Genomic DNA, 48366 nt, shown 5'->3' on the forward strand with positions numbered 1-48366 from the left:
TGACCGTTTTTGACCGTTCGGGAGGAGGCACAGAGGGGACAAGCAGGCATGAGCAAACAAAGAGCATTCGAAAATGAACTTTACTCTTCTATCATTACATCTTGAGCACTACCGTGAGTTGAACTATTGATGACGATGAATAGCTATAAGTTGCGTGCTAAGACGATGCTGAAATCAGCCTCAGGAATCGAAAATAGGGTTATTGGCTCGCAGTAAGTATAAAGTTCACCAGCGTCCACGGTCTCTTTCGAGTTGGTCAATTACATCTCTATATAGATCTATCTCTGATTTATGTGGATTTCGTCGGCGTTCTGCTTCAATGTGCCGTTTACAAGAGTCTTGATCGCCGTAAAGGAGTCTTAATAATCGATTTTTCAATGTATCTAATTCACTAGAGACCTTTAATTTCATGGATTGACGGAGTTTAACTGTATATCGATTAATAAATTCATACTCTACGTCAGTTAGATAACCTAAACGATGCTCTGGTCGGTATTCATGCTGAGCTGCTTCTCGTTTATATCCAGCAAGAAAAACTTGACCAAAACCACAGATAAAAATGCATAAGTCTGTATATCGCTCATTGAGTTCAAAATCTACCTTGCGAATCCCAGAGTTTTCCAGAATGTAATGGCAAACTTCATGCGCTAGAATTGCCCGTGCTGCTAATTTGTCGTCAGAGAAATTTGGACTCATTTTAATAGTCACCCAACCTTCTTCGTCTACTTCAAATTGACCAGCTGCGAAGGGTGTGGGCTCCACAACAATCCTTGGAACCATGTAGGGCACTGAAAGTCCAGGAGCAACCTGTTCAGCATGGCGTAGTAAAAGTTCAATAACTTTAGTGAGTGAAGATGAGTTAGTCAGATTACTTAAACTCAGGAGAAAATTTGGATATTGAAAAGACTTTTCCGTTGTCCAGGCAAAGCTAGCAAGTTCTTCTAGTTGAGTCTGTAAAGCACGAAAAGCAGGGTCTATATAATCTTCCGAAGTAAGAGGTGATGTAGCTGAAGCAACGGGTTGTTTTGGCTGCACCTCGACTTGGTGCTCTGATGGAGAGGATTGAAACTCTTCTACCACATTGGTAGAAGTATCTGAGGATAAAACAATATCTCGAACTTTGGGAGACCGAAAAGAGCTTGAACTAGAGGTAACAGAAGAGTCTATTACTTTCAGAAGGAAGAACGCATGACGGAACGGGTAGCGCCCATGCCACTTAAGCCGTAAAATGTCACCCGCGATCGAGCCCTGTGGAATAGACAAGACAACAGTTTTTCCCTTAATATTTAGTTGCTTGGTGGTACCGAAATCCGCTTGTATTTCTCTGACTAGGATCTCCTGTAAAATATCTCCTTTTTTCACATTTGGAGTTAGGTCAATTATGCGTCTATGCCTATACCCTAAATAAATCCCTAAAGCTAACAGTGTAGCTAAAGCCAACCAGATAATTTCCATTTCTATCCCTTATTTAATAGCTAGTTTGTCTGAAGATGATCAATTATGCACTGATCGCTGAACGTCTGAAACTCGTTGCAAACCCTCTAATCGCTTGGCATATAATTCTGTCATCTGCGATCAGCACTCGCACGCCTTCTGAGGGCGCTATTTTAGGTTTCGTTGTGATTGGCCTACATTTCATCAGCAGGGCCGAGTGCGGTAGGCGTTGCGGATTTGGTAATGGTATGGCTATCTCAAAGGCCGCCTCCTTCGTAGAAAAATCATTATTTTTCAGCAACACCGTGTGGTAAGCAGATGCTCCACCTTGACCCACCCCACTGGTTTGATAAAGTCGGCAGGTTTCGCTCACTCCCAAACCTTCTGTTTTCCTGCTCAAAAAAGGGTTGTGTCGCAAAAACTGTCTAAGGACAAACGATCTGTGTCTTTTGCGTTGCTCTAAACAGCGATTTCAAAGAGTACTTCCATCTCTGCGGGTCGATTCCCTGCTGCTCTGCGACGTAAAATGCCAGGATGAGTGAGTACATTCACAAAAGCTATAATGCCACGATTTTGCTATATGACTTGGTGTTTCCAACAAAGCATCGATGGGCTGTATTTGATGAACAGGTCGATGAGGTTTTGCGAGAAGTTGTTTGGCAATCGAGAAACGTTACGAGGTTAAATTTATCGAGTTCGTTGTAGACAAAGACCATCTACATTTCCTAGTGCAATCGGTGTTCATGTACAGCGTGACGAAGTTGGTCAAAATGATCAAGAGTTTGACGGCGAAGGAGGTGTTTCAACGGTGTTCTCAAGTGAAACAAATCTACGGGCGGAGAGTTTTGGAGCGATGGTTATTTTGCCAATACGGTGGGCAAACACAGGGATGAAGGAGTGATTGCAAAGTACGTCAAGAATCAGGATAAGGAATACTTCAAGCTCCATCGAGATGAGCAGATTACTCTTTTCTGATGCTGATATTCCGTCTGCTTGCAGCGGGGTCGCTTACCGGCCATGATCCTCTATGTGAGGAGCTCCGACCTCTCCACTTCCAAATCTTTTTTTCAAAATTTCAGCAAAAGCTTCAGCTTTTGCTCTATTCAAGAAAGATGCTACTTGAATTTTATCTCCATCTAAATATGCATCTTTACAAAACTTATTAATTTCATGAAGAGTTTCATCATCATCCGTTCTTACGAATACAGGATACCAAGTGTCGATCCCTGGAGGGTTTGGACCACCACAAGTATCTTGTCCTGGGGTGAGGCTATAGCTGGGTGTAGAACTAGGCTTAGAAAGTTGGTTTAGGCTGCTTTGTAGAAGTTCAACTATTGCGCTGGAAGTAGTTTTCAAAAACAAACTTTGATGGTTAATCAGGATAAAGACAGTAACTATAGCTAACCAGAAAAAATCTCCAAATATTTTGATAAGAAATTTTCCTAGCCTGATTATGTTGGCTTTTACCTTCTTCAACTGACTAGAATGAAAACTTTTACTTAAGTTTGAACTTGGAGACTGATTAGTTAAAAGAAGTTGCTTAAATGAGAAACTTTTATTTGTTATCGAGCTGCTAGAGACTGAAAAAATATCAACCCCTAAATCTTTTGATCTTTCGCACCAGTGGCATCGTCTATAAGACTTCCTGTAAACATGATTTGGCAAATGTTTGCAACTGATCAATTCAGAAATTGCTTGTTCTAAAGCATTGCACCAATCATTAGCAGTCGGTCTTAAGGTTGGTGCTTGATGTCCATCATTAAAACATCGTAGAAAAAGGCTTTTCAATTCTGGATGGACAACATTAAGGGAAATGGTGCTCCGAGAGGGCTGCACCTTTTTATCGTAGCTATATATCCAATAACCCTGTTGAATCAATCTATCTATATCTGGTTTCTCTTCGCTTCCTTTCCACTCCCCCGTACTAAAAGGATGAATTCCAAACAAAAGCTGGTAAATGATTACTGCCAATCGGAAGTTATCATGGCATGGTGTTTGGGTAATATTAGAGGCTGTTTCACCGATTAGCTCTGGGGGTGTAAATTCAGGAGAAAAAACGGTACAACGATAAATCTCCTTTTTCGCATGATCAGGTACTTGAAACGAATCTGTATCAACGATCGACACCAGAGCCGAGTTGTTAACTCGAATGTTTTGTGGTTTCATGTCGCCTAGAACATAACCTTTGGCATGAATATCTCTGATGATCCAAGCAAGGTTCTTCGCTGCTACATGTAAGTACTTCCAAGTAAATCCAGGAAGTATTTTTTTACGTAGCTTTGGGTTATAGACTTTTGTCAACTCCACACTTCTGTCAATGGCTGGCATTAGAATGCCGACATACTCCCCTTTGCTGTCGTTAATCAGGTCTGTAGGCCAAGCGATCGAAATATGATTAGATGTTTCCAGCGAACGGTCCTTTGGCGGGTTTTTTATCATCAACTCCAGTTTCCGTGTCTGGCTCCTATCCAAAGAGTAATAAATTTTCGCCACTTGCCCTTTTCGGTCAGTTCTCCACACTGTCCCTTCACCACCACTACCTAGCGGTGAGCCTTGAAAGGTAAGTGGGTGACCCGTAGAGTCAAAATAACTCATATGTTACCTCTTGCAGTTACCTGAGAAGCAATTTACAAGCCTTGCCTGTTCACCTATATCCCTTCATTGGCAAGTAGGGATAGCGATGATAAAGACAGAGAAGCAGTGTCTTATCGTCATCGGTTCGAGCATTCAATCGCTCAGAGTTCAAAAAGCTCACAATGTACTCATCGCTGACCTCTGGATAGGCTGTTGTTTGCATGTACTCCTGTAAAGGTTGAAAGAAGCCATTGCCAGGTTTCCAATCAAATGTTTGGATTGCCAGACGCTCTAGACCATCTGTTGATGCACAAATGAATTCATACTGGTTTAGGAAAACTTCTGTCTTCATTTCGGTTAGACAATCTGGAGATGTCACAAAGGTAGTTTGGTTAATGAACTCCCCCTTATCTGGTTGAAAAACCAGTTGATAGTCTTGCCCCACAGGCTTAACTACAATGAAGCCATCACCAACTTGTGCAGCAGCTACCCATTCAGGAGTAGCAATGAATAGCAACAGCGTGCAGTTGAAGTCATGGACGCTGTGATCTCTAGCGATCGCTTGTTTCTCCAGAATCTTTGCAACAATTTCGAGTGTTTTATTAAGATGCTTAGTGATCGCTTGCTTCGATAATGATCGCAAACTAACTTTTTGCCTTCCCAACCATTCAAACCACTTTTGCGTACATAATAAAGCTCCTCTAACTGCTAACTTTGCACCTACATCCGCATATTTGGCACTACCAGCCCCGTCTGCAACGGCACCGACAATGATGTTGCCATCATCGAAGGAGCGGTAAGCCCCGTAGTCCTGGCAGGGGATACCTTTGTCCCTATGGCTAGTTCCTAGCGCAGATCGCGCCACTGCTTTCCATGTCATTGGCTAACCTCATGAATCTAATTTGGTGCTGAACCCCATCCCACTGCTGGAAGAACGGTCATTCCATCTCCAGGTTTGCCTGTAGAAACTCGCTTCATAGACTGGCTCAACCAGAGGAACATAGACTTAAAATCCAACCCATTGAGTAGTAGGGGCGGACGCTGAGGGGGAGCAATCTGGCGCAGAATAGCCATGTCTGCTCCTTCCACGGCTACCGTAAAAAATGAGAGTTGACGATTTGCTTCGGCTCGATTAATCTGTTCTGCTGCATTTCGCCAGGGGGAGGTGGGTGCTCCATCTGTAATTAACCAAACCCAAGGTTGGTGATAAGGAACCCCATCGGCTTTATAGATTCGCTTACGAGTCTCTAAGAGGTCTAAGGTAAAATCGATTGCCTCTCCCACTGGTGTCCCACCATCCGCAGTCAAGCGAGGAGGAACAAAACCATCGATTGTGACGAAGTCCTGTGCTAGTTCCACAGGTCCAAAAGAGACGATCGCAATCTCAACTCTCAAAGATGCCAGTGCATCTTCTTCAACTGATTCCTTGAAAATCATCAGCCCACGATTCAATTCCTCGATCGGCTGACCCGCCATAGAGCCAGAGCGATCAAGTAGCAACACAACAGGGCAGCGGGGTTCTGGGTTATCAATGAATTCTGGTTGTCCTACAGGCATTTTCTTATCTCCTTGTTAGGTTTTGTGTACGTTAAGTGCGTTTTGATCAAGAATTAAATTTTGGGGGTCAGGAAAGAAATCTCCAAAACTTTAGAGTTTCAGCGCGATTACCGAACTCCACTCTCACCCGCATCTGATTTGCCACTTAACTGACTATCTCCTCTACTCTCGCCAAAGCCCTTAAAATCCTGACTGGATTCTCCATTTGAGCGGGTGGCGCCATCTGTACCAGGAGCCTTGCTTTCAGTTCCATCAGGATTGCTTTGGCTAGCATCAACGGGAGTTTGATCCTGTCCATCAGGAGCTTGATTCTGGCTGTCTGGTTGACTCTGGTTGTCAGGGGATTGAGGTTGATTATCAGGTTGGCTGTCTATACCAGGAGCTTTGCTTTCAGTTCCATCAGGATTGCTTTGGTTAGCATCAACGGGAGTTTGATCCTGTCCATCAGGAGCTTGATTCTGGCTGTCTGGTTGACTCTGGTTGTCAGGGGATTGAGGTTGATTATCAGGTTGACTCTCCGAGCCAGGAACCTTGCTTTCAGTTCCATCAGGATTGCTTTGGTTAGCATCAACAGGAGTTTGATTTTGTCCGTCAGGAGTTTGATTCTGTCCGTCAGGAGTTTGATTCTGGCTGTCTGGTTGACTCTGGTTGTCAGGGGATTGAGGTTGATTATCAGGTTGGCTGTCTATACCAGGAGCTTTGCTTTCAGTTCCATCAGGATTGCTTTGGTTAGCATCAACAGGAGTTTGATTTTGTCCGTCAGGAGTTTGATTCTGGCTGTCAGGGGATTGAGGTTGATTATCAGGTTGATAACCAGGGTATCCATCAAATTCTCCTTGTGCCGGAAGAGGTTCAGGATCTGGAAAATCACACATCAGGTTTCCAGCAGCTTCTCCTACCGCTGCACCCACCATACCACCCAAACTTCCCCCTATAGCAGCTCCAGCAGGACCAGCTTCAGCTCCCCCCCCATACTTTCCTACCGCGAAGCCTATAAATTCACCAGTATCCTTAAAAGCTTGAATACATGAATCTGGAGATTTCTGATTTGAATTGTCAACACGGCTTACGTTAGTACTTCCTCCAGAACCTCCTTTTTCTGCAGAGGCTGCTCCCTCTAGATTATTCACTGCATTTTGTGAGTTTGAACTTGCTTGAGGTGGTGACATTAAAAGTTATCCTTCCTATCTTGAAATGATGAGTAATTTGAAATTGTTTGAGATAATCATGATGAAATTCGTAGCTGTCAAAGCTTTTCCGCTAGTAGCTATTTACATCTGGATTACTAAAAGATGTAGGCTTGGAATCCTGATCCTTTGAAAAAGCAGAAGGACGTTCACTTCTGCATTGAGGTGGCAGCCCTTTACAGAAGGGTTAGCATGTTGTTTATGATTTTCTCCCTCAGAAAAGCATCCATATACCTTGCCGATTCACCCAGTTCACTCTTCTGGACAGCAAAACAGAGTGCAGTTTTTCTTGCTTCTTCGGGAGACACACCACTGAGAATAGTTCTTCTTCCAGCAACTTTGCAGGTTTCTGCTACTTGTTTCCACATTTCTTCACCTGATAACTTTGCTAGAGCACTAATAAAGTTGTTATCAAGGCGTGTGTCAGAAAGTAGTGGTTCAACATTGTGCCTGTACAAGCAGATTTTATCGGGACAAACTCTTTCACAGCCTGCGAATGGGTAGTTCTGAATACTGCAAAGGTTGCGATATCTATCTTGGAAGACTCGGATACGCTGTTCTTCTTCGCCAGAAAGATCGGGTTGAGTGGAGCTTTGTTTGTATCTGCTTAAGCCAATGCTGGACATCAAAGACAGGAATTCCTTTGTCAATTGCTGAACCATTTCATACTGCCATCCATACTTTTGCCCAAACCTCTCAAAATAACTGCTTACTCCATAAATCAAGCTAATTTCGATTCCTTGAAAATCTTGGCTACTGCTTCTTCTGAACTTACTGACCACTTGAATAAGTTGAGGGAATTCTATTATCAACCCAGTAGCCTGATTAACAGCTGATAGAACGTACCGAGCGACAACCTCTTGTACCTCCAAATTTTCAACAATTTGCTCTGCCTCCTTCTTGAGGGGTTTTAAACTATCCTCAATAGTTAACGATCCACTGAGTGGTGCAAACACATCAACCATTTTTTGAGAAAACTTTTTCATCGATTGCCGGATGAGTTGATTCTCCTGTTCCTTAGAAAGTTGTTGGAAAACAACTTTGCTGTAGGGCACCTGAATCAGCAGAGAACTGTCATCTCCCTCGCTATACACAGCTGCTTCTCCGACCGACAAAGAGGCAATTCGGCGTTGTTGATCCTCGTCCAGATTCATGGTTGCACCCATCACTCGTCTATCATCGGCTGCAACTACACGGTGCATAATCTTCAGGTTGGTGTTTTTAATAATATCTGGTGCTAGTTTGGTCGGAATTTGTTCTGCAATCAAGAAACCCTCTCCGTAGGCACGAATTTCAGAGAGGATATTGCAGAAGGTTTCTACTGCTTTCCCCCTACTATTGGCTGTCTCTGTATCCACAACTGTAGATACATTCTTGAACAGCCTATGCGCTTCCTCTATAACTGTTAGATGAGACAGGGGTTTACCTTCAGTTAAACCTTGTGAGGTGTAATACTCACATAGAAACGTTAGAAGTAACCCAATCAGGAAGGCTTTTTCGTCATCATCTCCAATTTGCTCTAATTCCAGAATGGTTGGTTGCTGAAGCAATGCCTGAATTGGAATTGATTTCCTGGTATCTAACATCAATCCCTTACCCCCAATTCGCAGGCTGTTGATCCTGGTTTTAAGGGCAGCTTTCACATCCATCGTGATTTTATCTTCATAACCTAAGCGATCGACAACTTCGTCGATTTTTCGGTAGAGATCGGTCAGCGTTGGATGAGCATTTTGGTGTAAGCCGCGATCGTTGGTACTGGTAACTAAATTCCAGCCCTTATCTTGATAGATTTCATGAATACATGCCTCTAGAACGTAGGGCATCGGGGCATACATTACAAAACTGGCATTGAAAACTGACAGCAAATGGCTAATGTGCGTTTGAACAGAAACCCCCGGCATGATTTCAAAGGGGTTCAAGCGAAAAGGTGATGTGGTATCATCCCCCAGGGTGAAGATCCGTAGATAGTTTGCTAGTTCTCTAATGTGAAGAGCCTTTCGATACTCAGTTTTCGCTGGCTCAATCACCAAAAATGGAAGATTGGCTTGCCATGCTTGCTTGAGTAGATGAAAGATGGTGTTAGTTTTACCGCTTCCAGTTGTACCAACTGCCAAACCATGTCGGTTTAGGCTTTCATAACTGACTTGGTACTGGTTTCCTACCCTTTGACCACAATGTATGATATCCCCCACACTGATGCCCTGTTTAGTCTTGCTATCAGGTACAGCAACATCAAAGCGGACATAATCTTTGACGAAATACCCAGGAGCCTCTTCTGTTGGTAACTGTGCGAGTATCGCCAGTTCTTTTGAGTTTTCTAGAGCGAGGTATTTGTGGGGATACTCCACGTTCTGGCTCGGACCCTTTGGCGCAGCACTACTGCTGCGAAGGGGTTGATGAGTTGTTTTGCAAGATGGATACTCTAACACTCGAATTGGATCAAGCCGGGAATCTTCACCTCCAAAAACGGCCTTAATAATGGCTTGACCATGGCGGAAGGTTTGTGAATCTTGAGACAAAAGGTATGTTCCTACATGCCACAGTCCCTGGGACTTTCCAAGCTCCAGCTTCTCTTTCAGACTTTCCAGTCGTTCCTTGTAAGTCTCTGCGATCGGATTTTGTACATTAGCTGCTGCCTGTGCATTTTCTACGATTCGCCGCTCATTTACCGTGGAGTTATACAGCTCCTCTACTTCAATTTCTGAAGCTGGAACTGCCATAACCATATATGCCCATCCAGCTTGACTTGCAGTTGCACTGTTTAGTCCTCGAATCAGTCGCTCAATCTGTTCATTATTTGCAGTCTCCCTGTCCGTTTTCACAGTAGGACTTCCTGTCACGATCGCAGCATACTTATATCCTTGTGTCAGGTTTTGCAAAAGAGCTAAGTCGTCTTTTGAAAGCTGAGTTTGCAGATCAATTCCAGGGTATGCACTTTGCAGGGAAGCGGCTATCGTTGACAAATGGTTGCCTTGGTAGGTCCCAATGAACAAATTGAGTCGAGATGGCTCGTGAATGATCAGGAAGATAAGCGGAATTTTTTGTCCATACAGCCCAGCATTAATGTCTTGCATCAACGAGCGTGGCAGAGCCCGTTGTGTTTCCTGACTACTCCAAAAGTCCGCAATTCCTAAAACTTTGACAAAGAATGAATTACCAGGTGCAGGAACATGAACATTTTCCGTGGATTCAGCAACTTTACCCTGTAAAGCATTCAAGTAACTGCGTTCAAGATAACCGATATGTTGAGTGGAAAAGCTCATAAAGTAAACTCTCTAAAAACTAGATATTCCTATCCCCATGAAAAATCAGATATAAAGGAAGCCACAATAATGACGACGAACATCAATCCACCAAAAATGACTTCAAGAGTAGCTGCGACCAGAATCTTCAAAAGAAATCTAAAAATTACGAAGCAGTAAAGATTCAAAAATCTTTTCGCCTTCTAGCAGCACCTGTTAGGGTCAACTTTAATGCCACCTTTGTCTGTCAACTCCACTCTGAACATCAAAATTCGAGAATTATTTACGTAGCTACAAGATTCATTCATCGCCTAAACCTGCTCAGTTGTGGTGGCGTTTCCTAATTAGTTGTGAGATCAACCTTTCTAGAAGTGCCGCAAAGTGAGAAATGTTTGAGACTGACGCGCTCGATTTGCATCTGACTACCTTATTCCTTGGGAGACTCCCTTAATGAATCTAGTAGTCGGAGAAATCTTCACAACAACCTGAATAGTTTATTTATGAGAGACAATTAAATAGACACCGTAGGCTAACCCACCCCAAACAGCAAAAGTGGCAAAAGATGGACCAAGAAGCTCGAATACAACGTGATAAACAAACGTTAAAATAGGATAAGCCAAGAGCAGGAGTACAAGAGTATAAAAGAAACCTCCCAAATTTCCTGTTGCTTGCTCTACGGTGATCTCTGAGCTAGTTGTTAGGTTATAAATTTCCTGTGGCTGTGAAATTCCTGTACTCGTCTCTTTCCCAATGACTTCCAAGGAATCACCATCACAAATAACCCCAAGAATCTTTTCTCCCCGTAGCTCTACTGCTTTCAAGCCAATGATGTTACCGTGTGTATCTGTAAGTTCCAATCTAAACGTCAAAACCTGGATATTATTGACATATGTATGAGAAGTCCCCCACATTCCCAAATTAGTTTTAGTCTTGGTTCCCAAATCCGTTCTGAAGTCAACTTTCCTCGCAATTCCCTGATATCTTGTTGAGCTAGGTTTACGTAAGAGCATCATTTCTCTGAAGTCCTTCTACATGAATAAGACTCATTCAACTGATATTGACCAACCCACATGCCAGCAATGCTATTTATAGGACCATTCCTCTTAAGGCCTTGTGGTTCATTGCATAGAAATGAGGTTGTTCAACGGAATGCCAGTTGCGTGGGCTATAAACCAGCTAACTACCATGTCTAGTCCCTCACCAAAGGGTGATAGGAAGAGAATCATTAGTGCAGCTAGCCCAAACGGGCTATCTTTTAATGGCTCCAGTTCTGGAAAAAATTTACTAAAAACAACATGACCATCTAACGGAGGAATGGGGAGCATATTTACAACAAATAGTTTCAGATTGATTAAAGCCAAAAGCAACAGTATTAGTTTAGAGACGATGAGGGCAGCACCTACTGTCCCCTCCGTACTTGAGGCCAAAAGCCATCTGATGAGCGCGATCGAGAGTAAACCTAATGTCAGGTTAGAGAGCGGACCAGCAGCAGAAACTATCACTTCTCCCCACTTGGCAGATCGAAATCTTGATGGATTCACAGGCATCGATCCCCATGTAATGCCTGCAATGATAAGGAAGATAGTTGCTTCCCAACCCATATGTTTAAGGGGATTTAGAGTCATATGACCAGTCCTTATGGGGGTTTGGTCTCCTTGTTGTAAGGCAGCTAGACCGTGAGATAGCTCATGGACACAAATCGAAAAAATGACAATCAAACCAACAAGCATAAAAGGAATAAATCCATCTTGAGTCAGAATTAACAACATAACCTCAAACCTCTTGAGTAGAGGGCAGTTAGCATTTGTTTAGGCTTAACCGAGAGTGCGCCAGTTACGCGAAACTTCTTATCTAGATTTGGTGGTAATAATAGGATGGTTAGAATCATGAGTGTGACCGAGATTCGTTTTGAATCGTAGCTGCTGGAGTAATGTTTGTAGAGGCCGTTCAAAGTCTTAACAGATGAGTTCTCAGGACTCCACATATTGACAACTAACAACAACGTGATAGCTGCGATCGCAATGGGCAGTAGAAAATGTAGGGCTTTTCGGCCTGGAAATACTTTCATGGGTAATCTTTATTAGAATGTTTGAGAATTCATGGATAATTGTTGAGTCCCGCGGTTTTTCCCTTGACCGCCAGAGACTGGCGTTGTCTGTTCTCAATATCGGAAGAAATAGAAAGTTTCTCCAGGTGTACTTTCCAGTGGTGGTAGACTGAAAAAGTAGGTCTTGATAAATTTAACCAAATGTGGTAAACGCACATGACTCAGGGCGCATCGAGAAAGCTAATTGCTTCTGATCAGGGACATGCAGAGATTTTGAGGGCTATTGAGAGAAAGAAAATTGAGAGCAGGGAAAACCAAAGAACACAATTGGAGAGTTGGACTCAAGAGGGAGATACAGCCTCTTTACAAGCGGCAGAACTTTTGAGAGGGCGAGGTGAGTTTCAGCCAAGCCTTAATAATGAAGACTATCCAGAGGGCCTAACTCCAACTACTTGGAAAAGCTTCTGCCAGCACAACCCAGTTTTGGCTCGTGCGTTCAAAATTTTCTGCGAAGTCTTAGATCTCGATTGGCAAGAAATCGTTGATTCTCGCGTAATTGTTGATTGGTCTCAGTCGATTGAACGAGAAATCAATGAGTTTTATGGCCGTACAGAAGAACTAGCTAAATTACAACGACAGATTGTCAACGAGCAGCCCTTATACCGTTATAGAAATGGTCTTTGCAAGCTAGTCGTGTTGTTTGGCATGGGAGGGATTGGTAAAACAACCCTTGCTGCGAAGCTAGCAGAAGGGGTCCAAAATCAATTCGAGTTTGTGATTGTGCGATCGCTACGCAATACGCGATGGATTGAAAGCCTTTTAGATGATCTGATTGGGAGCATTTCTAAGCAACAGATAAGCGTTCTACCAGAAACTGTAGATGAGAAAATCACTAAACTAATTGAGTATTTGCGGGACTATCGTTGTTTAGTTATATTAGACAACTTTGAAGATATTTTACAGGGAGAAGATTCAGAGCCTAGCCTCTGCCGAACTGGATACAGTAACTATGATAAATTACTGGATCATATAGGAAGAGAGAATCACAAAAGTTGTTTACTACTAACAAGCCGGGTAGAACCAGCAGTAGTTAAAGCATTGAGAGAATCTGACCAAAAGGTATATTCTCTAGAAATTCGTGGACTTGCGCCGGATGCTGGGAGTGGTCTTTTTCACAGCCATAACCTTGACGCTTCAGAGTCAGATCTACAAGAAATTACCAGCCACTATGGTGGGAATCCCTTTGCACTCAAAATTGTAGCGGCAGGAATCACAACTGTGGGTGTTCCTATCGCACGTTTCCTCACACTTTTGAGGAATGGGTACTTCCCATTTAGCGAAATTCAAGATCTCTTACAACGTCAGTTTGAGCGTTGTCTTCAGCAAGAGACAGGTTTTCAGCAACAAGAAGTTATGTACTGGTTAGCGATCGCTCGCGAACCTGTTGCGTTCGACACATTGCAAGATGATTTACTATCAATTCAATCAAAGCAATTATTGAGGGAAACGCTTGATGCTTTGAGAGAACAATCTCTCATTGAAATAACCTCTCTTGGAATTATGCAGTTGCCCGTCGTGATGGAGTACGTAACCAAACGTTTGATTGATGAAGTGAGTCTTGCAATTCTAACTGGAAACATCTCTATTCTTAAAAAATATGCCTTGCTCAAGGCGCAAGCCAAGGATTACATCAGAAATACTCAGAGTCTTTTTATCTTACAACCACTAATTGAGCGTCTCATTGAGCACTATGACACTTCAGAGAAAGTTCAAGAACGATTCAATCAAATTTTATTGACTTTAAGAGGACGACTTACTCAGGAGACTGGATATGCTCCTGGTAATGTTCTAAACCTGTTAATTCACATGCAAGTTGATTTGAATAGGAGTGACTTCTCTAACCTCAGACTTCAGCAGGCTTATTTAGGAAGTCAAAATTTATGCTATGTCAATTTTTCGGGTTCTGATTTTTCTAAATCTGTGTTTACACAAACCTTTGGAAGTGCTCTATCTATTGCATTTAGCCCAGATGGACAGTATCTAGCAATGGGTGATTCCAATGGTGATATCTATTTGTGGAACGTTGCCGATTTTCAGGAAGAAATAATCTGCCGAGGACACACGAACTGGGTAATGTCTCTGTCCTTCAGTTCTGATAGCAAGATGCTTGTTAGTGGCAGTGAAGATAAAACAGTCAGACTCTGGGATATTGAGACAGGAGAGTGTATTCAGAGTTGCGGCAGAGACGATCAGCGACACACGGACTGGGTAATGTCTGTTGCTTTTCATGCTGACAAGCAGTTGATTGCAAGTGGCAGCATAGATGGAACTATTCGACTTTGGAACGCTAGCACGGGACAATGCATTGGAACTTTGGTTGATCAGCAAAACCCCAGAAGGATTTGGGCAATTGCTCTTAGCCCTCATTCTCCCATGCTTGCCAGCAGTAGTAAGGATGATTCCTTGATCAGGTTGTGGAATCTTGAGACTCAGGACCTCCAAATATTAGGCAGCACGAATGGTCATCTTGCTTGGATCACATCTGTTGCATTTAGCCCAACAGATGATCAACTTCTGGCAAGTAGCAGTATTGATGGCTCAATTAGACTCTGGGATATCAACACAGGCGAATGCCTAAAGATATTGAGAGGACATCAGAATTGGGTAGCAGCAATTGCATTTAGCAAAGATGGCTCTACTTTAGTTAGTAGCAGTGAAGACTACACCATAAAAGTATGGGATTTACAAACAGATCGCATTAATCCATGCCGCAAGACTCTTAGAGGGCACAACAGTCGGATTTGGTCTATTGCGATTAGCTCAGATGGTCAAACAATCGCTAGTGGCAGCAATGATCGCGTAGTGAAACTCTGGAATATAGATACAGGACGATGCCTCAGAACCTTACAAGGATACCCACGCTGGATAACATCAATCGCCTTTAGTCCTGGTGGAGAGTCTCTTTTTAGTGGCAACGAAGATAAGACAATCAAACAGTGGGATGTTGAAAATGGGGGATGCCTCAGATCGTTTGTCGGACATGCCAGTCGAGTTTGGTCACTTGCGATTTCCCCAGATGGTAGAACGATAGCTAGTGGTAGTGATGATCAAACGATCAAATTCTGGGATCTCGCTACAGGGAGATGTTACTCTACTGAGAAAGCGCATCGAAGCCTAGTTTTGTCAGTTGCATTTAGCCCTAATGGTGAGATCCTTGCTAGTACAGGAGAGGATGGAGCTATTGTTCTTTGGAATGTTGCAACACGTCAATCCTTTAAAGTTTTACGAGGGCACACTAGTATTGTTCGCTCAGTCCGGTTTAGTCCTATCAACAATCAGATTTTAGTTACTGGTAGCGAGGACAGAACAGTTAGGTGCTGGGATCTTCAGACGAATACATCTACTGTTATTCATGAATTTGCTGGCAGAGTCTTCTCAGTTGCCTTTTGCTTTCTAGGACAGAAGCTAGCGATCGCAGGTGAATCCAGCACTACTAGTGCGGCTGGAATGGTAGTAATACAAGATTTTAGAACTGATCCTGACCTTGAATTACAGGAAGAGAGCAATGAGTTAGAAGGACATCCACGCAGGGTAAGATCAGTCCGTTTCCATCCTCGTGATAGTCAGGTTCTTGCAACTGGTAGCGAGGATGGCATTGTCAGGCTTTGGAACCGGAGTACCGGGCAATGCAGAATTCTAGAAGGACATCAAGATAGTGTACGCTCAGTCCTGTTTAATCCAACAGGCGATGTGCTTGCCAGTTGTAGTCAAGACGGAACTATCAAATTGTGGAATGTTCAAGAGAGTACACATCTTCAAACTTTGCAATCGCCTGCGCCTTACCAAAATACAAACTTTACCGGTGTTATGGGCTTGACCAGTGCTCAGAAATTAGCTCTCATGCATTTGGGGGCGATCGGTGTAGAGTAATTTGGTTACCGCTCTTTTTGCTATTCCCGTCACAAGCAGCAGGGTATCTAGACATTAAGCCCTACAGGTGTCTTACGCCTCAAGAGGCGGGGAATGTACCCTTGATACGATTCAAATTTTGTAGGTGCAAATTTCTCACTCAACCAAGCGCACCTTTCCTGCTTCCAACTACCCATTTTGCTTTAAGATTACTGCCTTGTCGTCAGAACACTTTACCTAAACGGGCGACTCATAAAACTCCCCCGCTGTTCTAACTGAAAACCGCCGAACAACACGCCCAGTCATACCTCTACCCACAGCATCTTCAAACCACAACTGATTTCGGCAGTCGAAACAGGAAGAAGGGCGGTTTGTAGCCACTCGGAGATCGCTGCCGTCCAGCCAGCCACGTCTTCTGGATAGGAGATCGCCAACACCTCCTCCTTCTTCACCGCCTCCATTTGATCCACCATCGCTAGCACTGCCTCCCTCTCCACCTCTGCCACGATCGATCCTTCTTGCCTGGATTTCCCCTTAGATCGCTGCTTCCGGGGCGGCGCTGGCTCCATCAACTCACTCAAATCCACCGCCATTGTCTGCCGCACCAGGTCATCAAAAAAAACCGCTCCACCACCGGGTTCCGTGATCCCTGTTTCCACTCCTCAATCCATGTTTTAGACCGCGCCGCATACACCTCAGCCATTCGCAGAAACGCCTCCCCCGCCAACCACAGCTGCTCCGCCTCCGGTACCTGCGAAATCCCCTTCTCCACCTCTGCCAGCAACCCCTCAAAATCCACCTGCTCCAGCATCATCCGAGCAGATTGCAGCGCCTCCCACAGCAGCGGTTCTAACTGTTCCGTCATCCTTGTATCCCCACTCGTAAATGCCTCGCATGGTAAGAACAAGGGCGTGCCGGGCACTGCGACACCGAATGCTGCTCCTCGCGGGCGAACCGTTCAAACCCACTCCGTCGTCCGTTGCCGTACCGCTGGTATAGTGCTTCCAGCAGTTGACGGGCTTACTCCTTCACCGTTCACGGCGGCAACCCGAAGGTATGTTGTGGCCCAGTCATCGCGATCGGCTGACTGCCCATCCACAACTCCACACACATCGCGTGAATCACCATCTCATCGTTCGCCTGCCGGGGCCTGTCCACATAGGTATGCAGCACCACAAAGGGAATCTCTAGAATTGATACCACAATCTCCTCCACCTGGAGCGATCGCCGCGCCCCCCCGTTGCGCCCTTTCCGGTAATAGGACCGCCGGCTGTGGCAAACCTCGTCCTGCCAGCAGCTATCCCCGCCAATCGCTTCGTCATGGAGTTTGCGAGCCTCAGTAGCCGTTAACAAACTACACGCTCAGCACTTCTCATTGAGCGATCGCCCCATATGCCCTGCTCCAGGAAGCATCCCTGGTTATGCCTGAAACCCTTGTACTTCCAGAAATTAGCTCTAATAATCTTAGAATAATCAGATAGAGATAAGTGGAATTACTTTACTTTCTCCTCTCAATCTTTCTGGATTATCCCTAGTCCCTGATTGGGCAGCAGTGTCTGCATCAGAGTTCGAGATGCTGGGATCGCGAGTAGGATTGCTCGGCTGGATTGCTTGCCTGCTGCTTCTGCTTTTCCGGGTTTAGTTGTTGTGACAGAGCTTGTTGGCGCAATTGTTTGTTAAGTTGGTCGATCGCCGAGCAGTCCTGCTCCGTCAGGCCATACCCTTGGTATTGACCCTCGGAGTAGCCCATTAGAAGGCGATCGCGGTGGTAGAGTTCCGGTTGACCTTCCTCACCCAAGTGAATCTGATAGTCCTCAAGCGTTGCAGCCTTGAGTTTGTCTCTTCCCACCTTCTCCTGGTTCCATATTTCTTGAATTTGAGGTACTAGACGATGAACATATTCATTTTGTATCTTCAAAATATCCTCAAGTGAGTCAGTCGTAACTGCCTGTCCATTTACCCACTCGACCCCAGGACGTTCGATTTCAATCTCTCTTGCTAGCCGTTTCTGGAGCGCTGGGAGTGTGTAGCCTCGGCCCAGCTGAGACCCTGACATCCTGACCACTTCGCCTTTAGTATCCGCTTGCTCAAAAATGATGCCTGGTTTGCCGAGGCGATCGCACCTCCTGAGTGTAATGCTGTGGTTTTGCAGCAACGCCTCTTGCAGTTGATCGAGCCCTCGTCCTGGAATTGCCTCTTGGTCAATGGCGTCTTGCATTACGACCATCACAGGCGGAACCCCAGTTTGCTGCCACGCCTCCACTTGTCTTCGGGTAGGAGATCGCCGCTCGATTTCGTAGGAGCTTTTTAGAGGTTGAAGCCCATACTCTTTTTCGGTTTCTCGGCAGATACGTTGGCTGCGCTCATGATCTTGCCAAGTTGGAATGGCGCGACCATCTAGCAGATTGATGCGACTGGCAACGAAATGCGTATGCCGATGCTTCGTATCTTCGTGGATGGCACAGAACCATTGATACTCGTATAGTTCCGTTTCAATGAACTCATTCACCTGCTGTTTGTATGCAGTTTTGTCGTCACGTCGTAGCAATTCTGGTTCGCGTGCTGATACGACTAATCCCGCAAAGCGATCGATCGCTCTATCTTTTAGAAACTCATCACTCAAATCCTGAGTTGCTGCATCTGCATAGCTGTAGGCATCAATCAAGTGATAAACGGGCCGCTCAATTTGGGGGTTTAAGTCGCGTGATAGGAGGAATTCTCGCGCGATGGTATCCGAATCGGAACCCATAACGGTACCCCCGAGTAACCGAGCCGCTTCCTTATCGAGCACGTATTGAGTGGTTTCTCTAAAGTTGTGATTCTGCAACGTCTTCCCAATCATGCGTCTGTTTCCTCCTGATTGGTATGCTTGCCTGGGCTCAATTGCAGCCCGATTTCTACTAGCAACTTCTCAAGCCGTTCTAGTTGTTCTAGATAAGCTGGGGTGAGGGGTAAATCTCTATTTTGCTGAACTGCTATATTCATGGCCTTCGCCATTTGATTGCAGAGAGCTCTGAGTTGAGCGAGCTGAACGTAGGCTTCTCGGTTGATTTGAGGGGCGATCGCCCGAGGTCGAGGAATGCCAGATCCGAACACTTTCGCTCGCACAAACGCTGAGAGATTAACCCCCTGCCGTAGTTCTTCTAGTCGCTGTTCCTCTGCTTCAGTGACGTAAAAGCGCTTGGCGATCGTTCTGCGTTGATGTAGTTCAAAACCTCCTAAAGCCTCTCGAATCTCACCTTTGAGTTCCGCGATCGCCTGATCCATCGACTCAAACTTAGGCATAAAACTCCAGCTTGCCACCGAGCCATCAGAATTCTGTACTAACACTTCTGGATGAATTTCGGTAGGCAATAGAGCAGAAACCAGCATGCCCAAATTCAAAGTTTTGCTAAGACCGCCTTCTGAAGCCGTCAGCCTCTGCCTGATTTCGTTAGAAGAGTAGTAGAAGCATTCCATCGGAGTCATGGCGATTTGGGCAAGACTCAGTGAGGCCATTATGGGCAAGCCGCCGAAGATTTATCCCGAGAGCACTGCGAACCAGTTGAGTTCAAAACTGGAGCACCTGGCGCAAAACCCCAAGGGCTTGCAGGTGAAAGAGCTGGTGTTTCGGCTCAGGCCTAAAATCGAAGCGGCGCAGGAATCGGGCTACACCTTAGAAGATATTGCCAACCTGTTTAAGGCAGAAGGCGTTGACCTAACCTTAAATACTCTGAAGCGGTACTTACAAGAGAGCCGAGCTCTCAATTATCAAGCTGACCTGCCGGTAATACCGACTTTAGATTCCAAGCCTGCCAAGGCAAAAAAGACGAACTCCCTTCCCGTTCCTTCATCCTCGCGATCGCAACAATCAGGGCTACCACTCGAAGAGCAACCACGACCTCATATAGAGCGTGAGATGCAACCGTCATTAACCAATACTAACGAGCATGGTTTTCAAGAAATGCGTGCTGATGACGACCTCTAAACGGAGATAAAAAGTGGAGCAATGGCTAGTAAAACAATGAAACTCCAACCTCAAGTTGCTGAACCCCGAACCAAGCAACTGAACCCGAAACGCATGATTGGGATTACCTCCGACAAGGGTGGTAATGGCAAAAGTACAGTTGCTCGGGCTCTAGGTGACATCCTCATTCGACGAGACATCCCCACTCGGGCTTTTGATTGCGATCGCCGCAATGCCCAACTGCACCGACATTACAACCAAGCGTTTTCGTCTGCCTTTGATTCTGATGCAGGTGTAAGCCGGATTGATTTAAGCGTCAGAGGGGGAGCCGATGAACTCCTCAACGGTTTGGAATCTCCCACAACCCAAATTGTGCTGATTGATTTTCCTGCGGGTGGAGGAGAACTCTTTGAGCGCTTTGAACGAGAGATCAAACTCTTCGACTTCCTGGATGAAATCGGGTATCAATTGACGATGGTCAGTGTACTCAGTCGGGTCAAAGATAGCATCAACTCCCTCAGAACCCTGATAGAGTTCTGTGGCGATCGCGCGGACCATGTGGTGCTGAAGAACTGCTTTTTTGGAGAACCCGAGAAATTCAGCCGCTTTGACCAGAGCAAAACGAAGGAGCTGGTATTGCAAACTGGTGGGGTAATTCTCAACTTTAGATGAAGCCGAAGCAGAATTTTTCAAAGCTGCGGAGTTTTTAGGGTTGGCTTAGAGGTCAGCGGAGCAAAAAGAGATTCAGGGTGCGACCATATTGCCTTTCAGGTCTAGAAGTAAGGCAGCTCAATCTAACAACTCTTGACTCAATTAGGTATCCATAATGGCTAGCAGCACTCCTGACAGTAATGGCAGCCACAAGCCAATTCTCACCGGGAATACGGTTCTCGACAAACTGCTTAACCAACTGGAGAAGGGCGATCGCGAGTTCATCTTGCGATTAATGGCAGAGTTGGGCATCCCAACCAATGACCCGATGCACCCTTTTTTAGTGGCGTTACAATACTATGTCCAGATTCTCAGAGAGATTCCAGCTGCAATGAAATCAGCAGCGGATGAATCGTTTCGTAAAGCTGCCACGGTTTATGGCAGCATCCAATCCAATTTGAATTACTCAGTGGCTCAAATCGAAGGCATTCGGTTGCAGTGGGGGGAAGACACCAGAGCTTTGCTGCCTGAGTTCAGGTCTACCTTTAATGCGGCTTTCGACCAGGCCATTCAGTCAGCGGATGTAGTACTGAAAAAGAAAGTAGAGGTGTATCGTCAAGAGGTTAATCAGATCAACGCCACGGCTTTACGGGATTGGAGCCAAGAGCTCGTCTGCACTCGCAATCTCTATCTGAGCGATGTCTTTTGGCAGGGTTTGGTTTGGGCCAGTAGTGCTACGGCGATCGCCCTAGTGGTGGTAGCAGGGTCAGCTTACTGGCTAGGGACTCAGCAGGGACGGGTGAGTGCTGCCCAAGAGTTTGGCAACCAGGACTGGTACATTATCGGTCAACAGTTGATTAATCGAGCAGATAATAAGCAACGGTTGATTCGTTGCAACGAAGACCGCAACGCAAAATGTACCCTCTGGATAGAAAACCCACCCCAACAGTAGGGAAACGACGCAACCTTTTCATCGTTGTTTCTTACTTGCCCCAATTCTTTGGTTTAGGTAATGACGGGCGATCGCCCCTCTCACTTCTTCCACTTTGGGAATACAACTTTGCCGAGTGTTGGGGGCATAACTGCTCGGTGATCGATCAATACCTGAAGCATAGAGAGTTGCTGCTCTAACTTGGCGACTGCCTCCCGCCGTTGGATACTTACTTCCCAGTCGCGGTGTTTTTCACTTCTTGCCTTGTCTAGATGCTGATTTTTGTACTCAGGGTTCTTGCTGCGGAGCTTTTAGTAGATATGCTCCCCTGCGGGGACGGGACTGATCCAGATGTTAATCGGGGTTACACTACCAAGGTTGCCGATGGCTGGGATAAGTTGAAGGCGATCGCGCTCTGCTGTCACGTAAGGACTAACCATTTGATTCTGTCGATTAGGTAATGAATCGACAGAATTATATGAGACCTGCATTTTCTGTCGATAGATTGGTTTATCGACAGAACTGAGAACCCCCTCGGCCTTAGCCAGGCTCCTGCTTTAGTAGAACTTAATCTGGGGTAGATGACGATTCCTGCCAACTTGCCAATAACGGCTCACCGGACTTCAGCCTTCTACCGGGATAAAGCCGCTTGCTGCTTTCCTCAATCAACTCCAGATCTTTCAGCCGATGTACCAAATTCCGTTGCGAAACTCCTAATTCTTCCTGGATAGCTTTCAGGTGGTTCCAGTTCAACAAGTTCCGTCCTTTGCGGGCCTCCTCAATCTTGAATTGGGGCATGAGCAGGCAACTGGAAAAATATTGTGCTTGCCACTCGCGCCAATCACTTTGGGTTCTCTGGGTCGTCTGATAAAGCATCTGCTCGTCTACAGTTCGGCATAGAAAGATTTCCCTATCCATAGCTGGCGTCAGAGGAAGTTCACCCTGAAAGATGGCTCCCTCCGCTTCCGCCTGGTTGATATGTAGCACCCAGTGCCCAACCTCGTGACTTACAGTTGATTGGTAAAGCCCTTCATTAGTGTGTAAGGCTTGAAAATCCAAGTTCAATTCAATTCGCTTGTCTGTGGGATAGATTTTCGCAGCGACAATGCCGTCTTGCTCCGAGTCGAAGGACACCCAGTCAACGCAGAGGTCAAAGAAGTCAGCCGTGCGTTCAGCCAGGTTCGACCACTTCTTAGGCATAAAGTCATTGGACTGCATCGCTGCAAGGACTTTATCAGCCTGCTGTTCAATCTGTTTTTTGTTGAGTTGTCTATGCGGCTTGATCACTCCCACCTACAAGTCCTCCGGGTGCTCTTCCTGTTGTGCCTCTTGCAAAATTCGCTGTGCGATCGCAGGGTTATCACGAATTGTTCTGAGTAGAACTGGCATTTGCTTTTGATGCGTTTTTGCTAAGTCTTGTACCACCTTTGCGTCTTCCGCTGTAATTCGCCCTGCCAGGTAGCTGAGTTCTTCAGCATCCAGCTCAAGATGGTGAGCCAGTGCCCGAAGCACATCTTCCTTTGGAGGATAATCGGCGCGATCGTTTTCCAGCTTGGACAGATAGGTGTAATCAACGTCAACGAAACCTGCAAGCTCTCGTTGGCTGTAACCCTTGCTCCGCCGAGCTTCTCGAAGCCGTTTACCAAAGGTTTGATCCACCATAACCTCTCTTCCTACAGATCGATCATACCGGGGGTTGACGACAGAAATCAACATCAATTATCTTATAGCAGATAGTTGACGAGAAAAATCAACACTAAAAAACACTTTACTTAGCGTTCGTCCTGTTTGAAGCCGCTATATATGGAGTGCACTAGTAAATATTTACTAAAAATTTTGTCCCATTTGATGTAAGCAGTTTTTCTGTTGTGAGGAGACCAGCTGAATGCAGACTGTTTGGAAACCATTTTTCAGTTACAACCTCTGGGCCCTGTTTGAGCCAGCAATCGGTCAGGAACAGCGGCACTGCCCGATGAAGCGGGGTTTTCTGAAAGCTCGTGCCAAAGAACTAGAGGTTGCCCCGCTGATTCAGCAGGAAACGGTCTATCAGGAGATCGGGTTGCTGGCGCAACAGGGAATTTACGAATTTCATCAGGACGTACATTGCCTAATTGGTGACCATGGTGTGAACCGAGTGTCAGCAGTCTTGGGTTTAGAAAACAGAAGTCAGGAGGTTCGCAATCGTGTCACCCAAGTCCTGGCTAACTATCAGGTGACTCCAATTCTGCTGGGCAAAAACATTCTGAAACTGAGCCGAGGAGATGAAGGATTTCCTGAGCCAATCTTGCTACGTTCGGGCAATCAAGAGTGTAATCTCTTTGCTGCAATCGACTGTATTTTTGTTGAACCGGACGGTACGCTCCACATTCTAGACTTCAAAACTGGCAAATCAGACTTCGATCGCCGCCAAGCCTATGTCTACCTGCTGGCCGCCAAGTATCTCTACCCCAACCAGGAGGCGATCGCCTCTTTCTATAACCTGGAATCCCAAACCTGGTCAGATCCAATTTGTGCATCGTCAGTGCAATTGCAAGTGTTGGAGATGGATCTATTCCGGTTCGCCCAGCAACATCAGAACGACTTGCAGCGCTACAGGCGTAAATTAGCATCGTTTGAGGAAATCTTTCCGCCCCATCCCGGCTACCAGTGCCAGACCTGCCAGTTCCAATCCGTTTGTCAATTTACCATTTAGTGGAGCGTCTACCCATGATTGCATTAGCCACTCAACCCCCTGTTCAGGATAAAAATTGCCTGAGCGAGATTTTTGTCCTGGGTCACACCGACCTAAATCTGGTTAGCTTTCGGCTGTCTCCGCTTACAGACCGTGAGGATGGGTTGCGGCTGAGTTACCGTTTTTCACGTTACTTTCCAAACGTCATCGTCGTTTGGAAGAACGGTCTTTTTTATGCCCTAGCGAATCAGGAGCAAACCCTACCAACGGATGCAGAATGGGCGGGGGCACTGGAGTACATCCACCGTGAGATTTATGAACCATCCGATCCAGAGTGGCGATTTCAGCGATCGCGAAATCCGCAGGTGACTCCAGACATCATTGCCGCCTTTGCAGAACAGATTTTGGATGTCAGCCAACCATTTCGACCCAAGACTGTATATTCGGAGCAGAACATTGAGGTCAAGCGAAGAGCAGACTTTGGGGCAGAGATGGTCGAAATCAATCAAATGCCTCATCCTGCGATCGCGTTATCTCCCCACAGCCGCATTACGTTTCAAGGGACATTGGATGGTTTTTTGGCGAATCACCCCTACCGCCAGAACCCTGAGCGGTTACTGGTCAGTTTGAAAGTTGAAACCCTGGACACCGATAGCACTGCGACGATCGAAGAGATTGTTGGAACGATTGCGGAACATCGTACATCTCTACTCACAAAAGCTAGTGGCGCTATCAGCCGTAAAGCGTTGGAGGAAGCTCCGGCAGAGCAACCAGTGGTGGCTGTACGCTTTGGGCAAAACAGCAAACGCCTCTACCCCTATGCAATGGCGGCATTGCGACCCTGCGTCACTGCCGAAACCGCAAATCAGTTAGACATTGATTTTGGCACTCTGCTGGAGCAAACCAAAATACCGTATGCAGATCGTCAGCAACTTCTGAAGGAATACAGTGCAGCTGCAAAGGAAGCGCTGCGACCCTACAACATTCAATTCCTCAAAGCGATTAACGGCAGAGACAACGGGAACTTGTTCTGGCTACCAGAGCACCCAATCGAGCAAACACCGATTCAATTTGGACAGGGTGTGACAGGACTCTACAACGGCATCTTGCGTGGATTGGCAAATGGGGGAGTTTATCAGCGGCACCGGGACTATCAAAATGCTTCAGAAAGACCTATTCGGCTCGTGGTGCTCAATCTGCTCAAGCCTGAAGCACAGGTTAATGGGTTTATGCAGCAGGTGCGGCAGCAACTCGACCGCTACAAGTTTCCCAGCTTAGAACTCAACCCCAGCACCGAAGCCATTTCGGTGGACAACTGGAACAGTCCAGAGGGTCGAGCGACCCTAGAGGACAAACTGGATGAGTTGATGACGATCAAGCCGGACATCATGTTTGTATTTCTACCTCAGAGCGATCGCGGTTCTGATGATGACGAGAGCGGTAGCCTCTACCATCGCATTTACTCAAAGCTGCTGCGCCGCCAGATCGCTAGTCAGTTCATCTATGAGGAGACGCTTCGGAAAGAAACTCGATACGTTTTGAATCAGGTGATGCTGGGAGTGCTAGCGAAATTAGGGAACGTTCCTTTCGTTCTAGCAGAGCCCTTGCAGGTTGCCGATGTGTTTATTGGGCTAGACGTAGCGCGTTCCAAGAAGCGGCGGTTGTCGGGCAGCATGAATGCCTGTGCTGGAGTCTGCTTGTACGGTAATCGAGGAGAATTTATTCGGGCAAAGTCGGAAGATGCTGCGATTGAGGGAGAAGAAATTCCGCAACGGTTTCTGGAGGCACTGCTACCAGCCGGTGCATTGAGAGGGAAAACAGTTCTAATTTACCGAGATGGACGTTTTTGCGGCGATGAGGTTACTCACCTATTGAACTGGGCAGCGGCAATCCAATCGCGGTTCATCCTGGTTGAGTGTCGTAAGTCAGGTACGTCAAGGCTTTATAACCTTCCGCGATCAAACTCTGACCGGGGACGTAGCATTGCGGCTCCGACTCGCGGACTTGGATTGAAACTCTCTAGCCATGAAGCCATTCTGGTCACGACCCAGGTCAGTGGCAGAATTGGGGTTCCTCGTCCCATTCGCCTAACAGTTCGCTCTGAAGGGCATCCAGCATCGATCGAGCAGATCATGGATGCCACTTTGAAGCTGACCCTACTCCATCATGGTGCTCTGAAGCCGCCCCGCTTGCCGATGTTGTTGCATGGTGCTGATCGGTTGGCGGATTTGCGCCTGAATGGTGTCTATGTGCCTGAGTGCGATCGCCAATTTTGGCTCTAGTCCGCAACATTAACCTTTGACTCAGGCTAGAAAGTTAGTTGTGGCTTTTTATGGACTATTCGTTGGTATCGATCGTTATGCTTCGTCTAGCATCTCTTGGTTGAATTGTGAAAAGCGTGATGCAATAGCACTACATGCCTTGTTTGCTGATGCATTTGGTGGTGTCGCGTACCACAATAACTGACACCGACCCTGCGTTAAAATAGCGCGGAATTTCCCCCAGAAACTTTTGGTCAAATATTGTGGGATTTTGAAAAGTTGAGTGATACAAGCCTCTAATTCTTGTACAGCAAGGTTTAAACTTTTTTAGTGGTCGTTTATCACGGAATTTCGGTCATTTATTGAGGAACGTGACACCCAGACGCTGTAAGGCTTTTCAATATTTCTACTGTTATCCGAAGATAGCTGTTGGGTACTGTATGAAAGTAAACCTGTACTAGGAGACTTTATGATTTTCGTTGTTCGCAAGGATGTTAATGGTGAGTGGAGATGGAGACTAAGGGTAGGCAACAATAAAAACGTTGCTGTATCTGGGGAAGGCTACAAAAATAAGAGTGATTGTCTACACGCTATCCAGATAGTCAAAGGAGCCGAAAGCGCCCGTGTACTTAGCGTTTAAGCTGACAAATGAACGCTCAAAATACCAGCGTTGAACTGAAATATGCTGTGAGCACATACTCTTTCTTCTGTCAACACAAAATATGTAAAGACTGCTAGAATGAAGATAAGTAGAGAACTCGGTTCAACACTGGAACTGTTGTGGCTAAAAAGTTAGAGCGAATAGTCTTGATTAGCTAGGTCGGGTAACAGGGATACAAGTCAACACCAATACAAGGAGGTGATACAAGGATGACAACAAGATCTCGACTTTTGGGGATTGGTAGAGAAGCCAAAAAGAAGCTCAAAGGCAAACGTATCAGCAATCTGAGCGATCTAAGGTTTGCACTGTCGCAATATAGAACTAGCAAAAAGAAAGCTAGCGAAGCCGCCAAGCTACTTCGAAACCCTAGAACACCCAAGAAGTACAGACCGTCTCTCGCCATAACCGTGGGCAATCGTCGAAAGCCGATGCTACTAGGCGTTTACTGGGCAGATTGACGGTTAGCTCTCCTCTAGTTAGCTCTAGAGTCTGTGTAGTTTAGTTCAACACCACTGATTAGAGGCACCTATGCTGTTAGGAGACTTGAGAGACCCCGGTTTATCCGGGGTCTCTTCTCATATCTAGGTCTCAACCCTTCCACCCTCCCGCCTCCAAATCGCACGACGAAATCTCGAAAAACCCCTAAAATTTAAAGATTTATCGTGTAAACAACCTTCTCACAGTAAGCGCTCCAGCGGTTTTTTGCGAAAAAACCCGCTTAAGGTGGGGTGCCAGGGTATCGGCAATTTTTTAACAACCAAAAACCGCTGGCTGCTTCACCAACTGTCGTGTTCCGCGATCGTGTCAGCGAGGTTAGGTGTCAGAGTACTGAGAGAACCTCAAGCCCAAAAGCGGCAAAGAGCGGCCAGTTCAGAGTTGGATAACATCTACGATCTTACGTTTTCTTTTGTGACGGTGGTTGTGGCCCGGAAGGAGTTGGTGGAGTTGATGATGAGCATCAATCTCGTCTTTGCGTTCCTGCATAATCTTTTCAATCACTCTTTGATTGGTGGTGAAGTTCTTCAAACCATTAATGGTGATAGCCCACTTGAGGTCATGAAGCTGGTTGGGAAGATTGTTGTGTTGCACGATCGCATCGATCGCTCGGTTGACGATCGCATCAGCCTCGCCAGTTTTGTATTTACGAGATTTGCTTTCGCCGCTAGCTTCCTCCGCAGTATCTATAGTCTGGTCAGGGAGCGCAGGTTGCGTTATTGAAACTTGCTCTGGTACTGGTGTCGGGAGTGTCGTTGGACTGGTTAACGCGATCGCCTTTTGCTCTATTGGCTGCTGAATCTGAGGTGGTTGAGCCTGGAGTTGAAACTGAACGAACTGAGCCATAACATCAATCAACTTGTTGAGTTTAGATTCCAATCCGTTAGCTGTTGGCTGCTCCAGAGACAAATTGCTTATGGGTTCAGTGGATTGGATTGGCTGATTAACTTCGCTTTCCTCGATCAGTTCTGGTGCAGCCTCAGTGGTTTTGAAAGTGGCAGCGATCGCCTGTGTCGCTTCTGGTTCATCGGTAGTAGTGATCTCTTCCGTTTCTACTAGAGCGATCGCCTTGGTAGGTTCAGCCTCCGTTGCCTCATCAACTGCCGCTTCTTCTTCAGCCAATGCAGCTTTTGCAGATAATTGCTGGAGAGACCAAGCGACCCAAGCGGGCATCTTGTCGGGTTGGATTTTGCCGTCAAAGTGTTCAAGGATTGAGGCGATCGCAGGTTGGTCGTCTTTCCAGATTCTCAGGCTCGTGCGCTGCTGGCGCTGGTGTTCCCTAGTTTGAGTGTTATCTACTCGATCCTGAAACGGAGCAATCGGTTGAATACCACCCAAGCCTAACTTAATGCCCTTGCGTTTGCCCGCGTACTGAGCAATCACAGAGTCTGCAATCTCAAAATCAGCGTAGTGACGAGAAGCTGCTAGCGATCGCCTGAGTTCTGGATTGTGCTCATCGAGTACGGCGTAGTGACCTTGAATCGCCGCTCTAAACTCCACTGGGTCTACGCGAGGCGGACAGTACCAGAAGGTGGCGATCGTAGCGTAGACGGCGCGGAACAAGTGGGTATAGAGATTACCTCCCGCTCTGGGAGGGACGAGGTCCGAGAAGTGGCGATCGCACGCGGCAGCGACAGCGGGACCAAAGCGAGCATTGACCTCTTTGGCTGGTAGCTCCAGTGCCTCCGGTAACTCCCGTCTAATCTTGGCTAAAGCCTTGCAGACCTTCTCCGAGGTCGTCAGCGTGGGAATCTCGAAACTGAGGGTTTGTGTTTCTCCCCCACGTTTGAGTGCCCCAGTAAAGACCACACTCCAGCGCGTCTTCGGTTCAAACTTAGCTGTTGAGAGCAGCTCACTCGATCGCCTGCCTGTCAGTACCGCCAGAGCCGCAGCCACCTCTGACCACTCCGGTGACTCCAGCAAGCGAACAGCCGTCGCCACGATACCATCAGGATTGTGCAACGGCTTGACATCTTCATTGCGTTCTGAGACCGATCGCTGCTTTTCATCATTGAGCTGAGTGTATTTCTCCGTCGAGAACTTGATAGAGTCGAGCGAGAAATGATCCTCTCCCAAGTGGTCTTTAATCGCCCTACGAGTTTGGTCCATCAAACTCTGCTGTTGGTTGAGGGCTTGAGCCCCGCGATCGGACCACTCTTGCCGCATGCGGGTAACTAGTTGTTCAGCCTTGGTCCTGTTCTGAGGAACATCAGCTGGGGTGGCCTACCTGCTTAGGTCAACCAATCTCTAAACCATCCGAGAAACCATCGGAGTTACTTAACGAGCTGAAAACGCTTTATCCCAGCGATCGCGGATCGGTTCAAGCAAAAAGGACAAGATTGTCTTCTGTCGCATGACAGTTTCAGCAGTAGCTGCCATACCCGGTGTTAGCAGTATGTCTTCGCCTTGTAATCGCACAAATTGCTGCTCCAGTTGAATGTAAATAATGCAGGAGTGACTTTGGGTTGTAGGAGTTGAAGAGCGATCGCTAGAGTGAAGAGATAAAGAGTGCAGCCTCTAGTTCTATGCCGCCCACTTCAATGAAACTTGACCTGCACATCACTGATGTTCATTTTTGGACATCAAAAGTCTGTGAATTAAATTGACCACGGTAGTGGTTTCTGGATGTGATGCATAGCGAATGGGTATCAGATGTGTTTTGCCATTCTGCTTTCTACGAACGAGTTTCAAGAATTGAGCGTCTATCATTGTCATTCCTCCTGCATACACTGCCTGTGGAAACCATCGAAGTGTTTGAATCTCATCCAGTGAATACTCAGTCTTGTTGCGCCAGCAAAGGCAGGTAGACTCTATTGCTAAAAGATTGCTCTTACGGTCGAAGGTAAATGTTCTGGTTGGCAACCAAGAGCCAAACGTTAGCAGAACACCAAGAGCAGCTGGAAATAAAAATAGTCCCACGGCAGTGAAGTAAACTAGTGGAGGATGTGTTGTTGAATCGTATAAGGATTTTAGGAGCGACTCTTTCACGCCAAGCTTTGTCCACATCTCCAAGGTTGAAATAAACAAGAAGTAGACAGCAACGTAAAGAAAAACGACTAGCATCGCAACATCACAAGTACTCCTTTGTTCCTTGATGATGATGCGACTGGGTGTTGCTTCTAGAACTTTCAACATCGTGTTAGGAACCTGATTGACTGACAGATTTTCTCGAGTCTGAGCGTTAGGCTGTACTGAGACAAGGGTCTAGAGGAATGGCACAATCAACAGTCGTGCATCTGAAGTAGAGCGGTCGTTGTTTTGCGGTTTGAGGTTTAGATGGAATGCAAGGAACGGAGTCCAGAGCACATTTGAAAGCCACGGTAGTTGGAAGCAACCAGCCTTGAACCAGAGCTTTACGAATCCAATGCCAACCAATCTTGAAATAGCTGTTGCCTTTAAACCAATGCGGGTTAACTTGACGTCGCTGGCCGGTTTCTATAACGGTCGTGCCAACACTGGCTAAGTAGAGCGTGGCAACGGCGAGCACAAAGCATAAGCGCGAGAACATCGAGGCACAACGAATGTGAGAGCATTCGAGTTGAAACCTGTTGGATTTATCATCCAAAAAGTTTTCTTCAATTTCGGGAGCAGGTGCAGAAGGTGAGGGAGAGGGAGGTGCAGCAGGAAGACGGGAAGTAGGTGACATAGATTTGACTGATTTGTGTGGTAACTTACCAGCCTAAATTAATCCCTGCTTCCCTCCTAGCTCTTGTTTCAACCTTATCCTGTTTTGTCAGTCAATCAGGTTAGGGTGGTAGTGTTCTTACTCAACAAAAGATTTATCTGTCTTTGCAGTCCCAGATCACGTAGCGTTCCTTATTTCCGGCCTTAATGGACGTAATCTGACAACGAGATTTTCTACCTAGTCTTACCCCAACTCCAACTGGAGTTTCTGCATTCTTCAGGTCTTGATATGCTCTATTTGTGTATTTTCTAATTGTTCTCTCTGCTCTTGTCCGAAAATCGTCATTAGGTCGGGCGGTCGCTGGTGTAGGTGTCCCCAACGTAAGTCCGCTTGTGGCTAAAGCAAGCGCTACACAAAGTGCACGGGCAACTCGTTCTTTAACTTTGTTCATGAGACAATCTCTCCTCTTTTTCTGATGTAGTGAAATTGGTTAACAGCGATGTGAGCTTCTATCTGGGTATCAGGTAGACTCCTAGAACTTGTGCATTTATTAGTTACAATTCTTTATGTTCAAGTCATTAGCAACAGCTGATCGCAACCCACGAAGAAGCCATAGTTATGACCAGGAACTGGTTGAGTTCTGGATCAGACTCGTATCCTGGTAATGAGTTGGCGATCGCCACCAACAAGATTTATGTAAACTCAGTAGATCTCAAATTCATCGCAGAGCAGGCAAGTAAATCGTACTCACTGCTGGAAAATGGCGCTCGACAGCTTGAGGGAGAAACTCTAGCCTGCATTATTCATGAGGAGTAGCAAAGGAGGGCAAATGAGGTGAGATTCAAAAAACAACCGAGACTTCTAGGATGCAGGTGCTAGCAAGAAGCTTAAATGGAGCCCGAAACGGCTAAAACAGCGATGCTGGAAGGCAAATAGATACACGACTCCTATTGAGGGTCAGACATTAGCCTAATTCCAGCGCTGTGGAGTTCAACAAACGTTGGACAATCTGCTTGAGTTCATGAGCAAAGGGAGAGTAGGCAGCTAACTCCACCAGGATGCGTCGGACAGAAACCGTCACCCTAGCCCCCCCTTTGATTAACATCGAACGCAAACGTTCGACTTGAGCTGTAGCAAACTGAGTGCCCTTAGCCGCATGACGAATGGTCAGCATCAGGATGTAAGCAGCTTGAGCCAGCAGCAGTCAAAACTGATTAGCCACAAAGGTATGGCAACTGAGGCGGTCGGCTTGAATGCCCAGCTTGAGTTCTTTGATGCGATGCTCACTGTCTGCTCCTCGTTTGACATAGAAGGAGTCATATAACGATTGTGCAGGTAGCTCCAGATTGGTGAGTACAAAGCGGGGGTTGGCTCCTTGGGGCAGCCATTCTGCCTTCATCACCAAGCGTTGTGGGTAGTCCCAAGTGGATGCTGCGTAATATACATCATCAAACAAGCGTGCCTTTTGTTGGATTTGATGAAACTGTAAGCGAGCCCGTTCCAACAAATCTGTCATTTTGCGTTGAGTGACCTCATTGCGAGGAAACCCGATGGCATAGCCCACTCCAGGAGACTGTAAATTAGATTGTGTCACAGGTCAGAAATAAGATCTAATGAACTACTGAACCTGGGACAACACTCCTATGACTTTTCCTTCTGAAATCCTCGATGAACTGCTCAAAGGCTACCAGAGTCCCGAAGACCTGTTGGGCGAAGGTGGCATCCTTAAACAACTGACCAAAGCTTTGGTTGAACGCTGCTTGGAAGGTGAAATGAAAACTCACCTAGAGCAGCAACGTGCTGAACCTGCTCCTATGTCTACAAAGAATCGCCGTAACAGACACAGCAAGAAGACGATCAAGGGCGAGTTTGGCGAGGCGGAGATTGCTATTCCACGCGACAGAACGAGTGAATTTGAACCGCAGATCGTCAAAAAAGGGCAGACCCGCTTTGACGGGTTTGATGACAAAATCCTGTCCCTATACGCTAGGGGCATGAGCGTCCGCGACATCCAGGCACAACTACAAGACCTGTACGGGGTAGAAGTGTCAGCTGGTTTAATTTCTAATGTCACTGATGCCGTGGAAGAGGAGCGCAAGCTCTGGCAGAATCGCACGCTCGACTCGGTGTACCCAATTGTCTACTTTGATGCTTTGGTCGTTAAGGTCAGGCAGGATGGGCGAGTGATCAACAAAGCCATTCACTTAGCGTTAGGCGTCAACCTATCGGGGACAAAGGAGTTGCTGGGGCTGTGGATGACCCCAAACGAGTCTGCCAAGTTCTGGCTCTCCGTGCTCACCGAATTGCAGAACCGAGGATTGAAGGACATTCTGATTGCTTGTGTTGATGGTCTGACCGGCTTTCCTGATGCCATTGAGGCGGTCTTTCCCAAAACAACCGTGCAATTGTGCATCGTTCACATGGTCAGAAATTCCCTCTCCTATGTCTCTTACAAAGATCGCAAAGCTGTTGCCGCTGACCTGCGCCTGATTTATACGGCTGCCACGGAAACTGAGGCAGAGCAACGCCTGCTTGAGTTTGCCGAGAAGTGGGACCAGCAGTATCCGACCATCAGCAAGTCTTGGGTGAAACACTGGCAACGAATTATCCCGTTCTTTGCTTTCCCACCAGAGATTCGTAAAGCTATCTACACTACCAATGCAGTTGAATCAATGAATATGACTCTCAGAAAAGTTCTGAAAAACCACCGTGCTTTTCCGACGGATATAAAGCGTCAATTAGATTGGCTGGTCACGTCAATTACAAATTCTGCTCACCAAATAATTGTCGTCTACGTCGCGTCAATTATGCGGCCAGCTAAAAGCCTTTCAAAGCAAGCAATTCAGGTTAATTGTTGTCGTGATTTTCATGACGCGATCGCTGGTAGGAAAGAGCAGGATTTGTAATGGTGAGCAGCCAATCATAATTGTCATTTCACACCCCCACGAGATACGCAACCAGTGCATCAAGAAGAGGCAGAATCCTTTACTGGTAGACAATTGATGAAATCGACTAGCCTCGGTGAAATGCCAAAAAGCTGAACCGAGACCTGTAGAGTTTGAGATGCGCTCTGATTGCGCTTTAACCGTTCTGCCCAAGCCAATCGCCGATGAGCGCGTTGGCTACGGGTCAGGTACGAAGTGACTGGTTGCAGAGGTTGAGGCTCCAGAGGCTTCGGTTCGATTTGAGCTTGATGTTGCCGGAGATGCTCACGAATCTCTCGACGCAAGCGGCTAGCGGGAATATCGGTCCAGATCAACGCTTGAGTCCCCTGAAGCGTCTGAATCGGAGCTTGAGCAATGACGGTGATCTCAGGCTCTAGTGCTAGCGTTGGCATGGGAGGTAACTTCGCCCGCATCACTGAGATGCGTCTCCCATTGGTGCCTTTCGAGTCATCGGACAAACAATGCTGCTTCACGGGACAAGTGGCACAGAGGCGCGGATTGACGCTGAAGATCATTTGCATATCGCCGCGACGAGTATAGCGAATTTCGCGTCGTCCCATGCGATGGCCTGTGGGACATTCTACGAACTGGTCCTCAATGATTTTGAAGTCTTTGCCTGCATACTTATGGCGGCTTTTTGCCCACCCATCTGCAACCGTCATGGTTCCATAGCAAGGTGTGGAACTATCACCTGCTTTGGGAGTAGGCACTGCAGGTTGAGGCCCTGCTCCATCAGCAGCAGCAATCTCAGGCGTGAGGTCAGACAAAGCAGGAGACCACTCCGTTTGACGCCCACACCCCTCAGGAGACTGCGCGGCTCCGGCTCGAATTCGCCAGTTCCAGACCCATTGGTTCAAAATCTGCCAAAAGCTCTGCCCTTGTGCCTGCCAACTACAGCATCGGTCACCATCTTGCTCTGAATCTTCTTGGGACAGCGTTTGCTCAAATCCGCCGCGACCATTGTAGAGATTCAGTACATCCGTTGCACTAAATTGCTCAATCGGAAGTGAAGTCAAGAATAGTTCATGAATGTACTTGCCCTGACATTTGCCCACTGCCCGTTTGCGCTGGTCGAATCGCTCCATTCGTACCACGACGAGTCGCATCGGTTCGTGATAGCCACGCCGAGTCGAATCAAGACAAGGAATGTCAAACAGTTCTCGTGAATGTGGGCTATCGGGATATGCAATCGTGGCATGAGGAGCTTGTTTCAGCGTTGCTTGCACGATGGGCTCATTCAACAAATGGTAGTCCCGGCAGCGAATTGCATAAGCAATCTTGGCTTGCTGAATTGGACTGACATAGCTGGCACTGCCGTAGAGTCCATCGAGCCTGAGAATGCCATGAACTACAGCTAAGCCTTGAGTTTGAAGATAGCGTTTCACTAGCTCACAAGCCCGAGCTAGATCCGCTTTATGGGTGCCATTTCCAGGAGCTGCAAAGGTACCCAACCATTCGTGGGTATGAGCACAGGCAACCGTACTGCGAGTGCGAACTTGATCGCCTCGTTTGCGCCCACCATAGCCTGGAGCATAAGCATGGCGACTTCGTCGCCTTAACTCAGGATGCGTCGATGCCGTTATGAGAGCACGGCGTCGGGTCGCCTTGACCGTTCCATCGACATCAAAGACGACCCAACGTCTTCCGATGCGGTCAGTGAGTCCCATTGCGGCTGCCATCTCAATCGGATGTTCCAGTAAATCTGCCTCAAATAAGCTGCGCAATTGTTCTACCGCAGATTCATCGACAGCTGCCAGAAAACGGCTCAAGGTTGCTGCCGCTGGACACTGGGCTCGTTTCCACACTGACATCAGCACCGGCTTGATGCTCTCTAGCTGCTCGAAAAATAACTTTAATGTTTCCACGCCACTGACTGCATAAGCTAAGAGTAGTAGCACGAAGTCACACACCTCATAGCGTCCCATGCGTCCACGACTGACCCGAACTTGTTGCTGTAGACGTGCTAGCAATCCGCTTTGATGCCAATATTGACCTACCAGTAATGCCTCGGCTAACCAAGTTGGAATCACAGGGTTCGATTGTTCAGTCGTCGTGATTTCTAACCCTGCTAGAGTAAAGCTCAGTTTGTGGTCTGACATCGGGAACTGCCTCCTTGCAGTCTGGCGCGATGTCTTTTTCTAGCGCACTCAGAAGCTTGAGAATTCCTTTTATACCTTGCTTCTAGCGTTTCTCTTTGCACTGGTTGCGTATCTCGTGGGCACACTCTGCTTTGGGGCGACCTCTGCGGCTACGTTTGGGGCAAAACCAACGAACGCATCGAAGTGCCAATGACTAACGAACGCCAGAAGCAGACGTACTATGGAGCGCTGAATATCTTGAGCCAAGAGTTTGTTGTGAAAGCTTTTGAGCGAGCGAATTCCGAGGCCACGATTGCCTTCTTGCAAATGCTCCTGGCTGAGCATCCCCAGTCGCGCATTGCCTTGATTTGGGATGGGGCGAGTTATCACCGTTCTCAAGTGCTCAAGGACTATCTAGTTGCCCCTGAAAAACCTCATCTATCCTTTAGAATCAAGGCTTTCAGCCTCTAAAATACATTGTGAAATTGCAAGAAAACGCTCACCTCCTTGCAAAATCTAGAGAAAACAAGAGTTTCCAGAGAACCTCAAAGCCGCATTTTTCCGTGATGCGCTTGCTTGCCCCGCGCGAAATTGACGGCTGAACCCCTTCTACCATGCTGCTTGGTGTCTGAGTGCCTAAAAAATTATGGGGTTTTTCAGGGACGACTATCTAGCCTCAGTCAATCAGGGCTTAGCTGGTCCGAATGGAAAATTACCTGCATTCGGTTTGCTCCCAATGACCCTCGGCAAAACCCAGTGGAGGACGTTTGGTTACAGGCAAAGCGATGGATTCGAGAGTTCTATCACCTGTGTCATTCGTTCTCAACGGTAAAGTGGTTATTTGAGTTCGTCACCCATCGTCAGACCTTTAATTTTTCGAAGATCTTTATGTATGGTGCATTTTCATGACTCTCTTAGGATTGCTATATCCGGGGGTATTGTGGGTTCAAATATTTAATCTCTGTGGATTCCGGTGCCATTAACGAATCCTCTCAGCCCCCAATACATTGTGTTTGCAGCACTCCTACACCGTTTCGTCGGGTTGTAGTTTTTGCACCATGATAGGGCATCCTGGCGGAGCTGCCTGTCACAACGATCCCAAGCTAGCTTGTCGCTACCAGCTCTTTCGTCGCAAGCATCATGATTAGTACATGCTTCATGAAAGTCATAAATCCCAGGTACTCGGTCAGGGAACCAAGAGCATTCACCATCTCCAACGTTTCTATGCTTGGCAAGCACTGGTGCAGGGTTTGCTAGGGTAAGCCCGCCTGCAGCTATAGCAACCGCTGCGAAGATCGCGGAGGTAATTTTATGTTTAAGCTCTTTATTGTGTTCTGTTACCTTGTTACTAGTACGTATATTCATAAGTTCTGCAATCTCCTTTGATGAACTTGTGAGCTTCTATCTGGGTATCAGGTAGACTCTAAGGACTTGTTCATTTTTAGTTACAATTTGTTACATTAAAGTCATTATTAGCAGCTGCTTGCAGCACAAGGAAAAAGCTATAGCTATGACCAGGAAATAGTTGAACATTGGGTCAAATCTGTATTCCGGTCATAGAGCATATCTGTAAATTTGCTAGCGTATCAGGACTCGAAGCCTATCTTGCTGTTCAAATCTTTGGCAGACGTTGGCAATTTCCTCTCTACCCCAACCTCGCCAACGGTGAAAGCTAATGTATTGGCCTATGCTTCTACCAACTTGATTGTTGTAGAGGTCCATTGCCTTGTGACGTGACGGTCCCTGCCTCCGCCAATTCCCAGGTTCGCCCACGTATGCCTCGTGAGCATCTGTAAACGCCTTCGTATGTAGTGGACCGATGACAGAAGTTGCTAAACCGCTCCAGTAACAATGCTTAAAGGCATTGTTGCGTGTATCGTCAATGTCAGCTCCGTAACGCTTTATTGTTTCTTCATTTGCCTGCTTACGGGCAATATCAATAACCTGAGCCGCTGCTGGACCATAAATTTTTATCGCCCACTGCTCTGCTGGATTCGCGTTTTTAAGCGCTTCTCTGGCTCGTTCTCTAAGATTTTGGGGTCTATGTTGCTTGTTATTTCCTTTTACCGCAAATATATGTTGGCTATTTGGATAACGTACAAACGAGTAGCCGCTCGTTTGTGCTTCAACTGGAGTTGTGAAGGGAAAAAGTGACACTCCCACAATTAATAATTTAAGAAGTTTATTCTCCATTACCAATTTTCTCCTTCAGTTAACTAGCTGAAAAGTTTTTTATACTGGGTTATAGAAGACTTGAGTTGTAAAAGCCAAAGCAGGCTTTAAAGGAAGCAGAGCAAAAATTTTACAACGTTACCAACTCGCGAACTTCTATCTGGGTATCAGGTAGACTCCTAGAACTTGTGCATTTCTTAGTTGCAATTCTTTATATCTAAGTCATTAGTAACAGCTGATCGCAACATGGGAAGAAGCCATAGTCATGACTAGGAACTGGTTGAGTTCTGAATCAGACTCGTATCCTAGTAATGAATTGGCGATCGCCACCAACAAGATTTATGTAAACTATCCAAAAGTCCGCAACAAACCTCACGCATTGAACCGATATAACAAGAGGATGAGTTGACGGTTCAGCGCAACTCTTGGAAATTCAGAGGAGAGGGGTGCATGACAATTATCTGGAAGTTTTCCACACATCCCAGACTCAAAGACAGTAATGGGCGTCCGGGCGTCTATTGGGTATCTGACCGTGAATTAGAAACAAATATTAGAACTCTGTGTCAGTCAGATAAGAACGCTGATGCAGAATATTGGGCGCGATTGTTTCTGAACACTTTTGACTCAGACCCACTGGCCCTTAGACATATGTCTACTTACTTGGAAAAACTCGGCTATCGCGCAGCCAATGAAGTTTATAGAAAGGTGAGCAATTTTCAGCAACATACTCAACTTAGATACAACCAGCATGATATCTGGCAGATAGCTTGGTCGTTCTCTAGCACTCCAGACATTTTTTTTAGCAACTTTAACTCTCAGCTTGCCTTAGAAAACTATGCCTATAGAAAAATTAAAGGGAAAATCAATGATGAAATTGTTCGCAATTTAGGAATGGAGAAGAGGCGTTCGGACTGGGGGTTATTGAGGTATGGTACTCGAACATATCTACAAGAAGCTTTGCAAAATCAAGGGTATAAGCAACCGCAGCTTGACTGCTACTTATTAACCTGGGACAGTTTCAAGGAAATTTACGCGCCCCAACGAGCAACTGGTAGCAGCTCCCTTCCAGCACCGACAGATGAACAATTGGATACAATGGCAAATCTGTATAACAAGTTGGTACAGTCTCCTCAAGTAGCTGCTCTGGGCAAGGCTAATCAAGCGAAGATTGAAACTTGGCTCCATGAATGCATTCAGGCGTTAAGAACGTATCAAACGAAACACCTTATCTCCCTCGACGCCCCTACAGGAGGGAAAGAAGATTCTCCTGTCTTATCTGAGACCATTCCCGATGCTGCATCTGAATCTCAGTGGGAGCAAATTGAAATTCAGGAGCCTACTTTTGCCCTAACAGCTATTTTGACAGAATTACTAACACGGATAGACCCAAACACTGATAACTGCCTGCTATTGAGGCACGGTTTTGACTTAGACTATCGCTCAATTGCTCCTATCTTTGACATTTATTACACGACAGTTCGTAACCGCTACAATCAAGCAACGCAGCAATTGCTGAGGCAAGTGGCTCAATGGGCGCAAGAAAAGCTAAGTGTTATTCCTGACTCAGAAAGTCTCAATGAGATGCACATCGCACTGCAAGAGTATCTGAAAAAGTATTATGAAAATTTAATTTTTCAGTCAGTGTTTCGGACTGCATGGCAGCAGCTTGATGACCAACACCGAAAGATACTGCACCTACATTATTTTAGGCAGACGGATGTTTCAGAGATCGCCCGCCAGTTACAACTTTGTGAATTGGAAGTAAGTAACAAAGTTGTAACTGGCAGAGAAGAATTAGCAATAGCTATTAGGGAATGGATTCAAAACCGCTTAAATATTCTCCCAGATTTACTGAATCCACTCACTGACAAAATTGTAATCCTTGTACAAAGATTGATTGCTAATTTCCCCGATCCTGATTTCGTTTAGCGTGGAGGAGTAAAAATGTCAGACATTCTATCAGCACTCACAACCCTTTATCCAGACCAAGTATGGCTAGAACTTTCACCTCTTCAACTTGAGCAAACAGAATTATCACAACAGGAATATTCTTATGACGTAGCTCGCTGGACTGCATTCAAAAACTGCTTGGCTCTGGATGCCTTTTTAGCTTGGCTCAAAGCAGAATCGTTTGTATCAGACCAGCCTGAGGTGTGGCCCAGCCGAGATGATTTATCCAGTATCTGGGAGATGGTGAATGGCACAGCGATTCAGCTAGGAGAAACCCGAATTGTACTGATTCCTCACGAGGGGATCGACATCAACGAGTTTGAAGTACAAGCTGAATGGGTAGATATTCCCAGTTGGGTAGCAGATTATTACTTGGCAGTACAAGTAAATCCTGATGACTGTTGGTTGCGTATTTGGGGATACGCTACCCATAAGAAGTTGAAGCAGGCGGGACAATATAACAGGATTAGGCGCACTTACTCACTTGAGCGAGAAGAGTTGATTGAAGACGTGAATGTGATGTGGGTAGCACGGGAACTCGGTTGCGATCGCAAGGCAGTGGTTAAGCCTCTGCCGACTTTGTCACCAGCACAAGCAGAAAGGTTGTTAAAGCAACTGAGCCAGAAAACTTCCTATTCTCCCCGACTGGAAGTTCCGTTTGAGAATTGGGGATCGCTGTTGGCATTAGATGAATGGAGGCAAGCGCTATACAACCGACGATGTATGATTTCGGCAATTGCATCCAGCAAGCAGCAGGTGAACTTAAGCCGCTGGCTACAGAAGACCTTTGAAGCGGGTTGGCAGACTCTAGAAACACTACTCTCAACAGAAAGCCTCAATCTTGCTATTGCTAGAAGTATTGAGCAGTTTCGCAAAATCGAAGCTCCTCATTCAGGCAGTAGTGTGAGCGCAGGTAAACTGATCGACATGGGACTACGGCTGGGAGATCAGCGAGTAGTTCTAATTGTGGCGATTACACCTGCATTGGATAAAGAAGTAAACATTCGCGTGCGGGTTTGTCCTACTGACAGTCAAACTTATCTACCACCAGGCCTGCAATTAACCGCATGTGATCCATTTGGCGCTACTTCCCCAGAATTAGAGGCGAGTGCGAGAAGTGATGATAACTGGATACAGCTGGAGTTTAGCGGTGAACTGGGAGAAAACTTTAGCATTAAAGTAACATTAGAAGGTGTTAGCGTCGCCGAAAATTTTGTGATTTGATTGCATCACTGCTCACTGGGAGGCAGCAATGAGGAAGCGGGTCATCCTCACACTGATTAAGGGCAGCTTTGAGCAAGGATTTCCAGCCATTCTACGTATTAGGGAGGGTAGCACTCTTCATGAGACTGAAACCTTAGGTAGATTGCCTCCTGCACTTAACATTTTACGAGTATTCAATAGTTGGCAAGCAGCTTACGACCAGTGGCAGTCTACCTATCGCATCAGACCAAACCCAGGTCAAGTGACTAACTTTTCCTGCCGTGAGATAGCTTCATTAGGTTCGCAGTTAGCAGATGCCTTAAACAACTGGCTCAATTCAGACTCTAGAGAGTGGCAAAAAATTCGCGATCAATTTCAGCGTTCTTTGAGCGAAACTGATGAAATTCAGTTCATCATTCAAACTGAAGACATACAACTACGGCAACTGCCTTGGCATTTGTGGGATTTATTTTCTGAACACTACACAAAGGCGGAAATTGCTTTGAGTGCGCCAAAGTACCAACCGCCACCACTCCCAAATCCTACTAATAAAGTAAAAATCTTGGCAATTCTGGGCGATAGTACAGGCATTAATGTAGAGCAAGATAGAGCTATCTTACAAAAGGAATTACCAGGCGCAGAAATAAGGTTTCTCACACAGCCTGAACTTAAGCCTTTAAATGATTCCCTTTGGGAGCAACAATGGGACATTCTTTTCTTTGCTGGGCACAGTTCTAGTCAAGCAGACGGCAGTACAGGTCAAATCTATATCAATCAAGACGATAGCTTATCGCTTAGAGATTTAAGAAATGCTTTGAGAAAAGCAATTTCTAGAGGTTTACAACTGGCAATTTTCAATTCCTGTGATGGCTTGGGGTTAGCACAAGAACTAGCTGATTTGAATATTCCACAAATCATCGTTATGCGAAAGCCTGTGCCTGATTTTGTAGCACAGGAGTTTTTGCGGCATTTTCTAAAAGTCTTTGCCTCTGGTAAGTCTTTGTATCTAGCGGTACGGGAAGCACGGGAAAGATTGCAAGGTTTGGAAAATCAATTTCCTTGTGCTAGCTGGCTACCAGTGATTTGCCAGAATCCGACTAAAGAGCCACTGACTTGGCAAGGGCTGCACGCTAGATCCATCCGCCAATGTTGGTTGCCCCTGCTTCAACAAGCAATCGTTTTCCTACTGCCTATTTTGATTCTCTCTGGGACTGAACCTAACAGCAAAGAAGCTAAGGAACAAGTTGATCTTATTTATCAAGAAGTTCTTGGTCGAGATGCTAAACCTGCCGTCATAGCTGGGCACGTCAATGACTTAACAAAAGGTAGGACGCTGAGTGAAATCCGAAGCCAAACCGCTAACAGCGAAGAAGCTAAGAATAAGATTAACAGTATCTATCAAGAAGTCCTTGGCCGAGATGCTGAGCCTTATGAACAAAAGTCTCAGATGGATCTTTTAGCAGAAGAAGCAACATTAAGTTCGATTCGTGCTGGTATTACCAGAACTTCCTCACTTCTGCAAAATGGTAATGTTATTTCATTAGAATGTCTGGGACATCTTCCTGGTTCAAAAATTTTAGATGGCAGAGCAGGAAATGTACCTGTAGCATTAACCGCTTTGATAGATGGGCAGTCTACAGGCACAAAATGGAAAGTCCATGTAATTAATGATGGAGTTATAGCGCTAGAAAATCAGGGTAAAATTCCTGGTTCAACATGGTTAAATGGTTTAACATATGCCAAGGCTGTTAATTTAGCTCCTAACACAAAACATCCACATACAGGTACAAAATGGAAAATTCATATAATTAGTGATGGAGTTATAGCGTTGGAAAACCAAGGTCATGTTCCTGGTTCAACCTGGTTAGATGGTGAAACAGGAGAAGGAAAAGTTAAATTAGTCTCGTATCCAAACCCAGGGTTTACAGGTACAAGATGGAGAGTGGCGTTGCTAAAAGAGTAATGCTGAGTTTGGCATAATGGAGAGTATGAAATGTCCTCAATGTCATTCCACTCAAATCACTAAAAATGGGCATCGCCGAGGCAGCTATGCATTGCCATTATGCATTGTCGCATCTGTCTTCATAAATAGAATATAGCCTTACGAGTACACCTTAAGACATTGCTTGAAGGCAGCATCTACACAATCACGAAAGTTGGCAAACTCATCCCATCGCTGTCGCATCCAATTCTTGAGCACAAACCACCAATGCTCAATCGGGTTCAAGTCTGGAGAATAAGGTGGCAGATACCAAAGCTCACAGCCTGCTGCTGCCACAACTTCCTCAATGCTCTGGGAATGATGAAAGCTAGCATTGTCCAGCACAACCACATCCCCGGGTTGCAGTTGCGGCACTAAGCACTCCTCTAACCACATCTCAAACAAGCCTCGGTTGCAAGACCCTTCAAAGGTCATAGGGGCAAACAAGTATCCTGCTTTCAAGGCAGCAATCCAACTGACTCGCTCGGTTCGCTTGCCCGACTTGAGGGCGTAGAAGCGTTCTCCCACTTTGCAATAACCATAGGGATAATCGAGCCGATTATCGATGCCTGCTTCATCGACATAGACAATCTGATGGGGTCGCTTGCGCTTCAATCGCTCCGCAAACTCCCGACGCTTGAGTTCGTCGCGTTCTCGGTAGCCGTACGTCTTTTTTTGCGGCTCAACTCCAGCTTCCTCAGCGCATCACTGATGTTCTGCTGCGTCACATTATCTCCCCACAACTGGGCCATTTCGCGTTGGGTCTTGCCTCCATGCTTGCGGACAAACTCCTCAAAGCGTTTCCAGTCCGTGATTTTATGCCGACAGCCCTGCTGGAAATGGGTAATGGCTTGATAATCCCCAGTTTCCTCTCGCCGCTTCAGCCACAGGTCTAGGGTGTTGCGACTGATATTAAACATCCGACAGACATCACTTTTGCCTTCTCCACTCTGAAAAGCTTCAATCGCTTTTTGCCGCAGGTCATAGCTGTAAGGGGCAGGCATAGTTGTTCCCAACGCTTCTCTCCCTCTAGAATAGCGTCCTAATGCAGCTACGTAGGGCTATAAAAGTCAAAGAGCTTGCATGATTTGAGATTGAGCGATCGCCCTCTTTCTCTCTCCTCCTGTCGCTTAACATTAGGGAGACAAGGAAGATAGGGGAGCAGGAGGGATTGCAAGTGTTGGGATTGTCAACTGTGCTGTTTCAAGATGATGATTTCATTGGAGCGATCGCGATCACTGCAATGAATTCTGGTTGCTTACTGCTCAGTGGCAAACACTCCAGGGGTAATGCGTGAATTGGGTTCCCAGAAATTTGATTGATGTGGAGGAGCCGCGCTCACGACAGCGCTGAACTCAGCCGTAGACAACCCTACAGTAGACTCGTGAAGCACTTCCTCACTACCCATAAAACCTCCAACATCTCCGCTGGGGATCTTTAGCGATGAGACGTAAGTAGGTCGGGGGATTCTAGAGTATTTGTCAACGCATCAGCAATAATTGCGCTAGCTGTGGCATCTGGGATGTTCCCCGCAAACGAAACCGAAGCGATGGTGTCGCGTTCGGCGCTATCTGTCGCTGATCCTACGCTATCTGTCGTGTAGTTTTAGGGACTGAAATGCTTACACAGCGTAAATTCGAGCGATGTAGTATGGCAAGTGATGAGCGTGCCACTCTGAGTGTCGAGATTTTATAGCCGAGGTGTTCCACGATAAATGTCGCCTCTCCTAGCTTTAGGGAGGCTGATGGCGAGCGCTTCTCACCCCTCTTCCTTTCCGGGTTGTGGCTACCTCCAGTCCACGATCGCCATCGGCCTCCAGAAGATTCCAAACCTCAAACCTCGTTCCCCTGTTACATTACTTCTCACTCAAAGCCTCACCACGTCACCAATTTTGCGTTTTCTTTTGTGACGGTGGTTGTGGCCTGGGAGGAGTTGGTGAAGTTGGTGATGAGCATCAATCTCGGCTTTGCGTTCCTGCATAATGCGTTCAATGACCCTTTGGTTGGTGCTGAAGTTCTTCAATCCGTTAATGGTGATGGCCCACTTGAGGTCATGGAGCTGGTTGGGGAGGTTGTTGTGAGCCATGATGGCATCAATGGCTTGGTTAGCGATCGCATCAGCTTCGCCAGTTTTGTATCTACGAGGTTTGCTTGCCTCAGCTTCTCTCTCTGCAGTATCCCTATCCTGGATAGCGATCGCGGGTTGAGATATTGCCTCCATCTCTGGTGCTGTGGCCCTTGGCCCTGAATTTGATTGAGCGATCGCGTTTTGCTCCGTTGCCTGCTGAGTCTGTGGTGTTTGAGCCTGGAGTTGAAACTGAACGAACTGAGCCATAACATCAATGAGCTTGTCGAGTTTAGATTCCAATCCATCTGCTGTTGGCTGCTCCAAAGACAAATTGTTTATGGATTCAGCAGATTGGATTGGTTGACTAACTTCACTTTCCTTTAAAGGCTCTAGTGCAGTCTCGATCGCCTGGGCCATTTCTGTTTCATCCTCATCGGTGCTCTCTTCTGTCCCTGCTATCGCGATCGCCTCGCTTAGTTCCACCTCAGTTGCCTCACCAACCATCGCTTCTTCTAACCCAGCCGCTGTCGCTGTCGCGGCCAACTGTTGAAGAGACCAAGCGACCCAAGCGGACATTTTATCGGGTTGGAGTTTGCCGTCAAAGTGCTCAAGGATCTGAGCGATCGCGGGTTGGTCGTCTTTCCAGATACGCAAGCTCGTGCGCTGCTGACGCTGGCGTTCTCTGGTTGGAGTGTCATCCACCCTATCCTGAAACGGAGCAATGGGTTGAATTCCACCCAAGCCCAACTTAATGCCCTTACGCTTACCTGCGTACTGAGCAATGATCGAGTCCGCAATCTCAAAATCCGCGTAGTGACGAGAGGCAGCGAGCGATCGCCTGAGTTCTGGGTTGTGTTCATCGAGCACGGCATAATGGCCTTGAATGGCGGCTCTAAACTCCACTGGGTCTACTTTGGGAGGACAGTACCAAAAGGTAGCGATCGTGGCGTAGACCGCGCGGAACAAGTGGGTGTAGAGGTTGCCTCCAGCTCTGGGAGGGACAAGGTCCGAGAAGTGGCGATCGCACGCCGCCGCAACAGCGGGACCAAAGCGAGCATTGACCTCTTTGGCGGGTAGCTCCTGCGTCTCCGGCAACTCGCGTCTAATCTTGGCTAACGCCTTGCACACCTTCTCCGAGGTCGTGAGCGTGGGAATCTCAAAACTGAGCGTTTGCGTTTCTCCCCCACGTTTAAGCGCCCCGGTAAAGACCACACTCCAGCGCGTCTTCGGTTCAAACTTCGCCGTCGAAAGTAACTCACTCGATCGCCTGCCCGTTAGTACCGCCAAAGCCGCAGCCACCTCTGACCACTCCGGCGACTCTAGCAAGCGAACAGCGGTCGCTACAATGCCATCAGGATTGTGCAAGGGCTTCACATCTTCATTGCGTTCTGAGACCGATCGCTGCTTCTCATCATTGAGTTGAGTGTATTCCTCAGTCGAGAACTTGATATAGTCGAGCGAGAAATGTTCCTCTCCTAGGTGGTCTTTAATCGCCCTACGAGTTTGGTCCATCAAACTCTGCTGTTGGTTGAGTGTTTCAGCCCCGCGATCGGACCACTCTTGGCGCATGCGAGCAGCGAGTTGTTGAGCCTTAGCCCTGCCCCGAGGAGAATCAGATAGCAGAGCGATCGCCGGGAGATAGTCATTGTCAATCAAGTTAGAGAGCCAAGCACGTTTACCCATATCCGTTCTCCAGATTGCATTGCTTATTAGTTGAATGGGCTAGAAAAGGAGACAGACACCATTTCCCAAAGAGCGGTCAGAAGTGATGTCAGAAGACTCGTCCACCAGGAGCACAAAGAGCCTGGAACCTAAAGAGATAACCTTGCCCTAGCACAGCCGCGATCGCCTGCTCAAGGCCTAACTGTGGGCTAGTAGGGAGACAGAAGAGCATCAGGTCAGCGATCGTCCGCTTAGCAGTTGATGGCTGCTTAGTGGAAAGAGGGAAGAGATTGACGCTCGCGATCGTCCGCTTAGTAGTGGGTAGCTGCCCAGGAAAAGGATAGAAGCTTGTAGAGTTTGCGATCGCCTGTTTAAGAGTCAAGTGCTGGTTTCTAGGCTGGTTTTCAGAACAATAGAAGAGGCTGAGATTAGCGATCGCCAGCTCACCCAAAGCAACTAATAAAGAGACAAAAGGAGAGAAACTCACAGCAGATTTAGAGAGTGTGGGCCTTGATAGCATGGAACTACCTCTCATTGGTAGACTATCCAATTCAATAGTTGAAGCAGCTACCTTTTTAGATTACATATTCATTCTACTTCAATCCATATTCGAAATCAATATGCAATCCATAGTTTATGCAACTCAAACCAATAAGTTAGGCGGTCAGATGGGCGATCGGACTAAATAAGTTAATTGCTGTAAACCTAACCCTGCAACACTTTAACTAACCTCACCAACACAAATCCATAGCCAACTCAATTGATTTGGATTGCTTATATCTATATCTTTTAGAACGAATTGGATAAGCTAATCCATAACAAATTCAAATGAATATGGATAATTAGATTGGATATTTTCATAATTTGATATGGATATCTAATGAATCGGATTGGAATAAAAGGGCGATCGGCCTATGTCAACCAATAGCTAAAAAGGCTGAAACCCATACACAGAGGCAATTACAAGGATTCTACAAAGGTGCGATCGCCCTCACCCCAAGAAGCAATCCAATCCAATTCATAACATATTCAAATGGATTGGGTAATATTTGAATTGCTTATAGGAAGCGATCGCTAGTAGGGTGGGAAGCGAAGCAGTTCAGAACTGCTTCGCTTC

Annotated in this window: 38 protein-coding genes and 3 pseudogenes; 14 read left to right on the plus strand and 27 right to left on the minus strand. The window is 46.5% G+C overall.

The features are described from left to right. Positions 1–225: 225 nt before the first annotated feature. Complete coding sequence (locus tag NDA01_RS23565) at positions 226–1455, minus strand: hypothetical protein (protein WP_348229904.1); 1230 nt, start codon at positions 1453–1455, stop codon at positions 226–228. Positions 1456–1968: 513 nt separating this feature from the next. Here NDA01_RS23565 and tnpA point away from each other — a divergent pair. After that, positions 1969–2409, plus strand: a pseudogene (tnpA, locus tag NDA01_RS23570) (IS200/IS605 family transposase). Positions 2410–2442: 33 nt separating this feature from the next. Here the strand turns inward: tnpA and NDA01_RS23575 are convergent. The 7 genes from NDA01_RS23575 to NDA01_RS23605 form a co-directional block, all read right to left on the minus strand. Next, positions 2443–4029 (minus strand): helix-hairpin-helix domain-containing protein, encoded by a 1587-nt coding sequence (locus NDA01_RS23575; protein WP_348229905.1) that lies wholly within the window; start codon positions 4027–4029, stop codon positions 2443–2445. Positions 4030–4078: 49 nt separating this feature from the next. Then, complete coding sequence (locus NDA01_RS23580; protein ID WP_348229906.1) at positions 4079–4888, minus strand: PP2C family serine/threonine-protein phosphatase; 810 nt, start codon at positions 4886–4888, stop codon at positions 4079–4081. A gap of 17 nt (positions 4889–4905) precedes the next feature. Continuing rightward, entirely contained in the window at positions 4906–5565 is a 660-nt protein-coding gene (locus NDA01_RS23585) for a vWA domain-containing protein (protein WP_348229907.1), read from the minus strand. A gap of 107 nt (positions 5566–5672) precedes the next feature. Continuing rightward, the gene (locus NDA01_RS23590; protein WP_348229908.1) at positions 5673–6734 is read right to left on the minus strand and encodes a hypothetical protein; all 1062 of its coding nucleotides are present in this window, start codon (positions 6732–6734) and stop codon (positions 5673–5675) included. Between the two features lie 194 nt (positions 6735–6928). After that, positions 6929–10015 (minus strand): ATP-binding protein, encoded by a 3087-nt coding sequence (locus NDA01_RS23595; protein WP_348229909.1) that lies wholly within the window; start codon positions 10013–10015, stop codon positions 6929–6931. A 473-nt stretch (positions 10016–10488) separates the two neighbouring features. Next, the gene (locus NDA01_RS23600; protein WP_348229910.1) at positions 10489–11007 is read right to left on the minus strand and encodes a hypothetical protein; all 519 of its coding nucleotides are present in this window, start codon (positions 11005–11007) and stop codon (positions 10489–10491) included. A gap of 105 nt (positions 11008–11112) precedes the next feature. Further along, on the minus strand, positions 11113–11763 hold the full coding sequence (locus NDA01_RS23605) for a site-2 protease family protein (protein ID WP_348229911.1): 651 nt from the start codon (positions 11761–11763) through the stop codon (positions 11113–11115). 494 nt (positions 11764–12257) lie between these two features. On the opposite strand from NDA01_RS23605, the gene NDA01_RS23610 reads away from it, so the two are divergent. Then, complete coding sequence (locus NDA01_RS23610) at positions 12258–15971, plus strand: NB-ARC domain-containing protein (RefSeq protein ID WP_348229912.1); 3714 nt, start codon at positions 12258–12260, stop codon at positions 15969–15971. A 281-nt stretch (positions 15972–16252) separates the two neighbouring features. Here the strand turns inward: NDA01_RS23610 and NDA01_RS23615 are convergent, their stop codons facing one another. From NDA01_RS23615 to NDA01_RS23635, 5 genes are all read right to left on the minus strand, one after another. Continuing rightward, a complete protein-coding gene (locus NDA01_RS23615; RefSeq protein WP_348229913.1) occupies positions 16253–16609 on the minus strand; it encodes a hypothetical protein in 357 nt (118 codons plus the stop codon). After that, entirely contained in the window at positions 16528–16815 is a 288-nt protein-coding gene (locus tag NDA01_RS23620) for a hypothetical protein (RefSeq protein ID WP_348229914.1), read from the minus strand. Before NDA01_RS23620 ends, NDA01_RS23615 begins: the two co-directional genes overlap by 82 nt. A 170-nt stretch (positions 16816–16985) precedes the next feature. Next, positions 16986–17303, minus strand: coding sequence for a hypothetical protein (locus tag NDA01_RS23625; RefSeq protein ID WP_348229915.1), 318 nt, complete (start codon positions 17301–17303; stop codon positions 16986–16988). Between the two features lie 208 nt (positions 17304–17511). Further along, positions 17512–18792, minus strand: coding sequence for a relaxase/mobilization nuclease domain-containing protein (locus NDA01_RS23630; protein ID WP_348229916.1), 1281 nt, complete (start codon positions 18790–18792; stop codon positions 17512–17514). Then, positions 18789–19418 (minus strand): plasmid mobilization protein, encoded by a 630-nt coding sequence (locus tag NDA01_RS23635; RefSeq protein WP_348229917.1) that lies wholly within the window; start codon positions 19416–19418, stop codon positions 18789–18791. Before NDA01_RS23635 ends, NDA01_RS23630 begins: the two co-directional genes overlap by 4 nt. Here NDA01_RS23635 and NDA01_RS23640 point away from each other — a divergent pair. From NDA01_RS23640 to NDA01_RS23650, 3 genes are all read left to right on the plus strand, one after another. Then, positions 19417–19917 (plus strand): hypothetical protein, encoded by a 501-nt coding sequence (locus tag NDA01_RS23640; RefSeq protein ID WP_348229918.1) that lies wholly within the window; start codon positions 19417–19419, stop codon positions 19915–19917. The two genes, NDA01_RS23635 and NDA01_RS23640, sit on opposite strands and share 2 nt — an antisense overlap. 21 nt (positions 19918–19938) lie before the next feature. After that, positions 19939–20568: a P-loop NTPase family protein gene (locus NDA01_RS23645; RefSeq protein WP_348229919.1), complete on the plus strand. Its 630-nt coding sequence runs from the start codon at positions 19939–19941 to the stop codon at positions 20566–20568. Between the two features lie 154 nt (positions 20569–20722). Continuing rightward, positions 20723–21499 carry a hypothetical protein gene (locus NDA01_RS23650; protein ID WP_348229920.1) on the plus strand — a complete coding sequence of 259 codons (777 nt, stop codon included), beginning with the start codon at positions 20723–20725 and terminating at the stop codon, positions 21497–21499. Positions 21500–21789: 290 nt separating this feature from the next. Here NDA01_RS23650 and NDA01_RS23655 read toward each other — a convergent pair whose 3' ends face one another. From NDA01_RS23655 to NDA01_RS23665, 3 genes are all read right to left on the minus strand, one after another. After that, on the minus strand, positions 21790–21918 hold the full coding sequence (locus tag NDA01_RS23655) for a hypothetical protein (protein WP_348229921.1): 129 nt from the start codon (positions 21916–21918) through the stop codon (positions 21790–21792). 127 nt (positions 21919–22045) lie between these two features. Further along, entirely contained in the window at positions 22046–22771 is a 726-nt protein-coding gene (locus tag NDA01_RS23660) for an ImmA/IrrE family metallo-endopeptidase (protein WP_348229922.1), read from the minus strand. Next, positions 22772–23140: a helix-turn-helix domain-containing protein gene (locus NDA01_RS23665; protein WP_348229923.1), complete on the minus strand. Its 369-nt coding sequence runs from the start codon at positions 23138–23140 to the stop codon at positions 22772–22774. It abuts the gene before it with no gap. Positions 23141–23363: 223 nt separating this feature from the next. On the opposite strand from NDA01_RS23665, the gene NDA01_RS23670 reads away from it, so the two are divergent. The 3 genes from NDA01_RS23670 to NDA01_RS23680 all read left to right on the plus strand — a co-directional run bounded on the left by NDA01_RS23670 (position 23364) and on the right by NDA01_RS23680 (position 27050). Next, on the plus strand, positions 23364–24170 hold the full coding sequence (locus NDA01_RS23670; protein WP_348229924.1) for a PD-(D/E)XK nuclease family protein: 807 nt from the start codon (positions 23364–23366) through the stop codon (positions 24168–24170). 14 nt (positions 24171–24184) lie between these two features. Then, positions 24185–26431, plus strand: coding sequence for a Piwi domain-containing protein (locus tag NDA01_RS23675; protein ID WP_348229925.1), 2247 nt, complete (start codon positions 24185–24187; stop codon positions 26429–26431). Positions 26432–26879: 448 nt separating this feature from the next. Continuing rightward, positions 26880–27050, plus strand: a complete 171-nt coding sequence (locus tag NDA01_RS23680; RefSeq protein ID WP_348229926.1) for a YegP family protein — start codon at positions 26880–26882, stop codon at positions 27048–27050. Positions 27051–27941: 891 nt separating this feature from the next. On the opposite strand, the gene NDA01_RS23685 is transcribed toward NDA01_RS23680, so the two are convergent. From NDA01_RS23685 to NDA01_RS23700, 4 genes are all read right to left on the minus strand, one after another. Beyond that, the gene (locus NDA01_RS23685) at positions 27942–29732 is read right to left on the minus strand and encodes a protelomerase family protein (protein ID WP_348229927.1); all 1791 of its coding nucleotides are present in this window, start codon (positions 29730–29732) and stop codon (positions 27942–27944) included. A gap of 111 nt (positions 29733–29843) precedes the next feature. Further along, complete coding sequence (locus NDA01_RS23690) at positions 29844–29984, minus strand: hypothetical protein (RefSeq protein ID WP_348229928.1); 141 nt, start codon at positions 29982–29984, stop codon at positions 29844–29846. A gap of 141 nt (positions 29985–30125) precedes the next feature. Continuing rightward, positions 30126–30701: a hypothetical protein gene (locus NDA01_RS23695; protein WP_348229929.1), complete on the minus strand. Its 576-nt coding sequence runs from the start codon at positions 30699–30701 to the stop codon at positions 30126–30128. Positions 30702–30747: 46 nt separating this feature from the next. Next, a complete protein-coding gene (locus tag NDA01_RS23700; protein ID WP_348229930.1) occupies positions 30748–31212 on the minus strand; it encodes a hypothetical protein in 465 nt (154 codons plus the stop codon). A 597-nt stretch (positions 31213–31809) separates the two neighbouring features. On the opposite strand from NDA01_RS23700, the gene NDA01_RS23705 reads away from it, so the two are divergent. Then, complete coding sequence (locus NDA01_RS23705) at positions 31810–32007, plus strand: hypothetical protein (RefSeq protein ID WP_348229931.1); 198 nt, start codon at positions 31810–31812, stop codon at positions 32005–32007. 148 nt (positions 32008–32155) lie between these two features. Here NDA01_RS23705 and NDA01_RS23710 read toward each other — a convergent pair. After that, positions 32156–32767 (minus strand): annotated as a pseudogene (locus NDA01_RS23710) (transposase); the annotation flags it as partial. 67 nt (positions 32768–32834) lie between these two features. Between NDA01_RS23710 and NDA01_RS23715 the strand changes: the two are divergent. Next, positions 32835–33917: pseudogene (locus NDA01_RS23715) on the plus strand (IS256 family transposase); the annotation flags it as partial. Positions 33918–34156: 239 nt separating this feature from the next. Here NDA01_RS23715 and NDA01_RS23720 read toward each other — a convergent pair. After that, positions 34157–36235 (minus strand): transposase, encoded by a 2079-nt coding sequence (locus NDA01_RS23720; protein WP_348229933.1) that lies wholly within the window; start codon positions 36233–36235, stop codon positions 34157–34159. A 126-nt stretch (positions 36236–36361) separates the two neighbouring features. Here NDA01_RS23720 and NDA01_RS23725 point away from each other — a divergent pair, with 126 nt between their 5' ends. Continuing rightward, positions 36362–36685, plus strand: coding sequence for a transposase (locus tag NDA01_RS23725; protein ID WP_431193507.1), 324 nt, complete (start codon positions 36362–36364; stop codon positions 36683–36685). 1107 nt (positions 36686–37792) lie between these two features. Here NDA01_RS23725 and NDA01_RS23735 read toward each other — a convergent pair. After that, on the minus strand, positions 37793–38407 hold the full coding sequence (locus tag NDA01_RS23735) for a DUF6973 domain-containing protein (RefSeq protein ID WP_348229934.1): 615 nt from the start codon (positions 38405–38407) through the stop codon (positions 37793–37795). Positions 38408–38836: 429 nt separating this feature from the next. Here NDA01_RS23735 and NDA01_RS23740 point away from each other — a divergent pair, with 429 nt between their 5' ends. From NDA01_RS23740 to NDA01_RS23750, 3 genes are read left to right on the plus strand one after another with little or no spacing between them, the layout of a single operon-like run. Then, on the plus strand, positions 38837–40315 hold the full coding sequence (locus NDA01_RS23740) for a hypothetical protein (RefSeq protein ID WP_348229935.1): 1479 nt from the start codon (positions 38837–38839) through the stop codon (positions 40313–40315). 15 nt (positions 40316–40330) lie between these two features. Beyond that, positions 40331–41560: a DUF1822 family protein gene (locus NDA01_RS23745; RefSeq protein WP_348229936.1), complete on the plus strand. Its 1230-nt coding sequence runs from the start codon at positions 40331–40333 to the stop codon at positions 41558–41560. Between the two features lie 28 nt (positions 41561–41588). Beyond that, positions 41589–43502 carry a CHAT domain-containing protein gene (locus tag NDA01_RS23750; RefSeq protein WP_348229937.1) on the plus strand — a complete coding sequence of 638 codons (1914 nt, stop codon included), beginning with the start codon at positions 41589–41591 and terminating at the stop codon, positions 43500–43502. A gap of 138 nt (positions 43503–43640) precedes the next feature. Here the strand turns inward: NDA01_RS23750 and NDA01_RS23755 are convergent. The 4 genes from NDA01_RS23755 to NDA01_RS23770 form a co-directional block, all read right to left on the minus strand. Next, positions 43641–44524, minus strand: a protein-coding gene (locus NDA01_RS23755) for an IS630 family transposase (RefSeq protein ID WP_348229941.1) whose coding sequence is annotated in 2 segments (ribosomal slippage) — positions 43641–44195 and positions 44198–44524 — 882 coding nt in all. Because the reading frame shifts where the segments join, the coding sequence is not laid out codon by codon here. Between the two features lie 254 nt (positions 44525–44778). Beyond that, positions 44779–44928, minus strand: coding sequence for a hypothetical protein (locus NDA01_RS23760; protein WP_348229938.1), 150 nt, complete (start codon positions 44926–44928; stop codon positions 44779–44781). Positions 44929–45386: 458 nt separating this feature from the next. Beyond that, positions 45387–47270, minus strand: a complete 1884-nt coding sequence (locus tag NDA01_RS23765; RefSeq protein WP_348229939.1) for a protelomerase family protein — start codon at positions 47268–47270, stop codon at positions 45387–45389. Between the two features lie 88 nt (positions 47271–47358). Then, the gene (locus NDA01_RS23770) at positions 47359–47769 is read right to left on the minus strand and encodes a hypothetical protein (RefSeq protein WP_348229940.1); all 411 of its coding nucleotides are present in this window, start codon (positions 47767–47769) and stop codon (positions 47359–47361) included. Positions 47770–48366: the final 597 nt, after the last annotated feature.

The sequence above is a fragment of the Trichocoleus desertorum AS-A10 genome (assembly GCF_039962155.1).
In the GTDB taxonomy this organism is placed as follows: domain Bacteria; phylum Cyanobacteriota; class Cyanobacteriia; order FACHB-46; family FACHB-46; genus Trichocoleus.

What these genes read in the sequence shown, in the direction of transcription:
- NDA01_RS23565 (WP_348229904.1), bottom strand. Translation starts at nt 1,455, where the DNA reads ATGGAAATTATCTGGTTGGCTTTAGCTACACTGTTAGCTTTAGGGATT.
- NDA01_RS23575 (WP_348229905.1), bottom strand. Translation starts at nt 4,029, where the DNA reads ATGAGTTATTTTGACTCTACGGGTCACCCACTTACCTTTCAAGGCTCA.
- NDA01_RS23580 (WP_348229906.1), bottom strand. Translation starts at nt 4,888, where the DNA reads ATGACATGGAAAGCAGTGGCGCGATCTGCGCTAGGAACTAGCCATAGG.
- NDA01_RS23585 (WP_348229907.1), bottom strand. Translation starts at nt 5,565, where the DNA reads ATGCCTGTAGGACAACCAGAATTCATTGATAACCCAGAACCCCGCTGC.
- NDA01_RS23590 (WP_348229908.1), bottom strand. Translation starts at nt 6,734, where the DNA reads ATGTCACCACCTCAAGCAAGTTCAAACTCACAAAATGCAGTGAATAAT.
- NDA01_RS23595 (WP_348229909.1), bottom strand. Translation starts at nt 10,015, where the DNA reads ATGAGCTTTTCCACTCAACATATCGGTTATCTTGAACGCAGTTACTTG.
- NDA01_RS23600 (WP_348229910.1), bottom strand. Translation starts at nt 11,007, where the DNA reads ATGATGCTCTTACGTAAACCTAGCTCAACAAGATATCAGGGAATTGCG.
- NDA01_RS23605 (WP_348229911.1), bottom strand. Translation starts at nt 11,763, where the DNA reads ATGTTGTTAATTCTGACTCAAGATGGATTTATTCCTTTTATGCTTGTT.
- NDA01_RS23610 (WP_348229912.1), top strand. Translation starts at nt 12,258, where the DNA reads ATGACTCAGGGCGCATCGAGAAAGCTAATTGCTTCTGATCAGGGACAT.
- NDA01_RS23620 (WP_348229914.1), bottom strand. Translation starts at nt 16,815, where the DNA reads ATGACGGAACAGTTAGAACCGCTGCTGTGGGAGGCGCTGCAATCTGCT.
- NDA01_RS23630 (WP_348229916.1), bottom strand. Translation starts at nt 18,792, where the DNA reads ATGATTGGGAAGACGTTGCAGAATCACAACTTTAGAGAAACCACTCAA.
- NDA01_RS23640 (WP_348229918.1), top strand. Translation starts at nt 19,417, where the DNA reads ATGGCGATTTGGGCAAGACTCAGTGAGGCCATTATGGGCAAGCCGCCG.
- NDA01_RS23635 (WP_348229917.1), bottom strand. Translation starts at nt 19,418, where the DNA reads ATGACTCCGATGGAATGCTTCTACTACTCTTCTAACGAAATCAGGCAG.
- NDA01_RS23645 (WP_348229919.1), top strand. Translation starts at nt 19,939, where the DNA reads ATGGCTAGTAAAACAATGAAACTCCAACCTCAAGTTGCTGAACCCCGA.
- NDA01_RS23650 (WP_348229920.1), top strand. Translation starts at nt 20,723, where the DNA reads ATGGCTAGCAGCACTCCTGACAGTAATGGCAGCCACAAGCCAATTCTC.
- NDA01_RS23655 (WP_348229921.1), bottom strand. Translation starts at nt 21,918, where the DNA reads ATGGTTAGTCCTTACGTGACAGCAGAGCGCGATCGCCTTCAACTTATC.
- NDA01_RS23665 (WP_348229923.1), bottom strand. Translation starts at nt 23,140, where the DNA reads ATGGTGGATCAAACCTTTGGTAAACGGCTTCGAGAAGCTCGGCGGAGC.
- NDA01_RS23670 (WP_348229924.1), top strand. Translation starts at nt 23,364, where the DNA reads ATGCAGACTGTTTGGAAACCATTTTTCAGTTACAACCTCTGGGCCCTG.
- NDA01_RS23675 (WP_348229925.1), top strand. Translation starts at nt 24,185, where the DNA reads ATGATTGCATTAGCCACTCAACCCCCTGTTCAGGATAAAAATTGCCTG.
- NDA01_RS23680 (WP_348229926.1), top strand. Translation starts at nt 26,880, where the DNA reads ATGATTTTCGTTGTTCGCAAGGATGTTAATGGTGAGTGGAGATGGAGA.
- NDA01_RS23685 (WP_348229927.1), bottom strand. Translation starts at nt 29,732, where the DNA reads ATGCGGCAAGAGTGGTCCGATCGCGGGGCTCAAGCCCTCAACCAACAG.
- NDA01_RS23695 (WP_348229929.1), bottom strand. Translation starts at nt 30,701, where the DNA reads ATGTTGAAAGTTCTAGAAGCAACACCCAGTCGCATCATCATCAAGGAA.
- NDA01_RS23700 (WP_348229930.1), bottom strand. Translation starts at nt 31,212, where the DNA reads ATGTCACCTACTTCCCGTCTTCCTGCTGCACCTCCCTCTCCCTCACCT.
- NDA01_RS23705 (WP_348229931.1), top strand. Translation starts at nt 31,810, where the DNA reads ATGACCAGGAACTGGTTGAGTTCTGGATCAGACTCGTATCCTGGTAAT.
- NDA01_RS23720 (WP_348229933.1), bottom strand. Translation starts at nt 36,235, where the DNA reads ATGTCAGACCACAAACTGAGCTTTACTCTAGCAGGGTTAGAAATCACG.
- NDA01_RS23735 (WP_348229934.1), bottom strand. Translation starts at nt 38,407, where the DNA reads ATGGAGAATAAACTTCTTAAATTATTAATTGTGGGAGTGTCACTTTTT.
- NDA01_RS23740 (WP_348229935.1), top strand. Translation starts at nt 38,837, where the DNA reads ATGACAATTATCTGGAAGTTTTCCACACATCCCAGACTCAAAGACAGT.
- NDA01_RS23745 (WP_348229936.1), top strand. Translation starts at nt 40,331, where the DNA reads ATGTCAGACATTCTATCAGCACTCACAACCCTTTATCCAGACCAAGTA.
- NDA01_RS23750 (WP_348229937.1), top strand. Translation starts at nt 41,589, where the DNA reads ATGAGGAAGCGGGTCATCCTCACACTGATTAAGGGCAGCTTTGAGCAA.
- NDA01_RS23760 (WP_348229938.1), bottom strand. Translation starts at nt 44,928, where the DNA reads ATGGGTAGTGAGGAAGTGCTTCACGAGTCTACTGTAGGGTTGTCTACG.
- NDA01_RS23765 (WP_348229939.1), bottom strand. Translation starts at nt 47,270, where the DNA reads ATGGGTAAACGTGCTTGGCTCTCTAACTTGATTGACAATGACTATCTC.
- NDA01_RS23770 (WP_348229940.1), bottom strand. Translation starts at nt 47,769, where the DNA reads ATGCTATCAAGGCCCACACTCTCTAAATCTGCTGTGAGTTTCTCTCCT.